This is a genomic window from Streptomyces albidicamelliae (assembly GCF_025642175.1).
In the GTDB taxonomy this organism is placed as follows: Bacteria; Actinomycetota; Actinomycetes; order Streptomycetales; family Streptomycetaceae; genus Streptomyces; species Streptomyces albidocamelliae.
This window is the reverse complement of record NZ_CP106795.1, coordinates 4,628,481-4,683,064: the sequence shown is the minus strand read 5'-3', so window position 1 is coordinate 4,683,064 and position 54,584 is coordinate 4,628,481. Positions and strand designations below refer to the sequence as shown.

Sequence of the window (54,584 nt, the reverse complement as noted above, 5' to 3'; positions counted from 1 at the left end):
CAGCACCGGCCAGCCGGTGAGGTGACCGCCGACGCCGAGCTGGAGCGGGACCGTGGTCTGGGCGGCGTCCGGCATCCGGGTGACGAACCCGGCGTCGACGAGGCCGATCAGCATGATGAACAGGCCGATACCGATGGAGATGGCCTTGCGCAGGCCGAACGGCACGGCGTTCATCACCCGCTCGCGCAGGCCCGTGGCGACCAGCAGCATCACCACGAAGCCGGCCAGCACGACCATGCCCATGGCGTCCGGCCAGCTCATACGGGGCGCGAGCTGGAGCGCGACGACCGAGTTGACGCCGAGGCCGGCGGCGAGCGCGATCGGCACGTTGCCGATGACGCCCATGAGCAGCGTGGTGAACGCCGCCGTCACCGCCGTCGCCGTCACCAGCTGGGCGTTGTCCAGGTGGTGCCCGTACATGTCCTTCGCGCTGCTCAGGATGATCGGGTTCAGCACGATGATGTACGCCATCGCGAAGAAGGTGGCGAGACCGCCGCGGATCTCCCGGGCGACGGAGCTGCCGCGCTCGGAGATCTTGAAGAAGCGGTCGAGGGCGCCGAAGCCCGGCGTACCGCCCGGCTTCTCGGGGGTGGGGACCTTGGCAGGTGCCGAGGTGGACATGCGAGACCTCATCACCAACGGGGTTCCCCCGAGCCTCGTTGGACTTTCGTACGAACAGAAGTGGTCAAAGACAAACGGTTTCAGTATGAACGTATGAGTCCCAGATCGCTATCTCCGCGCGTAGACCACGGCGGCCCTTAAGCTGTGCCCATGGCTAAGTGGACCCCCAAGCACGAGGCGCCGGAGCCCCTGGAGGGGCCCGTGGTCGCCACCATCACCGGCGGCACGATCGTGTGGTTCGTCCTCTTCCTGGTGCAGCTGCCCTTCTACGGCTGGTTCGACGACCACGGGCACCTGTGGTGGCTGTGGACCTGCCTGGCCGGTGGCGGCCTCGGGCTGATCGGCATCTGGTACGTCCGCAGGAGGGACGCGGCGATCAAGCGGTCCGCCGAGCCGACGGCGGTCCCGGCGAAGTAGCCCCCCGCTCGGCAGGTGGCCGGGCAGATCCGCACGTACCGTCGAGAACATGACCCACATAGACGCGGGCGCGGAGCTCGACCCCGTGCACCCGGTGGCCCTGCCCGAGAGCCGGCCGGAGGGGCTGACCGCGTCGGAGGTGGCTCAGCGGCGCTCGCGGGGGCAGGTCAACGACGTACCGGTGCGCAGCAGCCGGTCACTGGGCGAGATCGTCCGCGCCAACGTCTTCACCCGATTCAACGCGATCATCGGCGTGCTCTGGCTGATCACGCTGTTCGTCGCCCCGATCCAGGACAGCCTCTTCGGCTTCGTGATCATCGCCAACACCGGCATCGGCATCGTCCAGGAGTGGCGGGCCAAGCAGACCCTCGACTCCCTGGCCGTGATCGGGGAGGCCCGGCCGACGGTACGGCGGGACGGGACCGCCACCGAGATCCCCACCGCCGAGATCGTGCTCGACGACCTCATCGAGATCGGCCCCGGGGACAAGGTCGTCGTCGACGGGGTGTGCGCGGAGGCCGACGGGCTGGAGATCGACGAGTCGCTGCTCACCGGCGAGGCCGACCCCGTCGTCAAGCGTCCCGGCGACCCGGTCATGTCGGGCAGTTTCGTGGTCGCGGGCGGCGGCGCCTTCACGGCCACCAAGGTCGGCCGCGAGGCCTACGCGGCCCAGCTGGCCGAGGAGGCCTCCCGGTTCACCCTCGTCCACTCCGAACTGCGCACCGGCATCTCCACGATCCTCAAGTACGTCACCTGGATGATGGTCCCGGCCGCGATCGGCCTGGTCGTCACGCAGCTCGTGGTCAAGGACAACGAGCTCAAGGACGCCGTCGCCCGCACCATCGGCGGGATCGTCCCGATGGTCCCCGAGGGGCTGGTGCTCCTCACCTCCGTCGCCTTCGCCATCGGCGTCATCCGGCTGGGCCGAAAACAGTGCCTGGTGCAGGAGCTGCCGGCGATCGAGGGGCTCGCCCGGATCGACACCGTCTGCCTGGACAAGACCGGCACGCTCACCGAGGGCGGCATGGACGTCACCGGCCTCAGGCCGCTGGACGGGGCGGACGAGACGTACGTACGGCGGGTGCTGGGCGCCCTGGGCGAGTCCGACCCCCGGCCCAACGCCTCCCTCCAGGCGATCATCGACGCCTATCCGGACAGCGAGGACTGGCGGTGCGTGGAGTCGCTGCCCTTCTCCTCCGCCCGCAAGTACAGCGGGGCCGCGTTCAGCGAGGGCGACGGGGAGACCAGCACCTGGCTGCTGGGCGCCCCCGACGTCCTCCTCGCCCCCGAGGACCCGGCCCTGTCCGAGACCGAGCGCCTCAACGAGCAGGGTCTGCGGGTCCTGCTGCTGGCCCGCGCGCGCCGCGACCTGGACGACCCCGAGCCAGCCCGGGGCGCCCGCCCCACCGCCCTCGTCGTCCTGGAGCAGCGGCTGCGGCCCGACGCCTCCGAGACCCTGCGCTACTTCGCGGACCAGAGCGTCCGGGCGAAGGTGATCTCCGGGGACAACGCGGTGTCGGTGGGCGCGGTCGCCGCCAAGCTGGGTCTGGACGGCACGGCGGTGGACGCGCGGCGGATGCCCGGCGACCGGGCCGGGATGGCGCGGGCGCTGGACGCGGGCACCGTGTTCGGGCGGGTCACCCCGCAGCAGAAGCGGGACATGGTCGGCGCGCTCCAGTCGAACGGCCACACCGTCGCGATGACCGGCGACGGGGTGAACGACGTGCTCGCGCTCAAGGACGCCGACATCGGGGTGGCCATGGGCTCGGGCTCGGAGGCGACCCGCGCGGTGGCGCAGATCGTCCTGCTCGACAACAGCTTCGCGAGCCTGCCGTCGGTGGTGGGCGAGGGCCGCCGGGTGATCGGCAACATCACGCGCGTGGCGACCCTGTTCCTGGTGAAGACCGTCTACTCGGTGCTGCTGGCGCTGCTGGTGGTGTGCTGGCAGGTGGAGTACCCGTTCCTGCCCCGGCACCTGACCCTGCTGTCCACCCTCACCATCGGCGTCCCGGCGTTCTTCCTGGCCCTCGCCCCCAACAAGGAGCGGGCCAGACCCCACTTCGTGCGCCGGGTGATGCGGTACGCGGTCCCCGGCGGGGTGGTGGCCGGGGCGGCGACCTTCCTGACGTACCTGCTCGCCCGCCACCACTACACCGGGCCGGGCGCCCTGGAGGCGGAGACCAGCGCGGCCACCCTGACCCTGTTCCTGATCTCCATGTGGGTCCTGGCGATCATCGCCCGCCCCTACACCTGGTGGCGGGTGGCCCTGGTGGCCGCGATGGGCGCCGCGTTCCTGCTCGTGCTCGTCGTGCCGGCCCTGCAGAGCTTCTTCGCGCTCGACCTGATCGGCGTGCGGATGCCGTGGACCGCGGTGGGGGTAGCGGTGGTGGCGGCGGCCGCCCTGGAGTTCCTGTGGAAGTGGGTGGACCGCCGCGCGCTGCGCTGAGCCTCAGCCGTCGGGATGCGGGGTGGCCCGGGCCGCGGGGAGCTGCGGGCCGGCTGTGGCCGGTCGCGCAGTTCCCCGCGCCCCTGGAGGTCGCTGTCGCCGCCGGACGGCTACTGCACGTCGACGTAGTCGCCCGTGGCGCTGACGGACGACGTGGTGGAGGTGCCGGCGAAGCTGTAGCGGTAGTAGCCGTCGGAGCCGGCCGTGACCGTGGTCTTCAGGGCGCCCGTGGAGGACGTCGTGACGGTCTTGACGGTGGTGTAGGTGGTGGTGCCGGCCTTGCGGAACTGGAGCTTGACGGACTGGCCGCCGAAGCCGGCGTAGGTGCCGTGCTGCCAGTCGGCGCGGGTCAGCCTGCCGGTGACGGTGAGGGTCCCGCCCTTCTTCACGGGCTCGGGCGTGGCGTCGGCGGTGAGCTTGGCGGTGCGGCGGACGGGGAGGGTGCCGAGGTCGTTCTGCCACTTGGTGGCGTCGGTCTTGGCGTCGACCGCGAGACCGCCCTCCTTCCACGTCCCGGCGTCCGAGTTGTACAGCTCCTTCGCCGGGAGGGTGATCGTGGCGGTGCAGTTCAGGGTGGTGGAGTCCACCTTGGTGCAGGTGCCCGGGTCGTCGCTGACGACCTGGGTGTCCGCGTCCTTGGCCGAGGTGCCGCGGTAGAGCACTGGGCCGGTCAGGATGTTCGTCATGGAGACGGTCGAGGGATGCGTCACGGTGTAGGTCGCCTTGACCTTGACCGTGGAGGTCGCCCCGATCGTGATCGCCTTGCCGCTGTTCACCTTCATCTTCGAGAAGGTGACGTTCGGCGCCGCGGTGGCCGCGTGGGCGGCGGGCACGGCGAAGGCGGAGAGGGCCAGGGCGCCGGAGACGGCGGCCACGGTGGCACGTATGCGCATTTTGCGTTCCCTTGGAGGGAGAAGTGATCGTGGAGTCGGTCGACTCACGCGATCAGATCCGCGGCACCCGGCAGTGGTTGTACGTCAAGAGCCGTTCCCGGCCAGATTTTGTCGGCGGATTGCCCTTCCATTGCGCGGTCAGGGAGAGCCCGTGGCACAACTGATAGGAAACGTTCCGGCCCGGAAGCGGGGGGTGCTTCCGGGGCCGGCGAACCGGGCGGGAGATCCGGTTCTCAGTCGAACCATCGGTCCCGGGCGAGTTCCTCGGTGCGGGAGGGGTCCTCCAGCAGGGCGGCGACCTCGAAGCGGCGGGGCCACTGGCCCGCCGCCCAGGCGAGGCCCGCGGCGACGCCCTCCAGTGTGGCCGCGTGCAGCACCCCGTCGTCGGTCAGCCGCCAGTCGATCTCGACGCCGTCCACGACCAGTTCCTCGTGCTCGACGTACGTCCCGGGGGTGCGCGGACCGAGCAGCACCCGTACCGGATCCGGTACGTCGTGCTCCGTGCCCTCCGACGTCACCTCGCCGGTGACGGACTCGCTCAGCCGCCGCACCTGGAACAGCTCGGCCAGCTCGGCGGCGCGCGCCGGGCGGACCGGCAGCAGCGGCACCCCGGCGGTGAAGGGCAGCAGATCGGGCGAGTCGACCACGACGGCGTCGGCCGCGTCCACGACCTCCACCCGGCCGTCCAGCACGGCTCGCAGCTCGTCCGGCAGCGTGACCTGGTCGGGGTCCAGCTCGGCCAGGGCGCCGTACAGACCGTGCAGCTGGCCGGGGCCGACCGGCCGGTCCGGATCGGCGAGCCGCTCCAGCAGTTCGGCGGCGCCGCCGGGCTCGTCCAGCAGCGAGCCCACGGAGGTCCGCACCCCGAGCGCCCGCAGCACCTGCTCGTCCTCGAAACCGGTGGCGTCGGCCTCGTCGTACAGCCCGCGCAGCAGCGGGTCCCCGCCGGCGGCGAGCAGACCGGCCGGGCGCCGGCCGTCCAGCACCGGGTGCCCGCGCAGCCACCACGCGGTGTACGGGCGCACGGTGTCGTGGGTGCCGTCGTGCAGCAGGATGCGCACCGGCTGGGTGAGGGCGTCGCGCAGCGGCGGCCGGGCGAGCAGCGACAGGGCCTCGGGCCAGTGGTCGTCGTCCACCAGGTCCAGGTCGCGGACCGCGACGAGTTCCGTGGCGACCGGGGGCACCGGGCTCTCCGGGAACCGGTCCAGGACGTCCTCGCACCACACGTCCACGGCGTCCAGCAGGCCCGCGTCGTCCGGCTCGGCGAAGTCGCCCTCGCGCGGCTCCAGTTCGTCCGGGTCGAGGACGACGTCGGTGGCCCGCACGAGGGCGAAGTCGGCGAGCACCCCGCACGCCGTCAGCGGCTGCTCGCCCCACTTCTCGGCCAGTTCGGCGTCCACCGCGGCCAGTTCGCCCTCGCGGATCACCCGGGCGAAGGGGCTGCCGGGGAAGACCAGTTCACCGGCGGGGGCGAGTTCACCGTCCTCGTCGGGCAGGGCCAGGGCGCCCAGCCAGGGCTCCTCACCGGGTTCGAGCGCCGCGTCCCGCACCAGCCCGAGGACGGTGTCGGCCAGCTCCTCGGCGTCCGGCGCGTCCTCCTCCCAGGCGATGCCGCCCTCGTCGTCCAGGGAGGCGGCGACGGCGGCCCGCACCTGCGGGGTGGTCAGCACCGCGCGCGGCGTCGCGGGCAGCGCGCCCAGCTTCTCCAGCAGCGGGTGCGCGGCGTCCGGGTGGGCGACCTTCAGCCCGAGCCGCCCGAGGACGTCCGGGTCGACGCGGGCGCCGTCCGGGGTGGGCAGCAGCACCTGCCGGGGCCCGATCGTGGTGCGGCCGTCGGCGAGGGGCACCGGAAGACCGGACAGCCGGTCGGGGTCGACCCCGGCGAGGCTGTCGTAGAGGCGCCACCACCAGTCGGGGTCCTTCTCCAGACCGGCGAGCCGGTCGACGGCGTCCGCGAGCGGCAGCCGGGCGACCCCGAGGGTGCGCAGTTCCACCCGCCGCTCCAGACCGGCGGGCAGCAGCGTGGGCAGCACCTCGGCGAGCACCCGTACGGTGGCCGCCCCGGCACCCTCCACGACCTCGGCGTCCCTCGGCCGCAGCGCCTCCGGCAGTTCCTCGTCGTCCTTCGCCCCGACGGCGGGCGGCAGGAAGGCGGTGCGCGGCAGCCGCTCCAGGACCGCCTGCCGCAGCGCCCCGTCCAGCTCACCCTTGCCGAGCGGTCCGGGCACCAGGTCGACGGCTCCGTCCGTCACCGGCCGCCAGCCGGCGAGCAGTTCGGCGTAGGTGTCGGCCGCGCGCTGCACCAGGAAGTCGGTGAGCGGGCCGGGCGCCGCGTGCCGGCGGGTGGTGTCGAGGGGGAAGGACGCGATGAGCAGGGCGGGGACGCCGAGGGGCTCGTCGCTGGGCGTGGGCGCGTGCACCACGGGGGTGGTACGCGGCCGCACCGGCCGCCCGGCCTCGTCCTCCGGTACGGCCCAGGTCACCGACCAGTGCGGGCGCAGGCGTTCCTCCACCGGCCGGTCGGCGAGCAGGTCCGCGGTGAGCGGGCCGTGCGCGAGGGCCGTACGCCACCGGGTGGTGCCGTCCCGTGAGTCCGCCACGACGGTGACGGCGCCCTCGGTGTGCCGCCGGAGGGTGCGCGGGGCGGTGTCGCCGACCTCGACGACGACCTCCGTCAGGCCGGGCAGGGCGAGGAGCAGGGCGTCGTCGACGGTGTCGAGCAGCCGCTCGGCGAGGTCGGCGGCGGCCGTGTCCCGCAGGGGCAGGATGACGGCGGTGTCGTACGGCTCCGGGGCCGAGCCCTCGGCCGGGAAGGGCAGGCGCAGCAGCGGGACATGGCCGTCCCGGCGGCGGATCTCGTCGCCGAGGCCGGGGCTGTGCCGGGCGGTTCCGGCGGCCAGCTCCCGCCCCTCGGCCAGGGACCAGCGGACCCCGCCGTGGCGGCCGACGATCGCGGGTTCGTCGGTGACGGAGAGTACGGCGGCGAAGCCGACACCGAACCGGCCGACGGTGCCCTGGGTGGTCTCGGCGTCCCGCTTGGCGGAGGCGCGCAGCGTGGACAGCGACTCGACACCGGTCGCGTCCAGCGGGGCACCGGTGTTCGCCGCGACCAGCACCCCGTCACGGAGGGTGAGCCGCAGCCGTCCCGGCACCTTGGCGCGCGCGGCGGCGTCGGCGGCGTTCTGGGCCAGCTCCACCACGAGGCGGTCCCGGTAGCCGCCGAGGACCAGGTCCTCCTCGGCGTTGGCGTCCTCACGGAACCGGGCGGGGCTGGTGACCCAGGCGTCGAGGACACCGCGGCGCAGACGGGCGGTGCCGAAGGGGTCGGCGCCCTCGGCCGCCGGCCGCACGAACTTGCTGCTCACGTTCACTCTCCTCATCGACGTGAGGAGAAGGTACCGCCCGGCCGGGGAGGAGGCCGACGGGCGTCAACCGCGGGAGGCGTGACCGACGAAGGCGGACCAGGCGTCCGGGGCGACGGCGAGGCGCGGACCGTCGGTCTGCTTGGAGTCGCGGACGTGGACGGTGGCGGGGGCGGCGGCGTCCCAGTCGAGGGCCACCTCGACGCACGAGTCGCCTTCGGGGCCGTCGCTGTGGCTGCTCTTGAACCAGCGGATCATGTCTCTCCCAGCAGGTGCTCGATGAAGGCCAGCGACTCCTTGGGGGAGAGCGCCTGCGCCCGGATGGTGCTGTACCGAAGCTCAAGGATGCGGAGCTGTTTCGGATCGGAGACCGGGCGGCCGTTGTACGCCCCGTCGGAGCGTCCCACCACCGTTCCGTCGCCGAACTTCAGCACCTCGATCTTGCCGCTCAGTCCGGGATGGGCGCCCGAGTCGGTCGGCATCACCTGCACGGTGACATTGCGCAATTGCGCGACACCAAGCAGGTGTTCGAGTTGCTGACGCCACACCATTGTGCCTCCGACCTTTCGGCGCAGCGTCACCTCTTCCTGCACGAAGCTGAGCGCCGGAGCCGGAGTTCGCTCGAAGATGGCCTTGCGTGCCATGCGTGCGGCCACCAGCCGCTCCAACTCCGCCTCCGCGTAAGCGGACTGCGAGACCTCGAAGAGTGCTCGCGCATGTTCGGGCGTCTGGAGCAGACCGTGAATGCTGAGGCCGACGTACACCCCGTACTCGACGGCCTTGGCCTCCAGCTCGGCCAGTTCCCGGACCTTCTTCGGATAGCGGACCTTCTCCACGTCCTCCTTCATCGCGGCCAGCAGCCCGCCCGCGTCGAGCACCCTGTCCGCCTTGTCCAGGTACTCGGGCCGCGGGATCCGCCTGCCGGACTCCACCTTGTAGACCATGTCCTCGCCGTAGCCCACGGCCCTGCCGAAGTCGGCCGCGCGCATCCCGGACGCCTCACGGCGCAGCCTCAGCTGGCGCCCCACCGTTGCGACGACGGCCACGCCCCAGTCGTCGTCCGGGTCGACCTCCCAGCCCGGCTCCTCTTCCCCGTCCACACCGCACCCCCTGCCGACAGCCCGGACACAGCCGGACAAGCCCCGGACAGTCACCGTACGCAACCGTCATGTCACTGGTCACGGTAGGCAGCCACGGCCACGCTGAGTGATGTGAATCAGGAAATCTCCACCCGCGTACCGAACTTCACGGTGCGGCTGTCCCCCACGCCCCTCGGCGCGCGTCTCGCCCGGCTGCTGGCCACAGAGCGACTGCGGAGCTGGGGGCTGACGCCGGACCCGGCGGCACTCGTCGTGGCCGAGCTGGCCGCCAACGCGGCCGTGCACGGCCGGGTCGCGGGCCGGGACTTCCGCCTGACGCTCTACGCCGTCGCCGGCACCCTCCGCATCGAGGTGACCGACACCCGCGGTGACCGGCTGCCCCGCCCGGCGCTCCCCGCGCCGGACGCCGAGGGCGGCCGGGGTCTGCTGCTCGTCGAGGCACTCGCCGACCGCTGGGGGACCGCGCCGGGGCCGCCGCCGCGCAAGACGGTGTGGGCGGAGGTGAGCTGCGCCCCGGCGCCCCGGGAACCCGGGCCCCGGGACGAGGCCCCTCGGTGAGGGGACGGGGCCAGGGCCTGTCGTTCGGATCAGGCCGGCCTTGCTCACGGTGCCTTGTCTGCCGACCCGAGCGCCCCGCGACGCGGGCATGATCCAAACGGCAGGCCCTAGGAGTGGCCGAGCTCCGCCGTCTCCTCGTCGCCGGCCTCGGGGACGGATCCCGAGTCGCGCGCGGGGCGGAGGGGGAAGGGGTCGACCCTGGTCTCGTCGATGACCGGCGCGGCCGGCTGCGGCGGCTTGGGCATGACGGCCGCCTCGGAGTGGGCGCCGCAGCCGTAGGCCAGGGAGACCACCCGGCCGTCGGCCGGGGAGAACTCGTTCGCGCAGACACCGAAGGCCTGGCCCAGGGTGCCGCCGATCGGGGTGAGGAAGCCACAGCTCACACAGGTGGCCGGGGCCGCCTGCGCCATCGGGGTCTGCGCACCGAAGGACTCGTCCCAGCGGTCCGCGGCGGTGTGCAGGCCGTAGCGGGACAGGACCCGGGCGCGGCGCATGCCGAGTTCCTCGGCCACCGAGGCGATCGAGCCACGGGTGGGCGTCGTGGGCTGGACGGCGGGGGTGCCCGGCGTGACGTCGGCGTCCTCCGCCTCGGCCAGCTCCGCCATCTCCTCGGACACCGCAGCGTTCACCTGCGGCTCGTCCTCGCCCGTGTAGCCCGGCTCCAGGCGCAGGTCGTCCTGGTCGGTCGGGAGCAGGTCGCCGGGGCCGAGGTCGCCGGGGCGCAGCCGCTCGCTCCACGGCACCCATTCGGGGGCGAGGAGCGCGTCGGGGCCGGGCAGCAGGACGACCTCGTCGAGCGTGACGATCTTCGCGCGGGAGGCGCGGGCGACCGTCACCGCCCAGCGCCAGCCCCGGTACCCCATCTCCTTGCACTCGAAGAAGTGCGTGACAACACGGTCACCCTCCGACACCAGTCCGGAGTGCTCGCCGACCACGCCGGGTGCGGCGGCCTCCTCGGCGGCGGCGCGTGCGAGGTCGACGGCCTCGGCGCACAGGCGGTCGGGGGTGCGGCTTCGCGTTGTCGCTGCGCTCACAGGTATCGCTTCTCTCCTACGCCGTCTCATCGAGTGCGGCCGCCTCCGGCGGGTTGGCCGACGGAGCGGACCTGGGGACCGCATCGACGTCTGCTTCCGCGCACTCGGGCGCACCTCTGCCACCCATTCTGCGTTATGGCTGAGATACGCACGCTACACCGAACGAGATTCGTTACCGCCACGCGGCAGGTTTTCGGACCGATCGGCCGCCGGCCCGGCCGACGCGCGCGGCCGCGCGGCGCCCGCCCGGGGCGGCCCGGCGGGCCCGGAACAGGCCGGATCATGGGCCCGGTTCGCCGCCACGCCTGACGTAACGGCACTATCCGCCGCATTCTCGGGGCACTATGAACGTCGTGGCAGCCGCGGACAAGGCGAGTGATCGTGGCGGCGGTGCGGGCCGGGTGGGTGGTGCCGTCCGCTCGGTCGGCCGTGCCCTGCACCTTCCCGTCACCGGTGCCGCCCGGGGCATCCGCAAGGCCACCCACGCCCACGGCGCCGGCGAGTCGGGGCTGGGCAAGCTGATCGAGTTGCACGCGGTGAACGGCGCGGGGGACGTGATGGTCACCGTGGCGCTCGCGTCCACGGTGTTCTTCTCCGTGCCGACCGACGAGGCCCGCGGGCGCGTCGCGCTCTATCTGGCCATCACGATGGCCCCCTTCACCGTCCTCGCCCCCGTCATCGGCCCCCTCCTGGACCGGCTGCCGCACGGGCGGCGCGCCGCCATGGCCGGGGCGATGCTGGCCCGGGCGCTGCTCGCGCTGATCATCTCGGGGGCCGTGGCCACCGGGAGCCTGGAGCTGTACCCCGCCGCGCTGGGCGTGCTCGTGGCGTCCAAGGCCTACGGGGTGGTCCGCAGCGCCGTGGTGCCGCGGCTGCTGCCGCCCGCGTTCTCGCTGGTGAAGGCGAACTCCCGGGTGACCCTGGCCGGGCTGCTGGCCACCGGCGCCGCCGCGCCGATCGCGGCGGGGCTGCACGCCCTCGGCGATCCCTGGCCGCTGTACGGCGCCTTCGTGATCTTCGCCGCCGGCACGTTCCTGTCGTTCACCCTGCCGCCCAAGGTGGACTCGGCCAAGGGCGAGGACGTGGCGCTGCTCGCGGCCGACGAGGGGCATCTGCACGGGCCCGACCGCCGGCGGGCCAAGCGCCCGGGGCTGCGGACCGTGGGGCCGGCGGTCACCCACGCGCTCGGCGCCAACGCGTCCCTGCGCTGTCTGTCCGGCTTCCTGATCTTCTTCCTCGCCTTCCTGCTGCGGGAGCACCCGCTGACCGGGGAGAGCGCGGCGGTCTCGCTGGGGATAGTCGGCGTCTCGGCCGGTGCGGGGAACGCGCTGGGCACGGCGGTGGGCGCGTGGCTGCGGTCGCGGGCCCCGGAGGTCATCATCGTGACGGTCGTCGCGGTGGTGCTGGGAACGGCGGTCGTGGCCGCCCTGTTCTTCGGGGCGCTGCTGGTGGCCTGCCTCGCGGCGGTCGCCGGGTTCGCGCAGGCGCTGGCCAAGCTGGCGCTGGACGCGCTGATCCAGCGGGACGTGCCGGAACTGGTACGCACCTCGGCGTTCGCCCGCTCGGAGACGCTGCTCCAGATGGCCTGGGTGTTCGGCGGGGCGGTCGGCATCGTGATGCCGCTCAACGGCACCGTCGGGCTGCTGACCGGGGCCGCGTTCGTGGCCGTCGGCTGGCTGACCACCCTGAAGGGGCTGCTCGCCTCGGCCCGGCACGGCGGCCGGGCACGGGCCCGGGTGGCGTAACGAACCGGCTGTGTGCCACCCGTTGCGGGCACGCCTGGCGTAACGAACCGGGCACGCCGCACCCCACGTGGGCGGTCGGCTGTGGGCGCCCGATAGCCTTCCGCCATGACCACGCTGCAATCCGCCCTGCGACGCCGCCGCGCCGTCGCCGCCGCCGGCGCCGTTTCCGCCGGACTGCTCGTTCTGTCGGCCTGCGACAAGCCGACGCCCGTCGCGACGGTCACCGTCGGGCGGAGTTCGGTCAGCTCGGAGGCCCTCTGCTACAACGACGGCAAGAAGCTGGACGCCAAGTCGCTGGCGGAGTGCGCCAAGAAGGCCGGCGACGTCGAGACGATCAAGGTGGACACCGACGACACGGTCCGCTTCGGGGTCGACCCGAAGATCGCGGACGGTGGCTGGACGATCCTGGTGAACGGCCGCCAGTTCACCGACACCAGCAAGAAGACCTACCGCACCATCCCGGGCAGCGCGTTCTTCAACGCGCAGTACGGCACCCAGGGCACCACCAACACCGTCTCGATCCAGCAGGGCGAGAAGGGGCTGTGGTCCTTCAAGCTGAAGAAGGCCTGATCCCCACGTCCGTACGCATGCTCGTGGCCACCGCGGTTCCCGCCGAACGGGACGCGGTGGCACGGGCGTTCTCCGGGCCGGCCGAGGACGTGCGGCTGCCGGGCGCCCTGCTCCGCCGCACGGGCGCGGGCAGCGACCTGCTCGCCGCCGGCGTCGGACCGGCCCTCGCCGCCGCCTCCACCGCCGGCGCCCTCACCGCCGCCGCACTGGACGGCAGACCGTACGGCCTGGTCGTCTCGGCCGGGATCGGCGGCGGTTTCCCGCCCGCTGCGCCCCTCGGCTCGCTCGTCGTCGCCGACGCGATCACCGCGGCCGACCTGGGCGCCGAGACCGCCGACGGCTTCCTCCCGGTCACCGAGCTGGGCTTCGGGACCGTGACCCACCGGCCGCCGGAATCACTCGTACGAGTCGTGTCCGGGGCGCTCGGCGCCCCGGCCGGGACCGTCCTGACCGTCTCCACCGTCACCGGCACCGCTGCCCGCGGCGCCGAACTGCGGGCCCGGCACCCCCGGGCGCTCGCCGAGGGCATGGAGGGCTTCGGCGTGGCGGAGGCCGCCGCCGCGCACGGGGTGCCCGTGCTGGAGATCCGCGCGGTCTCCAATCCGGTCGGCCCGCGCGACCGCGCCGCCTGGCGCATCGGCGACGCCCTCGCCGCCCTCACCGAGGCCTTCGGGAAGCTCGCCCCCGTGTTCGAGAGTTGGAACCCGCATGACGACCAGTGAGCAGCAGCCGCTGCAGATCGCGTACTCCCCCTGCCCGAACGACACCTTCGTCTTCGACGCCCTCGCCCACGGCCGGGTCGACGGCGGCCCGGCGCTGGACGTGACGTTCGCCGACATCGACATCACCAACGGCATGGCCGAGCGCGGCGAGTTCGACGTGCTGAAGGTGTCGTACGCCGTCCTGCCGTACGTCCTCGACGAGTACGCGCTGCTGCCGTGCGGCGGGGCGCTGGGCCGCGGCTGCGGGCCGCTGGTGCTCACCCGGGAACCGGCCGCGGACCTCACCGGGTGCCGGGTCGCCGTGCCGAGCGAGAAGTCGACCGCCTATCTGCTGTTCCGCCTCTGGGCCGCGGACACGCTGCCGGGCGGGGTCGGCGAGATCGTCGTCATGCCGTTCCACGAGATCATGCCGGCCGTGCGGGACGGCAAGGTGGACGCCGGACTGGTCATCCACGAGGCCCGGTTCACCTACCAGAACTACGGGCTGCACAAGCTCGCGGACATGGGCGAGCACTGGGAGCTCACCACCGGGCTGCCGATCCCGCTGGGCGCGATCATCGCCAAGCGGTCGCTGGGCGCGGACGCGCTGCGCCGGCTCGCCGAATCCGTCCGCACCTCCGTGCGGGCCGCCTGGGACGACCCCGAGGCGTCCCGGCCGTACGTCATGGCGCACGCGCAGGAGATGGACCCGGCCGTCGCCGACCAGCACATCGGCCTGTACGTCAACGAGTTCACCGCCGCCCTCGGCGAGGACGGCTACGCGGCGATCCGCGGCCTGCTCACCCGCGCGGCGGCCGAGGGGCTCGTCCCGGCGCTCGGCCCGCGGGCGCTCGCCTTCCCCTGAGAGGGGTCCGGACAGACGTCGGCCGAGGGGCTCCCACCGCCCCTCGGCCCATTGCTTTCGCCGATTCCCGATGCGGGCTCAGACGTCCAACTGGTCGGCGACCGCGCGGAGCAGGCCGGCGATCTTCTTGCCCGAGGTCTTCTCCGGGTAGCGGCCCTTCTCCAGCATCGGCGTGATGTTCTCGAGAAGGGTCGTCAGGTCCTGCACGATCGAGGCCAGCTCGTCCGGCTTCTTGCGCTGGGCGGCGGCCACCGAGGGCGTCGGGTCGAGCACGGTCACCGAGAGCGCCTGGTCGCCGCGCTGACCGGCGACGACGCCGAACTCCACGCGCTGTCCCGGCTTGAGCGCATCGACGCCGGCGGGGAGAACCGAGGAATGGACGAAGACGTCACCGCCGTCGTCGCGGGAGAGAAAGCCGAAGCCCTTCTCACTGTTGAACCATTTGACCTTGCCGGTAGGCACGTCTGTCCTCGTCCTCGTACTCGTCGGGAAAACTACTTCGGAAACGGCTCTGACAGCACTGGGGCGGGTCCACCATGACCCGCCGAAACCAAGCGCTACCAAGGCTAATGGTCTTCGGGCGGGTGACAAGACGTCCCCCGGTTGTTCTCTCGCGCAGGGAACTACCCTGGTCGGGTGCGTGACAAAACCCCAACGAATTCCGCCGCGCCCGGAGACGGACTGATCCGTGCCGGCGCCGTCGTCTTCTTCCTCGGAGCCCTGGCCACCCTCGTCACGGTGGCCCCGCTGTTCTTCGGGTCGAAGCCTTTTCCGACCTACATGTTCGGTTTGAGCATGCTCATGGCCGTCGGTTTTCTCGTCGCCGGCGCGGGCGTCCTGCGGTCGATCGCCGCGGGCAGGCGTCAGGCCCGGGGCGCGTCCCGGTAACCGGCCAGCCAGGCCGGGAAGGCGGCGAGGTCGTCCAGCACGACGTCCGCGCCGGCCGCGCGCAGTTCGTCGGCGGGGCAGGGGCCGGTCGCCACGGCCACCGACAGGGCTCCCGCCGTGCGGGCTCCGCGCACGTCACCGGTGTGGTCGCCGACGTAGACGCTCGCGCCGTACTCGCGCAGTGCCTGCGCCTTCCGTTCCGCCCACAGGTCGCCGACGACCACGTCCGGCTCGATGCCCAGATGGGCCAGGTGCAGCTTGGCGTTCGGCTCGTACTTCGCGGTGACCACCATGGTGCGGCCGCCGGCCGCCCGGACCGCGTCCATCGCCTCCCGGGCACCGGCCATCGCGGGGCTCGCGGCGACGGCGATCGAGGGGTACATCTCCCGGTACAGGTCGGCCATGGCGGGCACCTGCTCGGCCGGGAACCAGTTGACGAGCTCCTCCGCGAGCGGCGGCCCGAGCCGGGTCACCGCGAGATCGGCGTCGATGTACGCGCCCGTCCGCTCCGACAGCGCCAGATAGCAGGCACGGATTCCCGGCCGGGAGTCTATGAGGGTCATGTCGAGGTCGAAGCCGATGGTGAGAGCCATGGGCGCCATTGTGCCGGGTGGCTCCGCCGGTTCAGCGGGGTAGGGCGGGTGCGGTGCGCTTTCGGGTGCGGGTGCGTCGGGGCCGGGCGCGCAGTTCCCCGCGCCCCTGGGTGGTTCGGCCTGCGGTGCGCTTTCGGTGCGGGTCCGCTGTGGCCGGGCGCGCAGTTCCCCGCGCCTCTGGGTGGGGACGGCTGGGGTCTGCCTGGGGGGTGCCGGGTGTGCAGTTGCCCGCGTCCCTGGGGGCGGTCACCTTGGGCGTTGGGAGCGCCAGGCCAGGTAGAGGGCTGAGGTGAGGGCTGCTCCTCGGACCACCCAGGGCCAGGTGCCGGCGACGGCGTCGGCCATGTGGTGCTGGGCGATCGGCTCGCCCCAGCGGCCGTTCTGCCTGCCCCACAGCCACACCAGCCCGGCCGCGACGGCGGTGCCGGGGATGACCATCACGGCCGTCTTCGTCTCGCCCGCGCTCAGCCTCCGCGAGCCGTACGCGATCACCCAGCCGAGCAGCAGGGCGAACCAGTTCCCGAGCACCGCCCCGGCGACCAGCGCGGCCGCGGCCAGCAGCAGGAGGGGGTTGGACCAGCCGGCGGCCGGGCCGGGCAGGAGCCGGCGGGCGGGAGCCTCCGGGTCCGGGGCCCGGCGGGCGAGCAGACGGCGGCGCGGCGCGGGCACGGCGACGGCGTCCGCCTCCGGCGCGGCCTCCGTCTCCTTCGGCGGCTCCGTCTCCTTCGGCGGCCGTTTCAGCAGTTCGGGGATCTCCACGCCGCCGACGAACCCCGGTACCGCGTCCGCCTCCGCGAGCGGACCGCCGGCGGGGCCGCCGAAGGGCCCGGATCCCACGCGCCACCAGTCCGGCGGTGCCACGCCGTCCCCCAGTTCGTGCGCGGCGGCGAGGTGCGGCGGGGACACGGCCTCGCGCGGGACGGCGGGGGTCTCGGGCACGGCGGGACGCGGCCGCGGCACCACCCGGCGCAGCCCCTTCGGCCGCTCCTTCCCCGCCCCCTCGGGCCCCTGCGGGCCCCGGTCCCCCGGCGCCGGCTGAACGGGCACGGCGGCGGGCGGCCGCGCGGACCCGGAGGGTGCCGTACCGCCCGCGGCCTCGACGACGTCGACCGGACTGCCCAGGTGGTCCAGGATGCGTCGGACGGCGGCCGGCGAGTCCACGGCCGCCCGGGCCCGGCGCCGGTCGATCTCGTCGCGCAGCTCCGACACGAGCCGCATGCGCGTGGCCGACGGAAGCTGCCGCTGGTGGGCGACGTCCCCGACACGGCTCAGATACTCGTAGACGACCTGGTCGCTCTCGATCCCCACGGAACCCCTCCGGGGTGCGCCGACTGGTAACCCCGGTGAGGACCGTACCGCTTGTCCCCCGGCGCCCGGCATTCGTACGACCGGCCCCGCCCCCCGCTTCCGGGGTCCGGCCCCGCCGGGTTGTCCGCTACCGTTGGCCGGATGAGCCCCGAGGCGTCCTCAGCCCCTCGCTCCCTCGCGGAAGCGCTCCGTGCCAGGGACGATGCCTCCCTGGGCGCCCTGCTGCGCAGCAGGCCGGATCTCATCACCCCCGTACCGACCGATCTCACCCAGCTGGCCACCCGGGCCGGTACCCGCGCCTCGGTACTGCGCGCCCTGGAACGGCTGGACCGGTTCGCGCTCCAGACCGCCGAGGCGCTGGCCGTGGCCCCGGACCCGGCGTCGTACGACGCCCTGCTCGGGCTGATGGCCGGGGACGCCGGGGACGAGGCCGTCGCCGGTGCGCTGCCGCACGCCGTCGCCACCCTGCGCGAGCAGGCGCTGGTGTGGGGCGACGACCGGCGGCTGCGGCTCGTCCGCACCGCGCGGGAACTGCTCGCGCCGTCCCCGCAGCACCCCTCCCCGACGGGCCTCGGGCCGTCCGTGCAGGAGGCCACCTCGGGCATGTCGCCGGGCCGGATCCAGGAGATCGTGACGACGGCCGGACTGCCCTCCACCCATGACTCGGTGTCGGCCGTCGCCGCGCTGACCGGGCTGTTCACCCACCGCAGGAAGATGGCGCGGCTGCTCGCCGGGGCGCCCGAGGGCGGCCTGGAGGTGCTGTCCCGGCTGGTGTGGGGCCCGCCGTACGGGCAGGTCACCCCCGAACCGGCCGCGCATCTGCGCTGGCTGCTCGACCGGGGCCTGCTGCTGCCGACCGCGCCCGGCACGGTCGTGCTGCCCCGGGAGGTCGCCCTGCATCTGCGCGCGGGCCGGGCGCACCGGGAGCCCGAGCCGCTGCCGCCCGTCGTGGAGCCGGCCGCGACACACGGTCCGCAGGTGGTGGACGCGACGGCGGCCGGGCAGGCGTACACCGCGCTCGCCACCGTCGAGGAGCTGCTGAAGGACTGGGACGAGGGCGGTCCGGCCGTGCTGCGCGCCGGAGGCCTGAGCGTGCGGGACCTCAAGCGGACCGCCGTCGCCCTGGACGTCTCCGAACCGGTCGCCGCCTTCTGGGTCGAACTGGCCTACGCCGCCGGTCTGCTCGCCTCCGACGGCGAGGCCGACGAGCGGTACGCGGCCACCCCCGCCTACGACGAGTGGCTGGAGCGGCCCCCCGCCGAGCGCTGGTCCCGGCTGGCGGTGGCCTGGCTGTCGGCCACCCGGACGCCGGGGCTGGTCGGCGGCCGGGACGCGAAGGACCGCACGCTCTCCGCGCTCGGCCCGGGTCTCGACCGCTCGGCCGCCGTCGAGGTACGGCACCGGGTGCTGAGCCTGCTGGCCGCGCTGCCGCGGCGGCGCCCCGGACGCCGGTTCGGTGCTGGCCCGGCTGCGCTGGGAGCGGCCGCTGCGGGGCCCGCAGCGGGACGGCGGCGAGGACGACCTGCGCACCCGGCTGGCGCGCTGGACCCTCGCGGAGGCCGAGCAGCTGGGCGTGACCGGCCGCGGCGCGCTGTCCGCGCACGGCCGTGCCCTGCTCGGCGGGCCGGCCGCGGCCGACGCGCCCGCCCCGGTCCCCGCCGAGGCCCCGGTCTCCTCGGGCCCCGGTGACAAGCTCCCGGTGCACCACCACCGGCCGCCGGCGGACCGTGCGCCGCTCTCCCCCGCCGAGCAGGCCCTCGCCACGACGGCCGCCGCCCGTCTGCTCGCCCCGCTCCTCCCCGAGCCCCTGGACCACGTGCTGCTCCAGGCCGACCTGACGGCGGTGGCCCCGGGCCCGCTCCAGCGCCCGCTCGCCGACATGCTGGGCGTGCTCGCCGAGGTGGAGTCCAAGGGCGGGGCCACGGTCTACCGGTTCACCCCGGCCTCGGTCCGCCGCGCCCTGGACGCCGGCCGGGCCGCCGCCGACCTGCACGCCTTCCTCGGCCGGCACTCCCGTACGCCGGTCCCGCAGCCGCTCGCGTACCTGATCGACGACGTGGCCCGCAAGCACGGCCATCTGCGGGTGGGCGCGGCCTCGGCGTACGTGCGCTGCGACGACGACACGCTGCTCGGCGAGATCCTCGCCGACCGGCGCGGCGCCGCCCTGCGCCTGCGCCGGCTCGCCCCGACCGTGCTGGCCTCCCAGTCCGACCCGGCGGCACTGCTGGAGGGCCTGCGCGCGATGGGGTACGCACCGGCCGCGGAGTCCGCCGAGGGCGACGTCGTGATCACCCGCGCCCACGCCCACCGGACGCCGCCGCGCACCGCGCCCGAGCCGGTGCCGGACGGGCCGCCGCCGCCCGACGGCACGCTGCTGACGGCGGCGATCCGCGCGATCCGGGCGGGCGACATGGCCGCGACCACCCCGCGCAAGACCACCGGCACGCCCCTGACCGGCGGCGAGCTGCCCCGCACGTCCTCCGCCGAGACCCTCGCCACCGTCCAGGCGGCCGTCCTCACCGGCGAGTCCCTGTGGATCGGGTACGTCAACGCCGAGGGCACCGCCAGCCAGCGCGTCATCGCCCCCGTCCGGGTCGAGGGCGGCTTCGTGACGGCGTACGACCACACGGCGGACGAGGTCCGGACGTATCCGCTGCACCGGATCACCGGCGTCGCCGAGCTGGCGGACGACTGAGCCCGTCTCAGCAGTCCCCGACCGGCGCGTCGGCGGGCAGCCCGAAGTGTGTGCGCGCGGCGGCCTCCAGGGCGGCGGACGGCGGCGGCTCGTCCGGGTCCGGCTCGGCCGGCGGACCGAAGTGGTCCGCCACCCACCGCCCGTACCCCTCGCCGTCCGGCGGCTCCTCCCGCGTCACCACGCGGTAGGCGCCGCGCGCGTCCCGTTCCAGCCGCACCACCTGCGGACCGGCGGCGCCGCCGCACTCCTCCAGCGTGCCCGCGCGCACCCCGTACTCCACGCACAGCGTGGTCACGCCCGCCCGTACGACACCCTCGTGCTCGTCGAGGTCCCGTGCGTCGGCGCGGCAGAACCACCGCGCGTGCAGCGCCGGCTCCGCCTCGCCGTAGCCGCTGCCCCGCGAGTCGGCCACCAGCCGCGCCTCGATCACCGGCCGGACCCGGCCCCACAGGTGCGCGTCGACGCCCCCCGGCCCCGCCGCCCACACCCCCGTCGCGACCAGCACCACCGTCGCGGCCAGCCCTGTCCCCCACCTGCCTGCCGACATGGTCCCCGCCTCCTGCCCCCGAGGCGCGCCACCGCGCGCTTTCGCAGGTCAAGACCCAGGTGGGCGGCACAAGGTTGCAGCGGCCCCGCCGTGATCGTCCGCCGGTAGGGCACACTGGACGTTTGGCCGTTGTGGAAAGGGTGTGCCGCGCGTGAATGGTCCACTGATCGTCCAGTCGGACAAGACGCTGCTCCTGGAGGTCGACCACGAGCGCGCCGACGACTGCCGCCGGGCGATCGCGCCCTTCGCCGAACTGGAGCGGGCACCCGAGCACATCCACACCTACCGGGTCACTCCGCTCGGCCTGTGGAACGCGCGCGCCGCCGGGCACGACGCCGAGCAGGTCGTCGACGCCCTCGTGCAGTACAGCCGCTACCCGGTGCCGCACGCGCTGCTCGTCGACATCGCCGAGACGATGGACCGCTACGGCCGCCTCACCCTGTCCAAGCACCCCGCGCACGGGCTCGTGCTCACCAGCACCGACCGGCCGGTGCTGGAGGAGGTGCTGAAGTCCAAGCGGATCGCCCCGCTGGTCGGCGCCCGCCTCGACGCGGACACCGTCGTGGTGCACCCCTCCGAGCGCGGCCAGATCAAGCAGGTGCTGCTGAAGCTGGGCTGGCCCGCCGAGGACCTCGCCGGGTACGTGGACGGCGAGGCGCACCCGATCGAGCTGCTGGAGGACGGCTGGAACCTGCGGCCGTACCAGAAGCAGGCCGTGGAGAACTTCTGGCACGGCGGCAGCGGTGTCGTGGTGCTGCCCTGCGGCGCGGGCAAGACGCTGGTCGGCGCCGGGTCCATGGCGCAGGCGAAGTCGACCACGCTGATCCTCGTCACCAACACCGTCTCCGCCCGGCAGTGGAAGCACGAGCTGGTGAAGCGGACCTCGCTCACCGAGGACGAGATCGGTGAGTACAGCGGGACGCGGAAGGAGATCCGGCCCGTCACCATCGCCACCTACCAGGTGCTGACCACCCGGCGGAAGGGCGTCTACCCGCACCTGGAGCTGTTCGACTCCCGCGACTGGGGCCTGATCGTCTACGACGAGGTGCACCTGCTGCCGGCCCCGGTCTTCAAGTTCACCGCCGACCTCCAGGCGCGGCGGCGGCTCGGCCTGACCGCGACCCTGGTGCGCGAGGACGGCCGCGAGTCGGACGTGTTCTCGCTGATCGGGCCGAAGCGGTTCGACGCGCCCTGGAAGGAGATCGAGGCGCAGGGCTACATCGCGCCCGCCGACTGCGTCGAGGTCCGCGTCAACCTCACCGACTCCGAGCGGCTGGCGTACGCCACCGCCGAGACGGAGGAGAAGTACCGGTTCTGCGCGACCACCGCAACCAAGCGGAAGGTCACGGAGGCCATCGTCCGCCGGTTCGCCGGGCAGCAGATCCTCGTCATCGGCCAGTACATCGACCAGCTGGACGAGCTGGGCGAGCACCTGAACGCCCCGGTGATCAAGGGCGAGACGTCCAACGCCCAGCGCGAGAAGCTCTTCGACGCGTTCCGCGAGGGCGAGATCAGCGTGCTGGTGGTCTCGAAGGTCGCCAACTTCTCCATCGACCTGCCCGAGGCCACCGTCGCCATCCAGGTGTCCGGCACCTTCGGTTCCCGGCAGGAGGAGGCCCAGCGGCTGGGGCGCGTGCTGCGGCCCAAGGCCGACGGCCACCAGGCCCACTTCTACTCGGTCGTCGCCCGCGACACCATCGACCAGGACTTCGCCGCCCACCGCCAGCGCTTCCTGGCGGAGCAGGGGTACGCGTACCGGATCGTGGACGCGGACGAGATCCTGGCGGAGGGCTAGGGCCTGTCGTTCGGATCAGGCCGGCCCTAGGCGGGCGAGGGCGGGCCGGTCGCTGTCCGGCCCGCCGGTCGGGCGCCGTCCGGCCTAGAAGAACGCGTGGGTGTCCATCCAGCCCTTGGTCTTCCCGGACTTGCCGTAGTACCAGGTGGTGCCCTTCTTGTACGCGGTGCAGTACACGCGCACGTCGCTGCCCGCGAACACGGACTTCTTGACCTTGTACGAGTAGCCCGGCCCGGTGTGCATGTCGGCGTGGTCCCACTGCACGACCTGGAGGGTCTGGTCCTTGATGTTCTTGGTGCAGCCGGAGGAGTCCACGGCCGAGGCGCTGGGAGCGGCCAGGACGGTGGCGCCGAGGGCGAGGGCGGTGGCGGCGGTCAGACCGCTCACCGCCTTGCGGATCCGAAGGGTCGAGAAGGACATGCGGTGTTCCCCGTTTGCTCGGTCGAAAGGGTCGGACGACGGTTGATCATGCTGTCATACGCGACGCTCAGCCCGAGCACCAGGGCGGGGTAGGCGGCCGCCAACGGCTGCTGCCAGTACGGCAGTTCCAGGTCGAGGTCGCCCTGGTGGGGCACCAGCCACATGGTGCGGGCGGTGAAGACGAGGGCCACCAGCGCGGCCGTCCGGGTGTGGCCCTCCGCCCACAGCACGGCCAGCAACGGGACGCACCACACCCAGTGGTGGGTCCAGCTGATCGGGCAGATCAGCAGGGCCGTGAACGCGGTCAGCAGGACGGCGTGGCTCTCCCGGCGGGCCCGGGCGGCCAGTGCCAGGCCCGCCACCGCCACCAGTGCGGCCGGGACCACCCAGGCGGGGCCCGGCGCCGGGTCGTGCAGCACCCGCGCGACCAGTCCCTGCAGTGACTGGTTGTCCACGATCCAGCCCTTGCCCACCCGGCCGGTCTCGTACAGGCGCCGGGTCCAGAAGTCGGCGCTCGCCACGGGGAGCAGCAGGAAGCCCGCGAGGACCGTGCAGGCGAAGGCCGCCGCCGCCGTGGCCGCCTCCCGTCTGCGGCCGCGCAGGAACAGGTGCACCACGAAGACGGCCGGGGTGAGCTTGATGCCGGCCGCGACACCGAGGGCCAGGCCCCGGGCACGGGCGCCGGGCGGCCGGGTGAGGTCCCACAGGGCCAGGCAGGCGACCGCCAGGTTGATCTGGCCGAACAGCAGGGTCTGGAAGACCGGCTCCAGCCAGAGCGCGGCGGCCGTGGCCGCGCAGAGCGCCGCCGGGGCCGGGGAGCGGGACGCCAGGCGGGCGGAGAGGGCGACGAGTCCGGCGAGCAGGAGCACGTTGCCGGCCAGGAAGACCGCCTTCAGGACGGGCAGGGGGAGCCCGACCGCCGGGACGAAGAGGATCGCCGCGAAGGGCGGATAGGTCGCGGGAAGCCCCCACCGGGTGACCGTGAAGCCGTAGAGATCGGTGCCGTGGACGACGGCCGCGCCCTCGGCCCGGTAGACGAGGAGGTCGGCCATGGGTGCGCCGCGCAGGGCGCACAGGGTGGTGAAGGAGGCGAGGGAGAGGGCGAGGAGGAATAAGGCCGTCCGTTTTCGCACGGATGCGACCCTATGCCGTCACCTGCGGCGTACGCCCGCTTCCTCGCCGTACTCGCCGAGGACGGCGACCCGGAACGCGGCGGACACGTACACCCGGACCGCGCGCAGGGCATCGCCCAGGCGGTGGTGGTGGGTGCCCGCCACGGCCGTGGCACCGGCCGGCGGCCGGACGGGGGCTGGGGAGACGGTTGCTGCGCTCATGTCTCCATGGTGGAACTTCGGCCGTAAGTCCGGCGTCGGTCTCGGGACCGAATTCCGGCGATCTCCGCGTACGTCCCCGGAGGGACCGCGGCCCCCGCCTCAGGGCGGGCGGACCCCTAGGGGGAAGGAAAATCCATTGGCCTCCGCCCGCACCCGTAGCCTAAAATCTCCGCTCTTGCCCGCCTCCTCTCACGGAGTGCCGCCGCCCGGACGGAAACCGGACGGCCCCCTCATGCCCCAGCCACAGGCCAGGAAGAGCAGATCCGGAGGCACTCCCTTGTCCACGCCCGTCCACGACCCGCTCGACGGCCCAGGCAGCCGGGCCGACGACCCGCTGGCCCGCGAACGCTCCCACCTCACCCGCTCCCGCTCCGCCCTGCGCGCCATGCGCGAGGACGTGGAGGCGCTGGACATCCGGGACGTCACCGCGAACTGGGTGAACGCGGAGGTGCTCGCCCGGCAGATCGACGAGCGCATCAAGGCGCTCGCCGACCTCAGCGACACCCCGCTGTTCTTCGGCCGGCTCGACTACCTGCACGCCCCGGGCGCGGACCGGGCGGAGGGCGCCGAGGGGGAGCGGTTCTACATCGGGCGGCGGCACGTGCACGACGCCGACGGCGACCCCATGGTCATCGACTGGCGTGCCCCGGTCTCGCAGCCGTTCTACCGGGCGTCCAAGAAGGACCCCCTGGACGTCGGGCTGCGCCGCCGCTTCGGCTACACCGGCGGCGAGCTGACCGCCTACGAGGACGAGCACCTGTCCGACCCGCAGGAGACGGCCACCACCAGCAAGCTGCTCCAGCAGGAGATCGAGCGGCCGCGCGTCGGCCCGATGCGGGACATCGTCGCCACCATCCAGCCCGAGCAGGACGAGATCGTCCGCAGCGGGCTCGGCGGCACCGTCTGCGTCCAGGGCGGCCCCGGCACCGGGAAGACGGCCGTGGGTCTGCACCGGGTCGCCTATCTGCTCTACGCCCACCGGGAGCGGCTCGCCCGCACCGGCACCCTCGTCATCGGGCCGAACAAGTCCTTCCTGCACTACATCGAGCAGGTCCTGCCGGCCCTCGGCGAGCTGAGCGTGCAGCAGGCCACCGTCGACGACCTGGTGGCGCACGTCGAGGTGCGCGGCACGGACGAGGCGGCCGCGGCCGTCGTCAAGGGCGACGCCCGGATGGCCGAGGTGCTGCGCCGGGCCCTGTACGCGCATGTGAGCATGCCCACCGAGCCGGTGGTCGTGGTGCGCGGCTCGCGGCGCTGGCGTGTACCGGCGTACGAACTGGAAGAGCTGGTGCGGGAGCTGCTGGAGCGGGACATCCGCTACGGGGCCGCGCGCGAGGCCCTGCCGCAGCGGATCGCGCACGCGGTGCTGGTGCAGATGGAGCGGTCCGGGGAGGCTCCGGACGACCGGGTCCAGGACGCCGTCGCCCGCAACAGCGCGGTGAAGGCGGCCGTGAAGGAGGCCTGGCCCGCCGTCGACCCGGCGAAGCTGGTGCTGCGGCTGCTGACCGACGCCGACTTCCTGGCCCGGCACGCCGAGGGGCTCCTGGACGAGGACGAGCAGAAGACGATCCTGTGGGCGAAGCCCGTGCGCAGCGTGAAGTCGGCCCGGTGGTCGGCGGCGGACGCGGTGCTGATCGACGAGACGGCCGACCTGATCCAGCGCACCCACTCGCTCGGCCACGTGGTCCTGGACGAGGCGCAGGACCTGTCCCCGATGCAGTACCGCGCGGTCGGCCGCCGGTGCACCACGGGCAGCGCGACCGTCCTCGGCGACCTGGCGCAGGGCACGACCCCGTGGGCGACCCGGAGCTGGGACCAGGCCCTCGCCCACCTCGGCAAGCGGGAGGGGCACATCGAGGAGCTGACCGCGGGCTTCCGCGTCCCGACGGACGTCATCGCCTACGCCTCCCGTCTGCTCCCGCACATCGCGCCCGGCCTCACCCCGGTCGCCTCGGTCCGGGAGAACCCGGGCTTCTTCGAGGTCCGCCCGGCCGCGGGGGCGGGCGAGGTCGTCGCCGCGTGCGAGGAGCTGCTGCGCAACGAGGGGTCGACGGGCCTGATCGCCGCGGACGCCCGCGTGCCCGCGCTCGCCGAGGCGCTGACGGCGGCCGGGATCACGTATCTGGCGCCCGGTGAGGAGACCACCCGCGAGACCCGCCTCACCCTCGTGCCGGCCTCCCTCGCCAAGGGTCTGGAGTACGACTACGTCGTCCTGGACGAACCGGGTGCCGTGGTGGACGGGGAGCCGGACGAGCGGACGGGGCTGCGCCGGCTGTACGTGGCGCTGACCCGGGCGGTGTCCGGCCTGGTCGTGGCCCACTCGGCGCCGCTCCCGGCACAGCTGGCCTGAGGCGGCCGGGCGCGACGCGGGACCGGCGGCTAGCCCTCGCCGGTTCCGCCGTCCAGGACGGCCCGCCACCGGGCCACCGCGTCGGCGCAGACCGGCCCCGCCCAGCCGCCGGGCCGGGCCGCGCCGCCGATGTGGAAGGCGTCGATCCCGCCGGTCCGCAGCCGCGGCACGTGGTCGAGGCGCAGTCCGCCGCCCACCAGGATCCGCTGCTCGTACCCGGGCTCACCGCCGTGCGCCGCCTCCGCGAGCAGCGTCGGCAGCCCGGCGTCCACGCCCGTGGCGGAGCCCGCCGTGAGGTAGGTGTCCAGACCGGGCAGGTCGGCGAGCTGCTTGCGCAGGGCGTCGCGGTCGGCGGCCCGGTCGATCGCCCGGTGGAAGGTCCAGCGGCAGCCGTCCAGCGCCGCGACGACCCGCTCCACGGTGTCGAGGTCGACCGCGCCGCCGGCGTCGAGGAACCCGAGCACGAACTGGTCCGCGCCGGCCCCGCGGAGCTCGTCCGCCGCCCGGACCAGGCCCTCCGCGTCGCCGGCGGCGAAGCCGTCCGTCAGCCGGAGCATCACGCGCAGGTCGATGTCGACGGCGGCGCGGATCGCGGCCACGGTGGCCGGGGACGGGGTGAGTCCGTCGGCCGCCATCTCCGTGACCAGCTCCAGCCGGTCCGCGCCTCCTGCCTGGGCGGCGACCGCGTCCTCGACGTCGAGGGCGATCACCTCCAGGACCGCACGCTTGCTCATGGCACCCCATTCATCGGATTCATCGGGCGACTACAGGTCTAGTCCAATTCAAGGGTACGCCCGCACCCGGGCGCCGTTCACCCGAAGCCGCTCGGCCCCCTCCCGCGTACCCGCCGGCCCGTCCCCCGCCCCGTCCACGGGAAACCGGGATCGCCACGGGCCGCGCGGGGGCGGAAGAATGACGGGCATGGCCGATCCCGACGCCCTGCGCCCCCGATTCGTCCGCGCGCTCGAAGCAGCCCGCGCTCCCGGCGGCGGCCCCGACCCCGTGCCGTACGCCGACAACCTGCTCGCCCGCTGGCAGGAGCCGCAGCGCCACTACCACACGCTCGCCCACCTCGGCGCGATGCTCGACCACATCGACCTGCTGGCCGCGTACGCGGCCGACCCGGACGCGGTACGGCTGGCCGCCTGGTTCCACGACGCCGTCTACCTCCCCGACCGGTCCGAGAACGAGGAGCGCTCCGCCCGGCTCGCCGAGCGGGCCCTCGCGGAGGCGGGCGTGCCGCGGGCGCGGACCGCCGAGGTGGCCCGGCTGGTCCGGCTCACCGTCACGCACGACCCGGCCGACGACGACCGCGACGGCCGGGTGCTGTGCGACGCGGACCTCGCGATCCTCGCCGCCCACCCGTCGGCGTACGCCGCCTACACCGCGGAGGTCCGCGCGGAGTACCACTTCGTGCCGAACGACGCCTTCCGGGCCGGACGGGCCGCCGTACTGCGCCAACTCCTCGGCCTGCCCAGCCTGTTCCGCACGCCGTACGGGCAGGAGCACTGGGAGGCGACCGCGCGCCACAACCTCGCCTCGGAGCTGGAATTGCTGTCGACCTGAACGGCCGGCCCGCCTAGGGTGCGCCCATGCGACCGATGAGCGGGGATGACGTGAGCAGGGCCGTGGCGGGCTGCCTGGCGACGCTGCGGACGGTGGTGGACCGCGACTGGTCGGGCACCCGCGCCGGCCGGCTGGAGTGGGACTGCCGGCGCACGGCGGAGCACGTCGCGAGCGACCTCCTCGCCTACGCGGGGCAGTTGGCGGTCCGCGCCCAGGAGCGCTACGTCCCCTTCGGCATCACCCTGGACGCGGGCACCGACAACGCGGGCCTGCTGCACGTGATCGACACGACCGGCGTGCTGCTCGCCACCACCGTCGCCACCACCCCGCCCGAGGTCCGCGCCTTCCACCCGCACCCGTTCGGCAGCGCGGACCGCGAGGGCTTCGCCGCGATGGGCATCGCCGAGGTACTGCTGCACACCCACGACATCGCCGAGGGCCTGGGCATCGCGTACGAGCCGGCCGAGGACCTGGCGGAGTCCGTCCTGGCCCGGCTCTTCCCGCACGTCCAGCCCGGCACCGCGCCCTGGCCGACGCTGCTGTGGGCCACCGGCCGCGGCGAACTGCCCGGCCGCGCACCGGTCACCGAGTGGCGCTGGCGCAACAACCTCGTCCTGCCCACCGAGCGCCTCACCCTGACGGGCATCCGCCCGGCCGCCGCCCGCGATCTGCGCCTCGGCGGCGACGGCGGCCTCGCCTGGGCCGACGGCGGGCCGTACGAGGGCACCCGGGAGGCCGCCGGCTTCCTGGTGAAGGCCTACGAAGCGGGCGTGCACCGGCCGGAGTTCGGCGTCTTCGCCCTCGTACGCCGGGAGGACGGCCTGGCGGTAGGCGGGATCGGCTTCCACGGCGCCCCGGACGAGGAGGGCACGGTCGAGATCGGCTACGACCTCGTCGAGGGAGCGCGCGGCCGGGGCTACGCCACCGAGGCCGTGGACGCGCTGGCCGCGTGGGCGCTGGCCCGTCCGGACGTCGCATCGGTCATCGCGACCATCGAGGCGGACAACGTGCCCTCCCAGCACGTGGTCACCCGGGCTGGGTTCACCCGGGCCACCCTGGAGGAGGAGCGCACGGCCCGCGAGGAGCACGGCATGGACGGCGCCCTCCTGCTCTACGTCCGCCGGGCCTGACCGCGTCTACGTCCGCCGGGCCCGGCCGCGCTTGCGCCGGCGCAGACCCGACGCGTGCAGCAGCCGCACCACCTCGCGGCTGCTGACCTCCACCGCACCCGCGGCCACCACGTCCGCGTACCGGTGCGAGGGGACGTCGTAGTGGTCGCGCTCGAAGGCCCGCCGGGGCACGCCCAAGCGCTCGGCGAAGGAGTGCAGTTCGTCGTACGACACGTCGCTCACCAGGTGCGACCACATGCGGCCGTGGCCGGGCCAGGCCGGCGGGTCGACATAGACGGTCACGGGCGCCTCACGAGGACACCGCCCCGCCCGCCGCCGAGCCCAGCGAGCCGACCGCCGCGACCTTCACCCCGGCCTTGTGGCACACCCAGTGCGGGTCCGGGCCCAGTTCCGGCTCCACGTCCAGCGCGTGCGGATCGCCCGAGCCGCACACCGGGCACAGCGGCCAGCGGCCGTACCGCTCCAGCAGCGCGTCCTGCACGTCCTGGGCGATCAGACCGGCGACGAACGGCGCGCCCTGCGGCCACTGCTCCACCCACCAGCGGCGCTGTGCGACGGAGTCCTCGACCAGCGAGACCACGTCCGCCTCGGCGACCTCACGCGCGACCAGATCGGCGAGCACCAGGGCGCGCGCGGCATGCAGGGCCTGCTCAAGGGGAGTGACGGGTTCCATGGAACCCATTGTGCGCACTCTTGACCACCGGACCGAACCGAAAATATCTTTCACCTGTGACCCAGGAAGTGAAGGAAATTTTCGGGCAGCCGGGCGGATCGCTCGCCGCCAAGGTGCGCACCCTCGCCCCCTCCATGACCCGGTCCATGCACCGCGTCGCCGAGGCCGTGGCGGGCGATCCGGCCGGCTGCGCCGCCCTCACGGTCACCGGCCTCGCCGAACTCACCGGCACCAGCGAGGCGACGGTCGTCCGCACCGCCCGCCTCCTCGGTTACCCCGGCTACCGCGACCTGCGCCTCGCCCTCGCCGGGCTGGCCGCGCAGCAGCAGTCCGGCCGGGCGCCCGCCATCACCACCGACATCGCGGTGGACGACCCCCTCGCCGACGTCGTCACGAAACTGGCCTACGAGGAGCAGCAGACCCTCGCCGACACCGCCGCCGGCCTGGACACCGTCCAGCTCGGCGCGGCCGTCGCCGCGCTCGCCGGGGCACGCCGGACCGACGTGTACGGCATCGGCGCGTCCGGGCTCGTCGCCCAGGACCTCACGCAGAAGCTGCTGCGGATAGGGCTCATAGCCCATGCGCACAGCGACCCGCACCTCGCGGTGACCAACGCGGTGCAGCTCCGCTCCGGCGACGTGGCGATCGCGATCACGCACTCCGGCTCGACCGGGGACGTCATCGAGCCGCTGCGGGTCGCCTTCGAACGCGGGGCGGCCACCGTCGCCATCACCGGGCGGCCGGACTCACCGGTGACGCAGTACGCCGACCACGTGCTGACCACCTCCACGTCCCGGGAGACCGAGCTGCGGCCGGCGGCGATGTCCTCACGGACCAGCCAACTGCTCGTGGTGGACTGCCTGTTCGTCGGAGTGGCGCAGCGGACGTACGAGACGGCCGCGCCCGCCCTGGCCGCGTCGTACGAGGCGCTGGCCCACCGTCACCGGGCCTCCTCGCGCTAGACCGCAGCACCGCGCACAGGACCGACCGTGGGAGGGACCGGCGGGTCCGACGTGGCTGGTCGCGCCGTTCCCCGCGCCCCCAGGTAGGTTCACCACCCCCCCGACGGAAAGTGACCGGAGAGAGCCGCCCCGATGACCTCCCCCGACCTGCGCAGCCAGTTGGCCTCCCTGACCACCGAGGCGTTCCGGCCCGAGCTCGCCGAGATCGACCGGCTGCCCACCCTCGACATCGCCCGCCTGATGAACGGCGAGGACGCCGGTGTGGCCGCCGCCGTCGCCGCCGAGCTGCCGCGGATCGCCGCCGCCGTGGACGCCGTCGCCGAACGGATGGCCCGCGGCGGACGCCTGGTCTACGCCGGCGCCGGTACCGCCGGCCGGCTCGGCGTGCTGGACGCCTCCGAGTGCCCGCCCACCTTCAACACCGGTCCCGGGCAGGTCGTCGGCCTGATCGCGGGCGGCCCCGAGGCCATGGTCAGCTCCGTCGAGGGCGCCGAGGACTCCCCGGAGCTGGCCCGCAAGGACCTCGACTCGCTCGGACTCACCGCCGACGACGCGGTGGTCGGCGTCTCCGCCTCCGGCCGCACCCCCTACGCCGTGGGCGCCGTCGAGCACGCCCGCGGCCTGGGAGCCCTGACCGTCGGCCTGTCCTGCAACGCGCACAGCGCGCTCGCGGCGGCCGCCGAGCACGGCATCGAGGTCGTCGTGGGCCCGGAACTGCTCACCGGCTCCACCCGGCTGAAGGCGGGCACGGCCCAGAAACTGGTCCTGAACATGCTCTCGACCATCACGATGATCCGGCTCGGCAAGACCTACGGGAACCTGATGGTCGACGTGCGCGCGTCCAACGACAAGCTCCGGGCCCGGTCCCGCCGGATCGTGTCGCTGGCCACCGGCGCGGCCGACGAGGAGATCGAGCGGGCCCTGACCGAGTCCGGCGGCGAGGTGAAGACCGCCATCCTCACCCTTCTCGCCGACGTCGACGGCCCTACGGCCGCCCGCCTTCTGGAGGAGTCCGGCGGCCATCTGCGCGCCGCGCTGGCGCACGCGGCGGGCTGACCCGCACGCTCGGGGCGTGCGCAACGACCCCGTCTCCGCCGCGGCCGCCGTCCTCATCCGGGTCGGCGGCCCGGCCAACGTCACCTCCGTCGCCCACTGCATGACCCGGCTCCGGCTGGGGCTCGCCGATCCGTCGGCGGTGGACGAGGAAGCCCTGCGGTCCCTGCCCGGTGTCCTCGGGGTGGTGGACGGCGGGGACGTCTGGCAGATCGTGCTCGGTCCCGGTGTCGTCGAGGCGGTCACCGCTGCGGTGGAGGACCTGGTGGCGCGGGCGCCGGGCAGCACCGCCGCGGAGCCGTCCGGCGCCGGGGACCTCGCCGCCGAGGGCGCCCGGATCAAGGAGGGCCTGCGGCGGCGCAACGCCACGCCCCTCAAGAACGGCCTGCGGCGCGTCGCGGGCGTCTTCGTCCCGCTGATCCCCGCCCTGATCGGCTGCGGCATCCTGGCCGGGCTGAACGGGCTGCTGACCAACGCCCACCTGCTGCCCTGGCTCACCCCCGCCCTGTCCGCCGTCGCCTCCGCCTTCATGGCGCTGATCGCGGTGTTCGTCGGGATCAACACCGCGAAGGAGTTCGGCGGCACACCCGTCCTGGGCGGCGCGGTGGCGGCCGTCGTCGTGTACCCGGGCGTGGCGAAGGTGACCGCGTTCGGGGTGCACCTGTCTCCCGGGCAGGGCGGGGTGCTCGGCGCGCTCCTGGCGGCACTGCTGGCGACCCGGGTGGAGAAGTGGTGCCGCGGCCGGGTGCCGGGCGCACTGGACGTCCTGCTCACCCCCACGGTCACCGTGCTCGTCTCCGGGCTCGTCACGCTGTACGGCCTGATGTACGCGGCCGGCGCGGTGGCCTCCGCGGTCGGCACGGCCGCCGACCGGCTCCTCGCGACCGCGGGCGCCCTGGCCGGGCTGGTGCTGGGCGGGCTCTTCCTGCCGCTGGTCATGCTGGGCCTGCACCAAGCCCTGATCCCCATCCACACCACGCTCATCGAGCAGCAGGGCTACACCGTCCTGCTCCCGCTGCTGGCCATGGCGGGCGCGGGCCAGGTCGGCGCGGCCCTCGCGGTGTACGTCCGCCTGCGCCACGACGTCTCCCTGCGCACGACGATCCGCTCCGCCCTGCCGGCCGGTCTGCTCGGTGTCGGCGAACCCCTCATCTACGGCGTCTCCCTGCCGCTCGGCCGGCCGTTCCTGACCGCCTGTGCGGGCGGCGCGGCGGGCGGGGGGTTCGTCGGCTTCTTCGCCATGTCCGGCACCAAGGTGGGCGCCACGGCCATCGGCCCGTCGGGCTGGGCCCTCTTCCCGCTGCTGGCCGGGAACCGCAGCCCGGCGATGACGGCGGCGGTCTACGCGGGCGGTCTGCTCACCGGGTACCTCGTCGGCTTCCTCGCGACCTGGGCGACCTTCCGGCCCCCCGTCGCCGAGAGCGGGGAGAAGGCCGGCGGCCGGGCCGGGAGGGGGGTGGTCACGGCCCCGGTGCACCATGGAGGCGAGGAGGCGACCGACTGACATGAATCATGCCCAGCTCACCGCCCTGGGGCGGGCGCTCCGGCTGCTCGGGGAACACGGCGAGGCCCTCGGGGCCGACACGCCCGACGCACGGCTGCACGAGATCAAGGACGATCTGCGCCGGGCGCTCGACCTCGCCGAGGAGAGCGTCACCGGCGCAGCACCGAGCACCCGCTGCCAGGAGCATCCGCAGGGACCCGTCGACGAGAGCGCACCCGACCTCTGCCTGCTCTGCGAGACCCGGCGGCGGGCCGCCCGGCGCTCGGAGTACCAGGGCAGGCCCCGCCCGGAGGAGCCGGCCGCCCAGGCACCCTCCCGCTACGGCGTGCGCGGCGAGCGTCCACAGCCCCAGCAGCGTTGGCTGCCGGAGCTGTGGAACGGCCAGGAGTGGCAGCTGTGCGGGACGCCCAGGCGGGACCGGCGCGAGGCCGAGGCCTATCTCGCCGCCCAGCGGCGCGGGTCCCGGCCCGCCATGGCGTACCGGCTCGTGCACGAGTTCACCGACTACGAGGTGCTGCGGGTGTGGGGGACGCCGGTGCGCGTCGACATCGAACCCATGGGCAACCTGTAGCCGGCGGTCCCGCGGGTCCCGCGGGGACGGTCAGCTGAGGGTCTTCAGCGCCGCCGCGTCGTACGGCTTGAGGTCGTCGAACCGGTCGGAGAGCACCTTGGCGGCCCACTCCGGGTCCTGGAGCAGGGCCCGGCCGACGGCGACCATGTCGAACTCGTCGGCCTCCAGGCGGTCCAGGAGGTTGTCGATCCCCTTGACCGGGGAGCCCTCGCCCTGGAAGGCGTTGATGAAGTCGCCGTCGAGACCGACCGAGCCGACGGTGATGACCGGCTTGCCGGTGAGCTTCTTCGTCCAGCCGGCCAGGTTGAGGTCCGAGCCCTCGAACTCCGGCAGCCAGTAGCGGCGCGTGGACGCGTGGAAGGCGTCGACGCCGGCCGCGGCCAGCGGGGCGAGGATCGCGTCCAGCTCCTCCGGGGTCTCGGCGAGGCGGGCGGTGTAGTCCTGCTGCTTCCACTGCGAGAAGCGGAAGATGACCGGGAACTCGGCGGACACCCGCTCGCGGACCGCGGCGACGATCTCCGCGCCGAACCTGGTGCGGGCCACCGGGTCGCCGCCGTACGCGTCCGTGCGGCGGTTGGTGCCCGCCCACAGGAACTGGTCGACGAGGTAGCCGTGGGCGCCGTGGATCTCCACACCGTCGAAGCCGATGCGCTCGGCGTCCGCGGCGGCCTGCGCGAACGCGGCGACGACGTCGTCCAGGTCCTTGCGGGTCATCGCCCTGCCGGTGACCTCGGCGCCCTCGGTGACGAGACCGGACGGGCCGACGGCCGGGGCGTCCGCGAAGGGCGGCTCGCCCTGCTTGCGGACCATGCCGATGTGCCACAGCTGCGGGACGATCGTGCCGCCCGCCGCGTGCACGTCCTCGGCGACCCGGGCCCAGCCGGCGAGCTGCTCCTCGCCGTGGAACCGCGGTACGCGGTCGCTCTGGCCGGCCGAGTCGTGGCCGACGTAGGTGCCCTCGGTGACGATCAGGCCGACACCGGCCCCGGCACGGCGCGCGTAGTAGGAGCGCACGTCCTCACCGGGGACACCCCCCGGGGAGAACATGCGGGTCATCGGGGCCATCACGATCCGGTTCGGGACGGTGAGGCCGTTCAGCGCGATCGGGCGGGAGAGGATCTGGGCCGCGCGGGAGGCGGGCGTCGTGACGGTCACGTGGGGGGCTCCTCGGGAAGTGCGGTGTTAACCGAACGGTATGTGCGCGCGCATTGTTGCAGCTTCTTAAGCAAACGTCTGTGCGCGCCCCCACATTCCCCGCCGCCCCGGACCCGCCCACGTGATCCGGAACACGCCCGAGGGCGGTGCCCCCTGCCAGTGGCAGGGGGCACCGCCCTCGTACGAAAGGACTGGTACCGATCCCGGAGGGATCAGAAGTCCATGTCACCGCCCGGCATGCCGCCACCGGCCGGCGCGGCGGCCTTCTCCGGCTTGTCGGCGATGACGGCCTCGGTGGTGAGGAACAGCGCGGCGATGGAGGCGGCGTTCTGCAGGGCAGAGCGGGTCACCTTCGCCGGGTCGATGATGCCCTCGGCGACCAGGTCGACGTACTCGCCGGTCGCGGCGTTCAGGCCGTGGCCCGGGGTCAGGTTGCGCACCTTCTCCACCACGACACCGCCCTCGAGGCCGGCGTTGACGGCGATCTGCTTGAGCGGGGCCTCCAGGGCGATGCGCACGGCGTTGGCGCCGGTCGCCTCGTCACCCTCGAGCTCCAGCTTCTCGAAGACCTGGGAGGCCTGCAGCAGGGCCACGCCACCACCGGCGACGATGCCCTCCTCGACGGCGGCCTTCGCGTTGCGGACGGCGTCCTCGATGCGGTGCTTGCGCTCCTTGAGCTCCACCTCGGTGGCGGCACCGGCCTTGATGACCGCGACACCGCCGGCGAGCTTCGCCAGGCGCTCCTGCAGCTTCTCGCGGTCGTAGTCCGAGTCGCTGTTCTCGATCTCGGCGCGGATCTGGTTCACGCGGCCCTGCACCTGCTCCGAGGAGCCGGCACCGTCGACGATGGTGGTCTCGTCCTTGGTGATGACGACCTTGCGGGCGCGGCCCAGGAGGTCCAGGGTCGCGTTCTCCAGCTTGAGGCCGACCTCCTCGGAGATGACCTCGCCGCCCGTGAGGATGGCGATGTCGCCGAGCATGGCCTTGCGGCGGTCGCCGAAGCCCGGGGCCTTGACGGCGACGGACTTGAAGGTGCCGCGGATCTTGTTGACGACCAGGGTCGACAGGGCCTCGCCCTCGACGTCCTCGGCGATGATCAGCAGCGGCTTGCCCGACTGCATGACCTTCTCCAGCAGCGGGAGCAGGTCCTTGACCGAGGCGATCTTGGAGTTGGCGATGAGGATGTACGGGTCCTCGAGCGACGCCTCCATGCGCTCCATGTCGGTCGCGAAGTAGGCGGAGATGTAGCCCTTGTCGAAGCGCATGCCCTCGGTGAGCTCCAGCTCCAGACCGAAGGTGTTGCTCTCCTCGACGGTGATGACGCCTTCCTTGCCGACCTTGTCCATGGCCTCGGCGATGAGCTCGCCGATCTGGGTGTCGGCGGCGGAGATGGACGCGGTGGAGGCGATCTGCTCCTTGGTCTCCACGTCCTTCGCCTGCTCCAGCAGGGCGGCGGAGACGGCCTCGACGGCCTTCTCGATACCGCGCTTCAGAGCCATCGGGTTGGCGCCGGCGGCGACGTTGCGCAGGCCTTCCTTGACCAGGGCCTGGGCGAGCACGGTCGCGGTGGTCGTACCGTCACCGGCGACGTCGTCCGTCTTCTTGGCGACTTCCTTGACCAGCTCGGCGCCGATCTTCTCGTACGGGTCCTCGAGCTCGATCTCCTTGGCGATGGAGACACCATCGTTGGTGATCGTGGGGGCGCCCCACTTCTTCTCGAGGACGACGTTGCGGCCCTTGGGGCCGAGCGTCACCTTGACGGCGTCCGCGAGCTGGTTCATGCCGCGCTCGAGGCCGCGCCGCGCCTCCTCGTCGAACGCGATGATCTTGGCCATGTGAAGTGGTCCCTCCAGGACTGGGGGTGATTCCTTCGGACCGCGCCCGCGCCCGCGACGGACGGCTCGCCGGCCGCGTGGTTCCTTGCCCCACTTGGCCTGCGGGCCTCACCGACCCGGTCCTTCGTTGTCACTCTCACCTTCAGAGTGCTAACGCAATGATTAGCACTCGGCATGGTCGAGTGCAAGCGCCTTCGGGGGTGGGACCCGCCCCGTCGGCCACCCGCGGACGGCGGGGCCGGGGCATGACGAAGGGCCCGCACCCTGTGCGAGGTGCGGGCCCTTCGTGCAAGAAACGTTCAGGCGCTGAGGCGAACCATGTCGGCCTGCGGGCCTTTCTGGCCCTGCGAGATCTCGAACTCCACCCGCTGGCCCTCTTCCAGGGTGCGGTAGCCGTCCATCTGAATGGCGCTGTAATGGACGAATACGTCCGCACCACCGTCGACCGCGATGAAGCCGTACCCCTTCTCCGCGTTGAACCACTTGACGGTGCCCTGAGCCATGCCTAACTCCCCTATTACTGGCCCTTGCACAGATCCGCACTTCGCGGACCCGGGTCAGACCTCGCCCCCCATTGGCCGGGGGCGTGCGCCGGAACGCGTCGACCGCGGCTGAATGTATCTGTCCAACTGCCGTCTGCAACAGGTCAATCGGACGAGAATTCTGGACGGGGGCGGTCCGGAATCTGCCGAGAATTCGTCCGAATTCAGGGCAAGTCGGGCCCCATAAAAGGAGCAAAAGCCGCATAAAGCCCGCATAGTTTGGCTACTTCTTGTCGGGCCTGCGGCATGAATGCAGGGCCCGTGACCCGAAGGCCACGGCCGTGTTCCCCAACTCTACCGCGCTCAATCACGCAGAATTGCCCCCTCCGCTTCTCTCACGGAGGGGGCAATCCGATGAACCATGCGTAACCGCTGTTACCGAAGGTAATGATCGGTCATCCGGTCAGCAGCCGCCGGCCACCGCGGGAATGATCGAAACACCCGCGCCGTCGGGCGTGGCCGTCTGCAGGCCCTGCTCGAAACGCACGTCGTCGTCGTTGACGTAGACGTTCACGAAACGGCGCAGCTTGCCCTGGTCGTCCAGCACCCGGGCGGCGATCCCGGTGTGGTTCTTCTCCAGGCTCTCGATGACCTCGGCGAGGTTCGCGCCCTCGGCGCTGACCTCGGCCTGGCCGCCGGTGTAGGTGCGCAGGATGGTCGGGATGCGAACGGTCACGCTCATGCGAGGCCAGCCTCTCGGAAGGAGTCCAGGGTCGGGCGGATGGTGGCGGTCAGGCCGGTGCCGGCCACCGCGTCGAGGGTCTTCAGGCCGTCGCCGGTGTTGAGGACGACCGTCGTCTTGGCCGGGTCCAGCACGCCGTCCTTGAGCAGCTTCCGGGTGACGCCGACGGTCACGCCGCCCGCCGTCTCCGCGAAGATGCCCTCGGTGCGCGCCAGCAGCTTGATGGCGTCGACGACCTCGGCGTCCGTCACGTCCTCCACGGCGCCGCCGGTGCGGCGCGCGATGTCGAGGACGTAGGGGCCGTCGGCCGGGTTGCCGATGGCCAGCGACTTGGCGATGGTGTTCGGCTTCTGCGGGCGGACCACGTCGTGGCCGGCCTTGAAGGCGGTGGACACCGGCGAGCAGCCCTCGGCCTGCGCGCCGAAGATCTTGTACGGCCGGTCCTCGACCAGACCGAGCTTGATCAGCTCCTGGAGACCCTTGTCGATCTTCGTGAGCTGGGAGCCCGACGCGATCGGGACCACGATCTGGTCCGGGAGGCGCCAGCCGAGCTGCTCGCAGATCTCGTAGGCGAGGGTCTTGGAGCCCTCCGCGTAGTACGGCCGCAGGTTGACGTTGACGAAGCCCCAGCCCTCGCCGGCCGGGTCGCCGATCAGCTCGGAGCAGAAGCGGTTCACGTCGTCGTAGTTGCCCTCGATGCCGACGAGCTCACCGCCGTACACCGCGGCCATGACGATCTTGCCCTGCTCCAGGTCGTGCGGGATGAACACGCAGGAGCGGAAGCCGGCCCGGGCGGCGGCGGCGCCGACGGCACCGGCCAGGTTGCCCGTGGAGGAGCAGGAGAGCGTGGTGAAGCCGAACGCGCGGGCGGCCTCCAGGGCCTGGGCGACGACCCGGTCCTTGAAGGAGTGCGTCGGGTTGCCGGAGTCGTCCTTCACGAACAGGCCGCCGGTGACGCCGAGCTCGCGGGCGAGGTTGTCGGCCTTGACGAGCTTCGTCCAGCCCGGGTTGAGATTGGGCTTGTCGGCCACGTCGGCGGGGACGGGCAGCAGCGGCGCGTACCGCCAGATGTTCGCGGGACCGGCCTCGATGCGCCGGCGTAGTTCCTCGGTGTCGTACGCGGAGAAGTCGTAGGCGATCTCCAGCGGCCCGAAACACTCCTCGCAGGCGAAGACCGGTCCGAGGGGTACCCGGTGTCCGCATTCGCGACAGCTCAGGGCAGCGGCGGGACCGAGGTCGACGGCGGGATCACTGGTGCTTGCGACAGTCTGCACAGCCATGGAGGCGAGGCCCTTTCTCCTCATCTTCCTCACGACGCACTTCGCCGTGAGACGGATTTGGCACCTTCCCTAGCCGGGAGCCTCGCGGAGACGATCAGAACTGATCTACGAGTACCGACTGGAGGGTTGCCGGGGCTTCATCGGGCCGTTTCCCTCTGCCCCTCTGGATGAGCGGTATGTGGTTGTCGACGCCGGTGACCTCCGACATGCGATGGTCATCGGCGTTGTTCAAGACTGTAACCGAAGGCCAGGACAGTTGAGATAGTCGTCCGAACCGCGAGACAACGTGAGGAGCAGCAGACCGTGCTGGAAGAAGTCGAGCGCTGGCTGGCCACCCGCTCCTGGTCCGTGACCGATCGCCCGCTCCACCGGATCCTGGCCGCCAAGCAGCGGACGGGTCAGACGGTCAGCGTCGTGCTGCCCGCACTCGACGAGGAGGCGACGGTCGGCGACATCGTCGCGGTGATCCGCCACGACCTCGTCGAGCAGGTACCGCTGGTCGACGAGATCGTCGTGGTCGACTCCGGCTCCACCGACCGCACCTCCGAGGTCGCCGCCGCCGCGGGCGCCCGGGTCGTCCACCGCGACGACATCCTGCCCCGCCTCCCGGCCGTCCCCGGCAAGGGCGAGGTGCTGTGGCGCTCGCTCCTGGTGACCGGCGGGGACATCGTCTGCTTCATCGACGCGGACCTGCGCGAGTTCTCCTCCGACTTCGTCTCCGGGATCGTCGGCCCGCTGCTCACCGACCCCGGGGTCGACCTCGTCAAGGGCATGTACGACCGCCCGCTCGGCGGCGCGGCCGGGCAGGGCGGCCGGGTCACCGAGCTGATGGCCCGCCCGCTGCTGAACATGCACTGGCCGCAGCTCGCGGGTTTCGTGCAGCCGCTGGGCGGCGAGTACGCGGCCCGCCGCTCGCTGCTGGAGCGGCTGCCGTTCCCCGTCGGCTACGGCGTGGAGCTGGGGATGCTGGTGGACGCCCTGCACCTGGTGGGACTCGACGCGCTGGCCCAGGTGGACGTCGGGGTGCGCAAGCACCGCCACCAGGACGGCCAGGCGCTGGGCCGCATGGCCGCCGCCATCTACCGCACCGCCCAGCTGCGGCTGGCCCGGGGACACCTGGTGCGGCCGTCCCTGACCCAGTTCGAGCGGGGCGAGGACGGTTTCCGGCCGCGCACCTATTCGGTGGACACCGAGGAACGGCCCCCCATGGTGGAGGTCGCGGAATACGCGGCACGCCGGGTGGCCTGAGCGGGGCCGGCCGTGCGGGCACGCCGGAAGAACGGCTGTATACAGCCCCCTTCCGGGGCGGAGCGTACGTTTGAGCGTTTCCGGGCCGGGCTAGGTTGAGGCGTATGGCTTCCACGCACGGCGCTGAGGTGCTGGTCGCGTCCAATCGCGGCCCGGTTTCGTACACGGTGGACGACGACTCGGGCGGCGCGCTGCGCGCCCGGCGCGGCGGCGGCGGGCTGGTCTCCGGCCTGTCGGCGATCGGGCCGGACACGAACGCGGTGTGGGTGTGCGCCGCGCTCGGCGACGGCGACCGGGAGGCCGTGCGCCGCGCGGACGGCGGACTCCTGCCCACCGAGGACACCGGCGGCCAGCGGGTGCGGATGCTCGACATCGACGCCGAGGTGCACGCGGACGCCTACAACGGCATCGCCAACTCGGTGCTCTGGTTCGTCCACCACATGCTGTACCAGACCCCGCTGGAGCCGGTCTTCGACGCCGGTTTCCGGCGGCAGTGGGCGGCCTACGAGGCGTACAACCGGGCGTTCGCCGAGGCGCTGGCCGAGGAGGCGGCCGAGGGCGCGGCGGTGCTGATCCAGGACTACCACCTGGCCCTCGCCCCCCGGATGCTCCGCCGGCTCCGCCCCGACCTGCGCATCGGGCACTTCTCACACACCCCGTGGGCCCCGCCGGACTACTTCCGCCTGCTGCCCGACGACATCGCGGCCGAGCTGCTGAGCGGCATCCTCGGCGCGGACCGGGCGGCGTTCCTCACGCAGCGCTGGGCCGACGCGTTCAAGGACTGCTGTCACGCGGTGCTCGGGCCCGGCATCCCCTCGGGCACGCGGATCGGCGTGCACGGGCTCGGCGCGGACGGCGACTTCCTGCGCAAGCGGGCCCACGAGCCGGACGTGGACGAGCGGATGGCGGCGCTGCGCCAGGAGATCGGCGAGGGACGCCGGACCATCGTGCGGGTGGACCGCACCGAGCTGTCCAAGAACATCGTGCGCGGCCTGCTGGCGTACCGGCAGCTGCTCGACGACCACCCCGAGTGGCGCGAGAAGGTCGTCCACGTGGCGTTCGCCTACCCCTCCCGGCAGGACCTCGCCGTGTACCGGGAGTACACGGCCGAGGTCCAGCGGGTGGCCGAGGAGATCAACGCGCGCTACGGCACGCCCGGCTGGACCCCGGTCGAGCTGCACGTGAAGGACGACTTCGCGCGCTCGCTGGCCGCCTACCGGCTCGCCGACGTGGCGCTGGTCAACCCCATCCGCGACGGCATGAACCTGGTCGCCAAGGAGATCCCGCTGCTGTCCGACGAGGGCTGCGCGCTGGTGCTCTCACGCGAGGCGGGGGCGTACGAGGAGCTGGGCGCGGACGCGATCGTGGTGAACCCGTACGACGTCACGGGCACGGCGGACGCGCTGCACGAGGCGCTGAGCCTGCCGCGCGAGGAGCGGGCGGAGCGGTCGAAGCGGCTGGCGGCCGCCGCGACCGCGCTTCCGCCGGCGCGGTGGTTCCTGGACCAGTTGCACGCCCTGGACGATCAGTCCAGCTGAGCGGCGATCGCCCGCAGCAGTGCCACGACGCCCTCCGGGCCGTCCACCACCAGGTCGGCCCGTTCGGCGAGTTCCGTGACCTCGGTGCTGCCGCTGCACACCAGCAGGCCGGGGACGCCGTCGGAGCGGAGCTTGTCCACGGCCGCGTAGGCGGGCAGGTCGCCGAGGTCGTCGCCGGCGTAGACGACCGTCCGGGCGCCGGTCGCCCGGACGTGCTCGGCGAGCGCGACGCCCTTGTCCATGCCGGGCGGGCGCAGCTCCAGCACCATCCGGCCGGGTTCGACGATCAGGCCGTGCCGGGTGGCGAGGTCGGTGAGCGGCTCCCGCAGGGCCTCGAAGGCGGCCTGCGGATCCTGGGCGCGGCGGGTGTGGACCGCGACGGCCCGGCCCTTCTCCTCGATCCAGGTGCCCTGCCAGGCGCCGACCTGTTCCAGCACGCCGGGCAGCTCCGCGCGGACCGCCGCCACCCCCGGGTGCGGGGCGGGTGCGGTGACCGTGCCGGTGACCGCGTCCCAGCGTTCGGCGCCGTAGTGGCCGAGCACGGTGAGGTGCTCCAGGCCGGGCACGCCGGCGAAGCCGCCGTAGCGGACGGCGACCCCGGCGGGGCGGCCGGTGATGACGGCCACGGACGCCACCTTGGGGGCGAGGGCGGCGATCGCGGACACCGCCTCGGGATGGGCGCGGGCCTGCTCGGGATCGGCGACGATCGGGGCCAGGGTGCCGTCGAAGTCGAGTCCGATCACCGCGGTGCGGGGATCGGCCAGGAGGGCCGCCAGGCCGTCCCGGCCGGCCTGGGTGGCCGGGACCGGCAGGGGGCCCGTGCCGTGGGTCGGGTCGGGTGAGTCCGTCGTATGGATGCCCATACGGCGACACTATCCGCGCGACGCCGGGTCCACTCCTCAGCGCTCGGAGCGGCGGGCCTCCCGCACCCGGCGCAGCCGGTTGACCGTCACCGGGTCGTGGGCCAGGGCCCGCTCGTCGTCGAGCAGGGCGTTGAGCAGCTGGTAGTAGCGCACGGGCGACAGGTCCAGCTCCTCGCGTATCGCCCGTTCCTTCGCGCCGGGGCCGGTGAACCCGCGGCGCTCCAGCGCGAGGATGGCTTGTTCGCGGTGGCCCAGTTCCATGCCGGCCACGGTAGCGCCGGGCACCGACAGCGGGCTCAGCCGGCGTCGCTGCTGTCGGCCGACGAGGCCGCCGTCTGGAGGCGGGTGAGGACGCCGGAGGGGCTGCCGCCGGGGGCGACCGCCCGGCCGATGTCCTTCTTCACGGAGGCGCTGACCGCCGCCCAGGACGTCTTGCCGACGGGATACAGCTCGGAGGTGGGCAGCTGGGCGAGGAAGGGGCGCAGCGCCTTGTCGGTGGCCTTGTCCGACGCGCTCATGGTGTCGGAGGCGGAGCTCGTGACCGGCAGCAGCCCGTACTCGCGGGAGAAGGCGAGGACGTTCTTCTCGCTGTAGACGAAGTCGAGGAAGTCGCCGATCCGGTCGGCGTGGCCGTTCTGCTTGAAGGCCATCATCCAGTCGGCCACGCCCATCGACGCCCTGGCCTTGCCGGTGCGGCCGGGCATGGGCACCATGCCGAACTTCACCCCCTTCCTGGCCGCCTGCTGCATCAGCGTGGGGTGGCCGTTGAGCATGCCGACCTGGCCGTCGGCGAAGGCGGCGAAGGCGGTCGCGCGGTTGAGCCTGCCCGGGGCGACGGGTCCGGTCAGGCCCTTGCCGACCAGTTCGTCCTTGAGCCAGGTGAAGGTGCCGACGTTCTGCGTGGAGTCGATCGTGTAGGTGCCGATGTCGTCGGTGTAGCCGCTGCCGCCGTTGTCGCCGCTGAGCAGCCACTGCATGGTCTCGGCCTGGGCCTCCTCGGGGCCGAGGGGCAGGGCGTAGGGGTACTTCACCCCCTTGCTCTTGAGCGCCTCGGCGTCGGCGGCCAGTTCGTCCCAGGTGGTCGGCGGGGTGATGCCGGCCTTGGCGAAGAGGGTCTTGTTGTAGAAGAGGACGCGGGTGGAGGCGGCGAAGGGTATGCCGTACTGGGTGTGCTTCACCTGGCCCGCGTCGGAGAGCTGCGACAGCAGGTCGGCCTGGGTGCGGATGGAGAGGACGTCGGAGGCCGGGTAGAGCTTGCCGGCTGCCGCGTAGTCGGCGTAGGCGCCGATCTGCGCCAGGTCGGGCGCGTGTCCGGCGTCGACCATCTCCTTGACCTTGGCGTCGACGTCGTTCCAGGAGTAGACGCTGACCTCGATCTGCACGCCGGGGTGCGCCGACTCGTACGTCTCGGCCAGGGCCTTCCAGTACTTCTCGGAGCTGTTGGCGGCCGAGTCGCCGTAGTCGGCGGCGACCAGTCTGAGCGTCACGTCGGAGGAGCCGGTGCTCCCGCAGCCGCCGAGAACCGCCGTCATGCCCAGAGCGGACACCACCGCGATCGTTCCTGCCGTAAGCCGACGCACCCTCAAAGCCCCAACCCTGCTGTCTGACCGTTCAATATGTGGACGCATAAGGTCTACACCACGCGAGTGGACTAGACCTCTCCCGGGTGCGGGGGCCACACTAGGCCCCGTGGTGAGACATGTCATCGCCCTGGACGTGGGCGGTACCGGGATGAAGGCCGCACTCGTCGGCGACGACGGCGCGCTGCTGCACCGCGCCCGCCGCGCCACCGGACGCGAGCGCGGCCCCGACGCGGTGGTCGCCGAGATCCTCGACTTCGCCGCGGGGCTGCGCGCGTACGGGGTGGAGCGCTACGGCGAGGCCGCCGCCGCGGCCGGCATCGCGGTCCCCGGGATCGTCGACGAGGAGCGGGGCGTCGCCGCCTACGCGGCCAACCTCGGCTGGCGGGACGTCCCGCTGCGCGCCCTGCTCGCCGAACGGCTCGGCATGCCGGTCGCCCTCGGCCACGACGTGCGCACCGGTGGGCTCGCCGAGGGCCGCATCGGCGCGGGCCGGGGCGCCGACCGGTTCCTGTTCGTGCCGCTGGGCACCGGCATCGCCGGCGCCATCGGCCTGGACGGCCGGGTCGAGGCCGGCGCGCACGGCTTCGCCGGCGAGATCGGCCACATCGTCGTCCGGCCCGGCGGCACACCCTGCCCGTGCGGGCAGCACGGCTGTCTGGAGCGGTACGCCTCCGCGTCCGCCGTCAGCGAGGCGTGGGCGGACGCCGCCGGGGACCCGGAAGCGGACGCGGCCGACTGTGCCGAGGCCGTCGCGTCCGGTGACCCGAACGCCGTCCGGGTCTGGCAGGACGCGGTGGACGCGCTCGCCGACGGGCTGGTCACCGCGCTCACCCTGCTGGACCCGCGGACGCTGATCATCGGTGGCGGCCTGGCCGAGGCGGGGGAAGTGTTGTTCCAGCCGCTGCGGACCGCCGTCCGCGAGCGGGTCACCTTCCAGAAACTGCCGGCCATCGTTCCCGCGGCGCTGGGGGACACGGCGGGCTGCCTGGGCGCGGGACTGCTCGCCCGGGATCTCCTCAACCACACCGACCGTACGGAGGTAACCCCCTGATGGCAGCCGACCCAGGGGCGCGGGACGCCTCGACACGCGGCTCCGCCGCGTGGGCGCGACCGGCCACGCCCCACCCGCAGCCCGCCGCGGCCGCGACCCCCCTCGTACTGTCCGGCGCCAACGTGGTCCTCCCCACCGGAACCGTCGAAGAGGGCCGGGTGATCGTCGACGGCACCCGCATCACCGGCACGGCCCCCGAGAACGCCCGGGTCGTCGACGTACGGAACCACTGGCTGGTGCCCGGCTTCGTCGACATCCACAACCACGGCGGCGGCGGCGCCTCCTTCGCCGGCACCCCCGAGCAGATCCTCACCGCGATCCGCACGCACCGCCTGCACGGCACCACCACCCTGGTCGCCTCCACCGTCACCGACGAGATGGACCTGCTGGTGCGGCAGGCCGGGCTGCTGAGCGAACTCGCGGAGCAGGGGGAGATCGCCGGCATCCACTTCGAGGGGCCGTTCATCGCGCCGTGCCGCAAGGGCGCGCACTCGGAGGCGCTGCTGCGCGACCCGGATCCGGCCGAGGTGCGCAAGCTGATCGACGCGGCGCGCGGCAAGGCGAAGATGGTCACGCTCGCCACCGAGCTGCCCGGCGGCGTCGACTCCGTGCGGCTGCTCGCCGAGCACGGGGTGATCGCGGCGATCGGTCACACGGACGCCAGCTACGAGCAGACGGTCGAGGCCATCGACGCCGGCGCCACGGTCGCCACCCACCTCTTCAACGCCATGCCGGGTCTCGGCCACCGCGCACCCGGCCCGATCGCGGCCCTGCTGGAGGACGAGCGGGTCACGGTCGAGCTGATCAACGACGGGACGCATCTGCATCCGGCCGCGCTGGAGCTGGCCTTCCGTCACGCCGGCGCGGACCGGGTCGCGTTCATCACCGACGCGATGGACGCGGCCGGCATCGGTGACGGCCGCTACATGCTCGGCCCGCTGGAGGTCGAGGTCAGCGAGGGGGTGGCCCGGCTGGTGGAGGGCGGCTCGATCGCGGGCTCCACGCTCACGCTGGACCGGGCGTTCAAGCGGGCGGTGACCGTCGACGGGCTGTCGGTGGAGGACACCGTGACGGCGCTGTCGGCCAACCCGGCCCGGCTGCTCGGCCTGTCCGACCGCGTCGGGTCCCTGGAGCCCGGCAAGGACGCCGACCTCGTGCTGCTCGACGCGGACTTCGGCATCAAGGGCGTGATGCGCCGGGGCGAGTGGGTGGTCGCTCCCCGACTGGCCTGATCCGTCCCTCTTCTCCCGCGACGGCGGCCGACCCGTGACTGGGCCGGCCGCCGTCTCTTTGGCATGATCGTGGCCCCGGAAACCGATGACAGGCACAGGGACTTCGAGGGAGGTCGGCCCGGGTGATCCTCACGGTCACACTGAACACCGCTCTCGACATCACCTACCGGGTGCGGTCGCTGCGGCCCCACACCTCGCACCGGGTCACGGACGTCGGGGAACGGCCGGGCGGCAAGGGCGTGAACGTCGCGCGGGTGCTGGCGGCACTGGGCCACGAGGCGACGGTCGCCGGATTCGCGGGAGGCGCGACCGGCGACGTGCTGCGCGAGCGGCTGTCCGCCGTGGCCGGGGTGACGGACGCCCTGGTGCCGGTCGGCGGACCGACCCGGCGCACGATCGCCGTGGTGGACGAACTCACGGGCGACACGACCCAGTTGAACGAGCCGGGCCCGCACATCACACCCGCCGAGTGGGGCGTCTTCCTGGACCGTTACGACGAACTCCTGCCCCGCGCCTCGGCGGTGGCGCTGTGCGGCAGCCTGCCGCCGGGGGTGCCGGTGGGGGCGTACGCGGGCCTGATACGCGCGGCCCGGACGGCCGGCGTGCCCGTACTGCTGGACACCAGCGGGGAACCGCTGCGTCGCGGGGTGGCGGCCCGCCCCGACATCATCAAGCCGAACGCCGACGAACTGGCGGAACTCACCGGCTCCCACGAGCCGTTGCGCGCCACCCAGGACGCCCGCCGCCGCGGCGCCCACACGGTGGTCGCCTCACTGGGCGCCGAGGGCCTCCTGGCCCACACCCCGGAGGGCCGCTGGCGCGCGGTGCCGCCCGCCCCCGAGCTCGGCAACCCCACCGGCGCGGGCGACTCGGCCGTCGCCGGTCTGCTGTCGGGCCTGCTGGACCGGCTCCCCTGGCCGGACCGCCTCGCCCGCACGGTCGCCCTGTCGACGGCCACCGTACGCTCACCGACGGCGGGCGACTTCGACCGCGCGGCCTACGAGAAACTCCTGGAGCGGGTGACGGTCACAGCGGCGTGAACGCCCTTGGCCGAGAATCGCCCCTCCCTCCGATGTCGCACTGATAATCGAGCGATCACCTATTCGCTGCCTCGACCAGCAGCGAACGACACAGGGGGAACCTCATATGAGCATGCTCAAGAAGAGCCTGACGACGGTGGCGGTGACCGGCGCACTCCTGGGCGGCGCCTTCGCCACCCCGGCCGCGGCGGCCGATTCCAAGACCTGCCCGAGCGGCAAGGTCTGCGGTTGGTCGGGGACGAACAGGACGGGCCACAGGACCGTTCTCTCCGTGACGCCCGGCTGCGAGACCTTCACCGGCGCCCGATCCGTCTCGAACCAGACGTCCTATCGCATCGAGTTCTGGCACATCACCCCCGGCACCGGCTGCGGCGTCGGCTCCCGGCTGGTCACTCTGCAGCCACACACCTACTCGGACAACGTCCACGGCACCGCCACGGGGATCGCAGTCTGGGGGAAGTAGTACCGCCGCCTCATGACGGTCCGCCAGTTCACCGGCGGACCGTTCCTCTGTCTGAGCCCTACTGCACCCACAGCTGGTCGATGAGGGCGTTGCACTGGTTCCCCTGACCACAGGAGATCGTCAGCGTGTTGACGCCCTTGGTCAGCGTCACGGGAGCCCAGGTGGTCTGCCAGCCCTTCTCGAAGTCACCCTTCGGTGAGCCGATGAAGTTCTTCATGCCCAGCGGCTGCTGGTTGGGTTTGCCGTTGACCGACAGCGTCGCGTCCGCGTCCTCACCGGGGATGCCATAACGCACGTACAGCCGGTACGAGCCGGCCTTCTGGATGTCCTTGACGGTCCACGTGATGGAGGCACCGGCAGTGTTGAGCCCTGCCACATAGGCCCCGCCGTCCGCTTTCGCCCCCTTGACGTCCGACGCCCGGGCGGCGCCACCGGCCAGCTGAACGGAGCCGTCCGTCGCGGCGTCCGCCTTCGGCAGTTCGCCGGCGGGGGCCGGCTTGGTGCCCGTCGGGCTCGGCTCGTGGCTCTGGGAGTGGGTCGGGGTGGGGCCCGCCTCGTCGCCGGACTTGTCGTCGTCCGCGTTGCCGTTGATCATCGCCACGCCGATGCCGATGACGACGGCCGCGACCACCGCGATCGCGCCGATCAGCAGGCCCTTGGTGTTGGGACCGCGACGGCCGCCGCCACCGCCGGACAGGGCCGGCTGCCGGCTCGTCGTGGCGCCGCCGGGCAGCGTCTCCGGGGCCTGGTAGTGGGCGTTCGGCTGGCCGTAGGCACCCTGCTGCGGCGGGACGGTCGACTGCTGACCGTACTGGCGCTCACCGACGGCCCGCACCCTGCTGACCGAGTTCGGATAGCCGTAACCGCCGGACGGCGGCTGCGCTCCCCGGGCCTGGCCGTCTGCGTACAGATAGCCGAACGGGTCGTCGTCCTCGGGCGTGCTCGCGCCGTTGTCGCCGGGCGTCATCCCTTGGTACTCCTCAGCGGGTGCGGGTGGATGCGGTACAGGTCTGGAATGGCGAGCCTACCCGCTCCGGCTGGCCCAAACGGGTGACTCAGACCGCATCAGCCCACTGACCTGCGGCTCACCCGGCGCGTCGGTGCTGTTTGGGACGAGATCGTTTCTCTACGTACATCCGCTCGTCGGCGGACTTCAACACTTCGTCCGCGGTCATGCCGCAGTGCGCCCATCCGATGCCGAAGCTCGCGCCCACCCGGACGGCCCGCCCCTCGGCCCTGATCGGCTGGATGATCTCGCCTCGCAGCCGTACGGCGAGGTCCTGGGCGTCGGCCCGGCCGAGGCCGTCGGCGAGGATCACGAACTCGTCGCCGCCGAGCCGGGCCACCGTGTCGCCGTCCCGGACCTGGCGGGACAGCCTGCGGGCCACCTCGATGAGAACCGCGTCACCCGCGTTGTGCCCGAAACGGTCGTTGATCGACTTGAAGCCGTCGAGGTCGCAGAAGAGCACCGCGAGCCCCTTGGCCCCGTCGTCCCGGTCGTCCTCGGGAGCCACCGTGTGCACATGGTGGTCGAAGGCGTCGAACGCCTGCGCGCCCGGCGTGAAGTCGAAGCCGTGCCCGGCGGGCATGTCGAAGGCGGGGTGGCCGTAGGCCGCGTCCAGGGACTCCACCACACCGGTGTGCGCGGGTCGCTGGCAGAGCCGGGCCGCCAGCCGGGAGCGCAGCTCGGCGGAGTTCGGCAGACCGGTCAGCGAGTCGTGGGAGGCGCGGTGGGCGAGCTGGAGCTCGCGGCGCTTGCGCTCCTCTATGTCCTCGACGTGCGTGAGCAGGAAGCGCGGGCCGTCGGCGGCGTCCGCGACCACGCTGTTGCGCAGGGACACCCAGACGTAGCTGCCGTCCCTGCGGCCCAGCCGCAGCTCGGCCCGGCCGCCCTCCGCCGAGGTGCGCAGCAGGGTGCCGATGTCCTCGGGGTGGACGAGGTCGGAGAAGGAGTAGCGGCGCATCGCGGAGGCGGGCCGGCCCAGCAGCCGGCACAGGGCGTCGTTGGTGCGCAGTATGCGGCCGTGCTGGTCGCCGCCCATCTCGGCGATGGCCATGCCGGAGGGGGCGTACTCGAAGGCCTGCCGGAAGGATTCCTCGCTGGCGCGCAGAGCCTGCTGCTCGCGCTCAAGACGGACCAGCGCGCGCTGCATGTTCGCACGTAGACGCGCGTTGCTGATCGCGATGGCGGCCTGGAAGGCGTACATCTGGAGGGCCTCGCGGCCCCAGGCGCCGGGGCGCCGGCCGTTGCGCGGACGGTCGACGGATATGACGCCGAGCAGTTCGCCGGAGGAGCCGCCCTGCATGCCGGGGGTGAACATCGGCGCGAAGAGGCGGTCGGAGGGGTGCCACTCGTCCTCGAAGCGCGGCGCGGGCCCGTCGGTGTACCACTGCGGGACGTCGTCGTCGTCGAGGACCCAGCCCTCGGTGTGCGGTATGAAGACGAGGTCGCCCCAGCGCTCGCCCATGTTCAGCCGGCGGTCCCAGGACTCGCGGGAGCCGGCCCGGCCGGTGATGAGGGCCTCGGCGGCGGAGTTCCCGGAGAACGCGGCGACCACGAGGTCGCCGTCGCCGTCGGGGCGCACCAGGTTCACGCACGCCATCTCGTACCCGAGGGCGTGGACGGCGCCGTCGGCGACGGTCTGCAGTGTGTCCGCCAGGCTGCGTGCCGTGTTCATGTCGGCCATGACCTGGTGCAGCTGTCGCAGGGACGCAAGGCGGACATACGGCTCCGACTCGGTCTCCATGCTCGCCCTCCCCCCGAGACCTCGCAGCGAATCAAGGGTTGTCGTCGGCGCTTCTTAGGCGTGGCTCTTCCGGTGCTCTTCGCGGCTTCCCCGCCACTGAATCACAGCGCGCTCCGCACTCGGTACACAGGGTCAACAATTCCTGCCCCTTGTGACTCAAGTCACAGGAGAACCTGAACAATTGAGTGGAGTTTATGCGTTTGGTCTGTGTGATTCCTGACCGTAATCCATGCGGATGTGCGCACATGCTGCCCACACGGGTCGTCCCCTGGTCCTAGGACCAGCCTCGGCCGGAGGCCCGATGCGGCCCCCGGGGAGCGGAGACTAGCGTTTCCGGCGTGCTGAAGACTCCCTCATCCACCGCCCTCGCCGCTTCCGGGCATGCTGAGGGGGTGAGCAACGACGAGTTCCGGGCCGCGATGTCCCGGCTGGCCGCGGGTGTGGTGCTGGTGACCGCGCAGGAACCGCCGCTGGACCCGGACGACCCCGGGGCGCCGGCCGTCGAGAGCGTCGGCATGACCGCCACCGCGTTCATGTCGGTCTCCCTGGACCCGCCGCTGGTGCTGGTCAGCCTGCGCGAGGGCTCCCGCATGGACGACCTGCTCGACGAACAGCCGCTGTGGGCGGTGTCGGTCCTCGCCGAGAGCCAGCGGCACATCGCGGGCCGCTTCGCCATGAAGGGCCGCATCAGCGACCGGCTGCTCTTCGAGGACATCGCCTGCACCCGCGGCGAGGCCACCGGCGCCCCGCTGGTGGGCGGCGCGCTGGCCACCCTGGAGTGCCGCACCGAGCAGCGGGTGGCCGCGGGCGACCACACCCTGGTCATCGGCCGCGTCCTGACCGCGCGGGTACCGAGCGCGGAGGGCGGCGCGCTGCTCTACTTCCGCGGCAGGTACCGCCAGTTGGGCTGAGCCGGAATTTCCATGGCCGGGCGGTGACCGTCCGGCCTAGGGTGCGCGGATGACGCTCCACCTGCAGGAAATAACCCCCGGCAACCTCGAGGCCGCCCTCGCCGTCCGTGTGCACCCCCGTCAGGAGCACGCGGTCGCCCCGGTGGTGAAGTCCCTCGCCGAGGCCTACGTGCATCCCGCCGGTGTCGCCTGGCCCCGGCTCGTCGTGGACGGCGACCGCCCGGTCGGCTTCCTGATGGCCGCGCTCGACATCGACTGGTACGAGGACGGCACCGTGCGCCGCTCCGCGCTGTGGCGGCTCAACATCGCCGCCGGGGAACAGGGCAGGGGTTACGGCCGCTTCGCCGTCGACTCCGTGGCCGCCGAGGTGCGCCGCCGGGGCGGCACAGAGCTGTACGTCACCTGGCACCCCGGCCCGGACGGCCCCGAAGAGTTCTACCTCCGCCTGGGCTTCCGCAAGAACGGCGAGAAGAGCGGGGAGCAAACGGTCGGCGTACTGGCGCTGGAACGTCCCATCTGAGCCCGGCGGGCCTTCGTCCGGCAGGCCGGAGTCCGATCCAGCGTGCCCGGCCCGGCGGACCTGAGCCCGGCACCTCTGGGTCCAGCCGTCCCGAGTCCGGCCTGCCAGTCCGCGCCGGGCCCTGTCCTGCCCGGGGCCGCCCCGACGGCCGGCTCGGGCTCGGACCGCCCCGACGGGCCGCTCCCGCCCAGGCCGCTTCCCGGTCCACTCGAACCGGCCGCTTCAACGGGCCGCTCGGGCACCGACCGCGCCGACGGTCCGCTCAAGCACAGAACCGTCCCGACGGACCGCCCCCACTCGGACCGACCGCCCCGCCGAACCGCTCCCGCGCCAGCCGCTTCAACGGGCCGCTCGGGCACCGACCGCGCCGACGGTCCGCTCAGGCACAGAACCGCCCCGACCGACCGCCCCCACTCGGACCGACCGACCCACCGAACCGCTCCCGCGCCAGCCGCTTCAACGGGCCGCTCGGGCACCGACCGCGCCGACGGTCCGCTCAGGCACAGAACCGCCCCGACCGACCACTCCCGCTCGAACCGCCCGACAAGCCGCCCCCGCTCAGACCGCGTCGGCGATCCGCTTCCGCTCACGTCGTCTCGATCGTCAGGTCCGCGAGGCGATCCGGGGCGGTCACGATGTCGACGACCGTGATGCGGTCGGCCGCGAAGGCGAAGGTCAGCACGCGTTCCGGGCGGCCGTCGACGATGACGACCAGTCCGGTCGCGCCGTCCACCAGCGCCGGACGCGCGATCCGCGCCAGCCGGGCGAAGCCCGCCGCACCGGCGGCGACCGCCGCCGCGCCACTGGTCACACCGGCCTCGCTGCGGGCCACCACGTCCGGGTCGAGCACCGCGAGCAGCCCGTCGAAGTCCCCGTCCCGGGCGGCGGCCAGGAAGGCGTCGACCACCTCCCGCTGCCGGGCCAGGTCCGTCTCCGGCGCGTCGGCGCCCCGCACCCGGCGCCGTGCCCGGCTCGCGAGCTGACGCGCCGCCGCCGGGCTGCGCCCGAGGATGCCGCCGATCTCCTCGAAGGGCACCCCGAACAGATCGTGCAGCACGAACGCCAGCCGCTCGGCAGGCGACAGCGTGTCGAGGACGACCAGGAGCGCCACCCCGACCGAGTCGGCGAGCACGGCGTCCTGCGCGGGGTCCGGCTCGGCGGAGGGTGCCGGACGCCAGGTGTCCAGGGGCTCCTCGCCCCGGGTGCGCCGCGAACGCAGCATGTCGAGGCAGACCCGGCCCACGACGGTCGTCAGCCAGCCCCCGAGGTTCTCCACCTCACGCGTGTCGGACCGGTGCAGCCGGAACCACGCCTCCTGGACCGCGTCCTCGGCCTCCGCCGCCGAACCCAGCATCCGGTAGGCCACGGACCGCAGATGCCCCCGGTACCCCTCGAACCGGTCGGCGAGGAAGTCGCGGTCGGCGCGCCGGTCCCCGTCGTCGTGCCGTTCGCCGTACTGGTCGCTGCCCTGGTCGCTCATCGGCTGGTCCCGGCCTCTCCGTCGCGTTCCATGCTCCTCACTCGCATGACGCGCCGCAGCCCGGGAATGTGACGGCGCACCCGGGCGGGGCCGGCCGGACCGGTCAGCCCCAGTCCTGCCCGGAGCGCCCCCGCTTCGTCTGCGCCCGCTGCTTCTTCTCCCGCAGTCGGCGTTCGTTGATGCCGCGCGGGATGCGGGTGGGCTTGCGGGGCTTGGGCGGCGGCGCGGTGGCCTCCGCGAGCAGGGAGGCGAGGCGTACGGCCGCGGTCTCGCGGTTGCGCCACTGGGAGCGGTGCTCGGAGGCCCGTACGGACACGACGCCGTCGACGAGGCGGGCTGCCAGCCGCTGGAGCGCCCGCTCCTTCCACACCTCGGGGAGCGCCTCGGTGCGCGCGAGGTCGAAACGGAGCTCCACCTGGGAGTCACTGGTGTTGACGTGCTGCCCGCCGGGCCCGGACGACCGCGAGAAACGCCAGATCAGCTCGGCCTCGGGAAGCGAGACCGAGCCGCGGATGAGATAGGGCCCGGACATGTGTCCCATGTTCCCGGGCCCGCCCGCCCCACGTCACCCGGTTTTCGCCGGTGCGGGTAAAAAAGGTAAAGGGACCCGGAACCACGGGTACCCCCCTCGACGTTGTTCCCGGTGACGGTAGCTTCGTCGGCACACATGTGCAGGGACATCTAAGGAAGGGACTCCCAACATGGCTGTAAGC

53 protein-coding genes, 1 pseudogene and 1 riboswitch (2 of these 55 cut by a window edge) are annotated in these 54,584 nt (G+C 73.1%); of the genes and pseudogenes, 26 read left to right on the top strand and 28 right to left on the bottom strand.

Going from position 1 to position 54,584, the window contains the following annotated elements:
- Positions 1-621, bottom strand: the 5' end (the start) of a protein-coding gene (locus tag N8I86_RS21590) for an NCS2 family permease (RefSeq protein ID WP_073888144.1). Its footprint begins 831 nt before the window's first position; the window shows 621 of its 1,452 coding nt (coding positions 1-621); it begins with the start codon at positions 619-621; the stop codon falls past the left edge of the window.
- 150 nt (positions 622-771) lie between these two features.
- Between N8I86_RS21590 and N8I86_RS21585 the strand changes: the two genes are divergently transcribed.
- Entirely contained in the window at positions 772-1,038 is a 267-nt protein-coding gene (locus N8I86_RS21585; RefSeq protein WP_073888094.1) for a DUF2530 domain-containing protein, read from the top strand.
- Between the two features lie 49 nt (positions 1,039-1,087).
- Positions 1,088-3,484, top strand: a complete 2,397-nt coding sequence (locus N8I86_RS21580; RefSeq protein ID WP_073888092.1) for an HAD-IC family P-type ATPase — start codon at positions 1,088-1,090, stop codon at positions 3,482-3,484.
- Positions 3,485-3,594: 110 nt separating this feature from the next.
- On the opposite strand, the gene N8I86_RS21575 is transcribed toward N8I86_RS21580, so the two are convergent.
- From N8I86_RS21575 to N8I86_RS21560, 4 genes are all read right to left on the bottom strand, one after another.
- A complete protein-coding gene (locus N8I86_RS21575; protein ID WP_123437146.1) occupies positions 3,595-4,377 on the bottom strand; it encodes a DUF5707 domain-containing protein in 783 nt (260 codons plus the stop codon).
- A gap of 233 nt (positions 4,378-4,610) precedes the next feature.
- Positions 4,611-7,757 carry a sacsin N-terminal ATP-binding-like domain-containing protein gene (locus tag N8I86_RS21570; RefSeq protein WP_263278477.1) on the bottom strand — a complete coding sequence of 1,049 codons (3,147 nt, stop codon included), beginning with the start codon at positions 7,755-7,757 and terminating at the stop codon, positions 4,611-4,613.
- Positions 7,758-7,805: 48 nt separating this feature from the next.
- Positions 7,806-7,997, bottom strand: coding sequence for a DUF397 domain-containing protein (locus N8I86_RS21565; RefSeq protein ID WP_073888087.1), 192 nt, complete (start codon positions 7,995-7,997; stop codon positions 7,806-7,808).
- The gene (locus tag N8I86_RS21560) at positions 7,994-8,839 is read right to left on the bottom strand and encodes a helix-turn-helix domain-containing protein (protein ID WP_263278476.1); all 846 of its coding nucleotides are present in this window, start codon (positions 8,837-8,839) and stop codon (positions 7,994-7,996) included. Before N8I86_RS21560 ends, N8I86_RS21565 begins: the two co-directional genes overlap by 4 nt.
- Before the next feature lie 111 nt (positions 8,840-8,950).
- Between N8I86_RS21560 and N8I86_RS21555 the strand changes: the two genes are divergently transcribed.
- Positions 8,951-9,397 (top strand): ATP-binding protein, encoded by a 447-nt coding sequence (locus N8I86_RS21555; protein WP_263278475.1) that lies wholly within the window; start codon positions 8,951-8,953, stop codon positions 9,395-9,397.
- Positions 9,398-9,504: 107 nt separating this feature from the next.
- Here the strand turns inward: N8I86_RS21555 and N8I86_RS21550 are convergent, their stop codons facing one another.
- The gene (locus N8I86_RS21550) at positions 9,505-10,431 is read right to left on the bottom strand and encodes a DUF3027 domain-containing protein (protein ID WP_073888082.1); all 927 of its coding nucleotides are present in this window, start codon (positions 10,429-10,431) and stop codon (positions 9,505-9,507) included.
- A 344-nt stretch (positions 10,432-10,775) separates the two neighbouring features.
- Here N8I86_RS21550 and N8I86_RS21545 point away from each other — a divergent pair, with 344 nt between their 5' ends.
- The 4 genes from N8I86_RS21545 to N8I86_RS21530 all read left to right on the top strand — a co-directional run bounded on the left by N8I86_RS21545 (position 10,776) and on the right by N8I86_RS21530 (position 14,312).
- A complete protein-coding gene (locus tag N8I86_RS21545) occupies positions 10,776-12,176 on the top strand; it encodes an MFS transporter (RefSeq protein WP_241840725.1) in 1,401 nt (466 codons plus the stop codon).
- Positions 12,177-12,281: 105 nt separating this feature from the next.
- Positions 12,282-12,746, top strand: coding sequence for a DUF2771 domain-containing protein (locus tag N8I86_RS21540; protein WP_073888080.1), 465 nt, complete (start codon positions 12,282-12,284; stop codon positions 12,744-12,746).
- Between the two features lie 17 nt (positions 12,747-12,763).
- Entirely contained in the window at positions 12,764-13,468 is a 705-nt protein-coding gene (locus N8I86_RS21535; RefSeq protein ID WP_263278474.1) for a futalosine hydrolase, read from the top strand.
- The gene (locus tag N8I86_RS21530) at positions 13,455-14,312 is read left to right on the top strand and encodes a 1,4-dihydroxy-6-naphthoate synthase (protein ID WP_073888076.1); all 858 of its coding nucleotides are present in this window, start codon (positions 13,455-13,457) and stop codon (positions 14,310-14,312) included. The genes N8I86_RS21535 and N8I86_RS21530 overlap by 14 nt, the downstream gene beginning before the upstream one ends.
- Positions 14,313-14,390: 78 nt before the next feature.
- On the opposite strand, the gene N8I86_RS39035 is transcribed toward N8I86_RS21530, so the two are convergent.
- Positions 14,391-14,774 (bottom strand): cold-shock protein, encoded by a 384-nt coding sequence (locus tag N8I86_RS39035; RefSeq protein ID WP_067009872.1) that lies wholly within the window; start codon positions 14,772-14,774, stop codon positions 14,391-14,393.
- Positions 14,775-14,948: 174 nt separating this feature from the next.
- On the opposite strand from N8I86_RS39035, the gene N8I86_RS21520 reads away from it, so the two are divergent.
- Positions 14,949-15,200, top strand: a complete 252-nt coding sequence (locus tag N8I86_RS21520) for a hypothetical protein (RefSeq protein ID WP_073888074.1) — start codon at positions 14,949-14,951, stop codon at positions 15,198-15,200.
- Here N8I86_RS21520 and N8I86_RS21515 read toward each other — a convergent pair.
- Positions 15,176-15,802 carry an HAD family hydrolase gene (locus N8I86_RS21515; protein WP_073888072.1) on the bottom strand — a complete coding sequence of 209 codons (627 nt, stop codon included), beginning with the start codon at positions 15,800-15,802 and terminating at the stop codon, positions 15,176-15,178. The genes N8I86_RS21520 and N8I86_RS21515 overlap by 25 nt on opposite strands.
- A 237-nt stretch (positions 15,803-16,039) precedes the next feature.
- Positions 16,040-17,101, bottom strand: a complete 1,062-nt coding sequence (locus N8I86_RS21510; protein WP_263278473.1) for a hypothetical protein — start codon at positions 17,099-17,101, stop codon at positions 16,040-16,042.
- Between the two features lie 141 nt (positions 17,102-17,242).
- Between N8I86_RS21510 and N8I86_RS21505 the strand changes: the two are divergent.
- Positions 17,243-19,796 (top strand): annotated as a pseudogene (locus N8I86_RS21505) (helicase-associated domain-containing protein).
- A 7-nt stretch (positions 19,797-19,803) separates the two neighbouring features.
- Here N8I86_RS21505 and N8I86_RS21500 read toward each other — a convergent pair.
- On the bottom strand, positions 19,804-20,343 hold the full coding sequence (locus N8I86_RS21500) for a hypothetical protein (protein ID WP_263278472.1): 540 nt from the start codon (positions 20,341-20,343) through the stop codon (positions 19,804-19,806).
- A 151-nt stretch (positions 20,344-20,494) separates the two neighbouring features.
- Between N8I86_RS21500 and N8I86_RS21495 the strand changes: the two genes are divergently transcribed.
- Positions 20,495-22,138 carry a DNA repair helicase XPB gene (locus N8I86_RS21495; RefSeq protein ID WP_073890309.1) on the top strand — a complete coding sequence of 548 codons (1,644 nt, stop codon included), beginning with the start codon at positions 20,495-20,497 and terminating at the stop codon, positions 22,136-22,138.
- 84 nt (positions 22,139-22,222) lie between these two features.
- Here the strand turns inward: N8I86_RS21495 and N8I86_RS21490 are convergent, their stop codons facing one another.
- Genes N8I86_RS21490 through N8I86_RS21480 form a run of 3 tightly spaced genes read right to left on the bottom strand, consistent with a single transcriptional unit; the run spans position 22,223 to position 23,892 of the window.
- On the bottom strand, positions 22,223-22,558 hold the full coding sequence (locus N8I86_RS21490) for an SH3 domain-containing protein (protein ID WP_073888064.1): 336 nt from the start codon (positions 22,556-22,558) through the stop codon (positions 22,223-22,225).
- A complete protein-coding gene (locus tag N8I86_RS21485; RefSeq protein WP_079192297.1) occupies positions 22,522-23,691 on the bottom strand; it encodes a glycosyltransferase 87 family protein in 1,170 nt (389 codons plus the stop codon). Before N8I86_RS21485 ends, N8I86_RS21490 begins: the two co-directional genes overlap by 37 nt.
- 18 nt (positions 23,692-23,709) lie before the next feature.
- Positions 23,710-23,892, bottom strand: a complete 183-nt coding sequence (locus N8I86_RS21480) for a hypothetical protein (RefSeq protein ID WP_073888062.1) — start codon at positions 23,890-23,892, stop codon at positions 23,710-23,712.
- A gap of 277 nt (positions 23,893-24,169) precedes the next feature.
- Here N8I86_RS21480 and N8I86_RS21475 point away from each other — a divergent pair, with 277 nt between their 5' ends.
- Positions 24,170-26,242, top strand: coding sequence for a HelD family protein (locus N8I86_RS21475; RefSeq protein ID WP_404830820.1), 2,073 nt, complete (start codon positions 24,170-24,172; stop codon positions 26,240-26,242).
- Positions 26,243-26,271: 29 nt separating this feature from the next.
- On the opposite strand, the gene N8I86_RS21470 is transcribed toward N8I86_RS21475, so the two are convergent.
- Complete coding sequence (locus tag N8I86_RS21470; protein ID WP_073888059.1) at positions 26,272-26,976, bottom strand: copper homeostasis protein CutC; 705 nt, start codon at positions 26,974-26,976, stop codon at positions 26,272-26,274.
- Between the two features lie 187 nt (positions 26,977-27,163).
- On the opposite strand from N8I86_RS21470, the gene N8I86_RS21465 reads away from it, so the two are divergent.
- Both N8I86_RS21465 and N8I86_RS21460 read left to right on the top strand, forming a co-directional pair.
- Complete coding sequence (locus N8I86_RS21465; RefSeq protein ID WP_263278470.1) at positions 27,164-27,808, top strand: HD domain-containing protein; 645 nt, start codon at positions 27,164-27,166, stop codon at positions 27,806-27,808.
- A 26-nt stretch (positions 27,809-27,834) separates the two neighbouring features.
- On the top strand, positions 27,835-28,938 hold the full coding sequence (locus tag N8I86_RS21460) for a GNAT family N-acetyltransferase (RefSeq protein WP_263278469.1): 1,104 nt from the start codon (positions 27,835-27,837) through the stop codon (positions 28,936-28,938).
- A 6-nt stretch (positions 28,939-28,944) separates the two neighbouring features.
- Here the strand turns inward: N8I86_RS21460 and N8I86_RS21455 are convergent, their stop codons facing one another.
- Positions 28,945-29,220, bottom strand: coding sequence for a DUF4031 domain-containing protein (locus N8I86_RS21455; protein ID WP_073888053.1), 276 nt, complete (start codon positions 29,218-29,220; stop codon positions 28,945-28,947).
- A 7-nt stretch (positions 29,221-29,227) separates the two neighbouring features.
- Entirely contained in the window at positions 29,228-29,611 is a 384-nt protein-coding gene (locus N8I86_RS21450; protein WP_073890307.1) for a hypothetical protein, read from the bottom strand.
- 56 nt (positions 29,612-29,667) lie between these two features.
- Here N8I86_RS21450 and N8I86_RS21445 point away from each other — a divergent pair, with 56 nt between their 5' ends.
- From N8I86_RS21445 to N8I86_RS21430, 4 genes are all read left to right on the top strand, one after another.
- On the top strand, positions 29,668-30,573 hold the full coding sequence (locus tag N8I86_RS21445) for a MurR/RpiR family transcriptional regulator (protein ID WP_263278468.1): 906 nt from the start codon (positions 29,668-29,670) through the stop codon (positions 30,571-30,573).
- A gap of 132 nt (positions 30,574-30,705) precedes the next feature.
- On the top strand, positions 30,706-31,629 hold the full coding sequence (murQ, locus tag N8I86_RS21440; RefSeq protein ID WP_263278467.1) for an N-acetylmuramic acid 6-phosphate etherase: 924 nt from the start codon (positions 30,706-30,708) through the stop codon (positions 31,627-31,629).
- A 16-nt stretch (positions 31,630-31,645) separates the two neighbouring features.
- Positions 31,646-33,130 carry a PTS transporter subunit EIIC gene (locus N8I86_RS21435; RefSeq protein WP_263278466.1) on the top strand — a complete coding sequence of 495 codons (1,485 nt, stop codon included), beginning with the start codon at positions 31,646-31,648 and terminating at the stop codon, positions 33,128-33,130.
- A gap of 1 nt (position 33,131) precedes the next feature.
- The gene (locus tag N8I86_RS21430) at positions 33,132-33,701 is read left to right on the top strand and encodes a hypothetical protein (RefSeq protein WP_073888047.1); all 570 of its coding nucleotides are present in this window, start codon (positions 33,132-33,134) and stop codon (positions 33,699-33,701) included.
- Positions 33,702-33,731: 30 nt separating this feature from the next.
- Here N8I86_RS21430 and N8I86_RS21425 read toward each other — a convergent pair whose 3' ends face one another.
- From N8I86_RS21425 to thrC, 5 genes are all read right to left on the bottom strand, one after another.
- Positions 33,732-34,856 carry an NADH:flavin oxidoreductase gene (locus N8I86_RS21425; protein WP_073888045.1) on the bottom strand — a complete coding sequence of 375 codons (1,125 nt, stop codon included), beginning with the start codon at positions 34,854-34,856 and terminating at the stop codon, positions 33,732-33,734.
- A 212-nt stretch (positions 34,857-35,068) separates the two neighbouring features.
- Positions 35,069-36,691, bottom strand: coding sequence for a chaperonin GroEL (gene groL / locus N8I86_RS21420; RefSeq protein ID WP_073888043.1), 1,623 nt, complete (start codon positions 36,689-36,691; stop codon positions 35,069-35,071).
- A gap of 299 nt (positions 36,692-36,990) precedes the next feature.
- On the bottom strand, positions 36,991-37,194 hold the full coding sequence (locus N8I86_RS21415) for a cold-shock protein (RefSeq protein ID WP_004929928.1): 204 nt from the start codon (positions 37,192-37,194) through the stop codon (positions 36,991-36,993).
- A 442-nt stretch (positions 37,195-37,636) separates the two neighbouring features.
- Entirely contained in the window at positions 37,637-37,915 is a 279-nt protein-coding gene (locus N8I86_RS21410; protein ID WP_073888041.1) for a MoaD/ThiS family protein, read from the bottom strand.
- Positions 37,912-39,195 carry a threonine synthase gene (gene thrC / locus N8I86_RS21405; protein ID WP_073888040.1) on the bottom strand — a complete coding sequence of 428 codons (1,284 nt, stop codon included), beginning with the start codon at positions 39,193-39,195 and terminating at the stop codon, positions 37,912-37,914. The genes N8I86_RS21410 and thrC overlap by 4 nt, the downstream gene beginning before the upstream one ends.
- Before the next feature lie 17 nt (positions 39,196-39,212).
- Positions 39,213-39,369: riboswitch (SAM riboswitch) on the bottom strand.
- 129 nt (positions 39,370-39,498) lie between these two features.
- Here thrC and N8I86_RS21400 point away from each other — a divergent pair.
- Positions 39,499-40,443 (top strand): glucosyl-3-phosphoglycerate synthase, encoded by a 945-nt coding sequence (locus tag N8I86_RS21400; protein WP_073888039.1) that lies wholly within the window; start codon positions 39,499-39,501, stop codon positions 40,441-40,443.
- Positions 40,444-40,547: 104 nt separating this feature from the next.
- Positions 40,548-41,981 carry an alpha,alpha-trehalose-phosphate synthase (UDP-forming) gene (locus N8I86_RS21395; protein WP_073888037.1) on the top strand — a complete coding sequence of 478 codons (1,434 nt, stop codon included), beginning with the start codon at positions 40,548-40,550 and terminating at the stop codon, positions 41,979-41,981.
- On the opposite strand, the gene otsB is transcribed toward N8I86_RS21395, so the two are convergent.
- From otsB to N8I86_RS21380, 3 genes are read right to left on the bottom strand one after another with little or no spacing between them, the layout of a single operon-like run.
- Complete coding sequence (gene otsB / locus N8I86_RS21390) at positions 41,969-42,844, bottom strand: trehalose-phosphatase (RefSeq protein ID WP_263278465.1); 876 nt, start codon at positions 42,842-42,844, stop codon at positions 41,969-41,971. The two genes, N8I86_RS21395 and otsB, sit on opposite strands and share 13 nt — an antisense overlap.
- Before the next feature lie 36 nt (positions 42,845-42,880).
- Positions 42,881-43,105: a DUF3263 domain-containing protein gene (locus N8I86_RS21385; RefSeq protein WP_093480756.1), complete on the bottom strand. Its 225-nt coding sequence runs from the start codon at positions 43,103-43,105 to the stop codon at positions 42,881-42,883.
- Positions 43,106-43,140: 35 nt separating this feature from the next.
- A complete protein-coding gene (locus N8I86_RS21380) occupies positions 43,141-44,376 on the bottom strand; it encodes an extracellular solute-binding protein (protein ID WP_263278464.1) in 1,236 nt (411 codons plus the stop codon).
- A gap of 160 nt (positions 44,377-44,536) precedes the next feature.
- Here N8I86_RS21380 and N8I86_RS21375 point away from each other — a divergent pair, with 160 nt between their 5' ends.
- The 4 genes from N8I86_RS21375 to N8I86_RS21360 all read left to right on the top strand — a co-directional run bounded on the left by N8I86_RS21375 (position 44,537) and on the right by N8I86_RS21360 (position 48,213).
- Positions 44,537-45,478: an ROK family protein gene (locus N8I86_RS21375; RefSeq protein ID WP_263280135.1), complete on the top strand. Its 942-nt coding sequence runs from the start codon at positions 44,537-44,539 to the stop codon at positions 45,476-45,478.
- Complete coding sequence (gene nagA, locus N8I86_RS21370; protein ID WP_263278463.1) at positions 45,478-46,710, top strand: N-acetylglucosamine-6-phosphate deacetylase; 1,233 nt, start codon at positions 45,478-45,480, stop codon at positions 46,708-46,710. Before N8I86_RS21375 ends, nagA begins: the two co-directional genes overlap by 1 nt.
- Positions 46,711-46,832: 122 nt before the next feature.
- A complete protein-coding gene (locus N8I86_RS21365; RefSeq protein WP_263278462.1) occupies positions 46,833-47,750 on the top strand; it encodes a 1-phosphofructokinase family hexose kinase in 918 nt (305 codons plus the stop codon).
- 106 nt (positions 47,751-47,856) lie between these two features.
- The gene (locus N8I86_RS21360) at positions 47,857-48,213 is read left to right on the top strand and encodes a peptidase inhibitor family I36 protein (protein WP_123437170.1); all 357 of its coding nucleotides are present in this window, start codon (positions 47,857-47,859) and stop codon (positions 48,211-48,213) included.
- Between the two features lie 58 nt (positions 48,214-48,271).
- Here the strand turns inward: N8I86_RS21360 and N8I86_RS21355 are convergent, their stop codons facing one another.
- Positions 48,272-49,180: a carbohydrate-binding protein gene (locus N8I86_RS21355; RefSeq protein WP_263278461.1), complete on the bottom strand. Its 909-nt coding sequence runs from the start codon at positions 49,178-49,180 to the stop codon at positions 48,272-48,274.
- 118 nt (positions 49,181-49,298) lie between these two features.
- A complete protein-coding gene (gene cdgB, locus N8I86_RS21350) occupies positions 49,299-50,960 on the bottom strand; it encodes a diguanylate cyclase CdgB (protein ID WP_073888023.1) in 1,662 nt (553 codons plus the stop codon).
- 338 nt (positions 50,961-51,298) lie between these two features.
- Here cdgB and N8I86_RS21345 point away from each other — a divergent pair, with 338 nt between their 5' ends.
- Both N8I86_RS21345 and N8I86_RS21340 read left to right on the top strand, forming a co-directional pair.
- Complete coding sequence (locus N8I86_RS21345; protein ID WP_073888021.1) at positions 51,299-51,871, top strand: flavin reductase family protein; 573 nt, start codon at positions 51,299-51,301, stop codon at positions 51,869-51,871.
- Between the two features lie 49 nt (positions 51,872-51,920).
- Positions 51,921-52,391, top strand: a complete 471-nt coding sequence (locus tag N8I86_RS21340) for a GNAT family N-acetyltransferase (protein ID WP_263278460.1) — start codon at positions 51,921-51,923, stop codon at positions 52,389-52,391.
- A 586-nt stretch (positions 52,392-52,977) separates the two neighbouring features.
- Here N8I86_RS21340 and N8I86_RS21335 read toward each other — a convergent pair.
- Positions 52,978-53,871, bottom strand: a complete 894-nt coding sequence (locus N8I86_RS21335) for a sigma-70 family RNA polymerase sigma factor (RefSeq protein ID WP_263278459.1) — start codon at positions 53,869-53,871, stop codon at positions 52,978-52,980.
- A gap of 103 nt (positions 53,872-53,974) precedes the next feature.
- Entirely contained in the window at positions 53,975-54,403 is a 429-nt protein-coding gene (arfB, locus tag N8I86_RS21330; protein ID WP_073887968.1) for an alternative ribosome rescue aminoacyl-tRNA hydrolase ArfB, read from the bottom strand.
- A 169-nt stretch (positions 54,404-54,572) separates the two neighbouring features.
- On the opposite strand from arfB, the gene N8I86_RS21325 reads away from it, so the two are divergent.
- Positions 54,573-54,584, top strand: partial view of a TerD family protein gene (locus N8I86_RS21325; protein ID WP_020940795.1) — the 5' portion only. Its footprint extends 564 nt past the window's final position; 12 of the gene's 576 nt are visible here — the first part of the coding sequence; its start codon is at positions 54,573-54,575; the stop codon falls past the right edge of the window.

What these genes read in the sequence shown, in the direction of transcription:
- N8I86_RS21540 (WP_073888080.1), top strand. Translation starts at nt 12,282, where the DNA reads ATGACCACGCTGCAATCCGCCCTGCGACGCCGCCGCGCCGTCGCCGCC.
- N8I86_RS21575 (WP_123437146.1), bottom strand. Translation starts at nt 4,377, where the DNA reads ATGCGCATACGTGCCACCGTGGCCGCCGTCTCCGGCGCCCTGGCCCTC.
- N8I86_RS21335 (WP_263278459.1), bottom strand. Translation starts at nt 53,871, where the DNA reads ATGAGCGACCAGGGCAGCGACCAGTACGGCGAACGGCACGACGACGGG.
- N8I86_RS21470 (WP_073888059.1), bottom strand. Translation starts at nt 26,976, where the DNA reads ATGAGCAAGCGTGCGGTCCTGGAGGTGATCGCCCTCGACGTCGAGGAC.
- N8I86_RS21480 (WP_073888062.1), bottom strand. Translation starts at nt 23,892, where the DNA reads ATGAGCGCAGCAACCGTCTCCCCAGCCCCCGTCCGGCCGCCGGCCGGT.
- N8I86_RS21535 (WP_263278474.1), top strand. Translation starts at nt 12,764, where the DNA reads ATGCTCGTGGCCACCGCGGTTCCCGCCGAACGGGACGCGGTGGCACGG.
- groL (WP_073888043.1), bottom strand. Translation starts at nt 36,691, where the DNA reads ATGGCCAAGATCATCGCGTTCGACGAGGAGGCGCGGCGCGGCCTCGAG.
- N8I86_RS21500 (WP_263278472.1), bottom strand. Translation starts at nt 20,343, where the DNA reads ATGTCGGCAGGCAGGTGGGGGACAGGGCTGGCCGCGACGGTGGTGCTG.
- N8I86_RS21340 (WP_263278460.1), top strand. Translation starts at nt 51,921, where the DNA reads ATGACGCTCCACCTGCAGGAAATAACCCCCGGCAACCTCGAGGCCGCC.
- N8I86_RS21410 (WP_073888041.1), bottom strand. Translation starts at nt 37,915, where the DNA reads ATGAGCGTGACCGTTCGCATCCCGACCATCCTGCGCACCTACACCGGC.
- N8I86_RS21530 (WP_073888076.1), top strand. Translation starts at nt 13,455, where the DNA reads ATGACGACCAGTGAGCAGCAGCCGCTGCAGATCGCGTACTCCCCCTGC.
- N8I86_RS21415 (WP_004929928.1), bottom strand. Translation starts at nt 37,194, where the DNA reads ATGGCTCAGGGCACCGTCAAGTGGTTCAACGCGGAGAAGGGGTACGGC.
- N8I86_RS21450 (WP_073890307.1), bottom strand. Translation starts at nt 29,611, where the DNA reads ATGGAACCCGTCACTCCCCTTGAGCAGGCCCTGCATGCCGCGCGCGCC.
- N8I86_RS21385 (WP_093480756.1), bottom strand. Translation starts at nt 43,105, where the DNA reads ATGGAACTGGGCCACCGCGAACAAGCCATCCTCGCGCTGGAGCGCCGC.
- N8I86_RS21565 (WP_073888087.1), bottom strand. Translation starts at nt 7,997, where the DNA reads ATGATCCGCTGGTTCAAGAGCAGCCACAGCGACGGCCCCGAAGGCGAC.
- otsB (WP_263278465.1), bottom strand. Translation starts at nt 42,844, where the DNA reads ATGGGCATCCATACGACGGACTCACCCGACCCGACCCACGGCACGGGC.
- N8I86_RS21355 (WP_263278461.1), bottom strand. Translation starts at nt 49,180, where the DNA reads ATGACGCCCGGCGACAACGGCGCGAGCACGCCCGAGGACGACGACCCG.
- N8I86_RS21585 (WP_073888094.1), top strand. Translation starts at nt 772, where the DNA reads ATGGCTAAGTGGACCCCCAAGCACGAGGCGCCGGAGCCCCTGGAGGGG.
- N8I86_RS21580 (WP_073888092.1), top strand. Translation starts at nt 1,088, where the DNA reads ATGACCCACATAGACGCGGGCGCGGAGCTCGACCCCGTGCACCCGGTG.
- N8I86_RS21570 (WP_263278477.1), bottom strand. Translation starts at nt 7,757, where the DNA reads ATGAGGAGAGTGAACGTGAGCAGCAAGTTCGTGCGGCCGGCGGCCGAG.
- N8I86_RS21465 (WP_263278470.1), top strand. Translation starts at nt 27,164, where the DNA reads ATGGCCGATCCCGACGCCCTGCGCCCCCGATTCGTCCGCGCGCTCGAA.
- cdgB (WP_073888023.1), bottom strand. Translation starts at nt 50,960, where the DNA reads ATGGAGACCGAGTCGGAGCCGTATGTCCGCCTTGCGTCCCTGCGACAG.
- N8I86_RS21360 (WP_123437170.1), top strand. Translation starts at nt 47,857, where the DNA reads ATGAGCATGCTCAAGAAGAGCCTGACGACGGTGGCGGTGACCGGCGCA.
- murQ (WP_263278467.1), top strand. Translation starts at nt 30,706, where the DNA reads ATGACCTCCCCCGACCTGCGCAGCCAGTTGGCCTCCCTGACCACCGAG.
- N8I86_RS21515 (WP_073888072.1), bottom strand. Translation starts at nt 15,802, where the DNA reads ATGGCGCCCATGGCTCTCACCATCGGCTTCGACCTCGACATGACCCTC.
- N8I86_RS21430 (WP_073888047.1), top strand. Translation starts at nt 33,132, where the DNA reads ATGAATCATGCCCAGCTCACCGCCCTGGGGCGGGCGCTCCGGCTGCTC.
- nagA (WP_263278463.1), top strand. Translation starts at nt 45,478, where the DNA reads ATGGCAGCCGACCCAGGGGCGCGGGACGCCTCGACACGCGGCTCCGCC.
- N8I86_RS21395 (WP_073888037.1), top strand. Translation starts at nt 40,548, where the DNA reads ATGGCTTCCACGCACGGCGCTGAGGTGCTGGTCGCGTCCAATCGCGGC.
- N8I86_RS21545 (WP_241840725.1), top strand. Translation starts at nt 10,776, where the DNA reads ATGAACGTCGTGGCAGCCGCGGACAAGGCGAGTGATCGTGGCGGCGGT.
- thrC (WP_073888040.1), bottom strand. Translation starts at nt 39,195, where the DNA reads ATGGCTGTGCAGACTGTCGCAAGCACCAGTGATCCCGCCGTCGACCTC.
- N8I86_RS21380 (WP_263278464.1), bottom strand. Translation starts at nt 44,376, where the DNA reads ATGACGGCGGTTCTCGGCGGCTGCGGGAGCACCGGCTCCTCCGACGTG.
- N8I86_RS21460 (WP_263278469.1), top strand. Translation starts at nt 27,835, where the DNA reads ATGCGACCGATGAGCGGGGATGACGTGAGCAGGGCCGTGGCGGGCTGC.
- arfB (WP_073887968.1), bottom strand. Translation starts at nt 54,403, where the DNA reads ATGTCCGGGCCCTATCTCATCCGCGGCTCGGTCTCGCTTCCCGAGGCC.
- N8I86_RS21490 (WP_073888064.1), bottom strand. Translation starts at nt 22,558, where the DNA reads ATGTCCTTCTCGACCCTTCGGATCCGCAAGGCGGTGAGCGGTCTGACC.